The organism is Myxococcus sp. CA023, from assembly GCF_010998615.1.
GTDB lineage: Bacteria > Myxococcota > Myxococcia > Myxococcales > Myxococcaceae > Myxococcus.
In genome coordinates, this window is record NZ_JAAEAH010000026.1 from 1 (window position 1) to 55934 (window position 55934).

Genomic DNA, 55934 nt, shown 5'->3' on the forward strand with positions numbered 1-55934 from the left:
CCACGGGGGTGGGCGCGGGCGGCACCGGTGGGGCGAGCGAGAGCGCCGGGATGGGCGGAGGCTGGATGAGGACGGGCTCGTCGCCCGGCTGCGGCGCGGCGTCCGTCTGTCCCAGCAGGAGCGACGTCAGCGGCGCGGCCACGGCCAGGCTGCTGACCAGGGTGAGCACGGAGGCGCCCGCCGCCCAGCGTGAGGCGCAGCGCGACGTGGGCAGGGTGATGAGCCGCCGCACGCGCTCCGGCAACGATCCGCCCAGCGCGGACATGGCGGGGCTCGGCGCTCCCGGCAGCACGCGGAGCGTCTCAAGCGCCGTCAGCGCCCGGGCGTAGGAGACGGAGTTGCCGCTGGCGGCCACCGCGACGTCGTCGCAGCAGTGCTCCCGCTCGATGCGGATGACGTGGGAAATCCAGCGGACCGCGGGGTGGAAGAAGAGCAGCGTCTCCACCAGCACCTGCGCCAGGTTCACCGCGAAGTCATGACGGCGGATGTGGGCCAGCTCATGGGCCAGCACCATCTCCAGTTGCCGAGCGGGCAGGCCCGCCAGGGTGGACACGGGCAGGAGCACCACGGGCGACAGCCAGCCCACCGCGGCGGGCACGTCCACGTCGGAGGACTGGAGCAGCCGCACCGCGCGGCGCAGGCCCAGGCGTCGCGACAGGGCGTCCAGCCGCTCCTGCCACGCCGCGGGCGCGGGCAGGGCCCGGTCCGCCAGCCGGCGCAGCTTCATCCACTCCGCCGCCATCCGCCCCGAGGACAGGCCTACGCCCGCCACCCACGCCAACACCAGCCAGTGCAGGTGCGCTTCCACCTGGGACAGCGCGCGTTGCAGCAGCAGGCCGGCCATGACCAGGAAAGAGCCCAGGCCCGTCAGGAGCGTGCTCTCGAAGCCACTCGCGGCGCCGTCCTCGGCCATGTCCGCGTCAATCCATGTGGGCGACGCCGCGACGGGCGCCACTCGCCAGGCGGACGGCGCCGCCTGCGTCACCGTCTCCTCCAGGCGCCGCGCTCCCAGAGCAGAGGTCAGGGACTGCGCGCGCGGCACGGAGGTGTCCATCGCCACTCGCGCAGGCGCGCCGTGGAAGTGCTTCCACCCGGAGGCCACCGGCAACGCGAGCGCCAGCACCAACGCTCCACAGGCCAGCGCGTAACGCGCATGCGCCGCGCGCCGCCCCACCGTGACGAGCGCCACCGCCAGCATCAGCGCCACCAGCGTGCCCTGCCAGAGTGAGTGCAGCAGCGCCCACCCCAGGGACTCCATCAGCAGCCGGCTCATTCCTCGCCTCCTTCCAGGGTGTCGAGCAGCCGGCGCAGCTCCGCCAGTTCCTCGGGACGCGTCTTCTTCGACGACAAGGCCTGCATCGCCAGCCGCGCTGGAGAGCCACCGAAGGCGCGGTCCACCAGGTCCGTCACCAGCTGCCGCTGGGTACGCTGCTCCGTGGCCCGGGGCCGGTACACGTGCGCGCGCTGGGACTCGTCACGCTCCACCAACCCCTTCTCCGTCATGATTTGCATCAGCTTCAGCACCGTCGTGTACCCGGTGCCCTCTGGCTCGTCGCGGGTGAGGGCTTCGTGCACCTCGCGCACCGTGCTGTCGCCACGCGCCCAAAGGACCCGCAGGATGGCCAGCTCCCCGTCCGTGGGACGCGGCAGCTTCGTCTCACTCATGATGCTTCCTTCCGTGACTCGATTGTCTGAATCCATATTACGAATGGATTCGTAGATGTCAACGAAGCCCTTCGTAGATGCGGTCTGTCAAAAGCCCCCAGCCTCTGGGTGAGGGAGGGGGCTTGGGGGATTCAGGCGGGTGTCTGGCCCTCAGCTTTCCTGTCGCGTCGTGGGCTCCGGCGGCGTCTGGGCGGCGGCCTGGTTCTCCCAGAAGCGGCGCGGGTGGCCGTCACCGCGGGTGCCGCCGGAGAGCCGGTCCACCCATGGGTAGCGCTGGGCCTCCTCGGCTGTGTAGCCCAGGTTGAAGACGGTGGGGCTCTTGGGCTTGTCACCGGACTTCTCGTAGAAGGTCCCGAAGAGGCGGTCCCAGAAGTAGTTGGTGATGCCGTAGTTGCCCTGCTCGTTGTGGAAGTGGTGCGACAGGTGCAGCCGCTTGATGTCCTTCAGGAACTGGGACTTGGGCGTGTAGTTCAGGTGCTGGATGCAGTGGCAGAACTCATAAAAGCACGTAATCACCATGGCCCAGCCCAGCGCGGCGGCGGCGCCCGCCTTGCCGCCAATGAGATAGCCAATGGGGGCAATCACGCCGCCCACGGTGGGGAGCACGTTGGCCAGCGCGCCGAAGAGCACGCGCAAGTCGTGCGGGTCCTGGTGGTGGTCGAAGTGGATGCGCTTCCACGTCGCCGCGGTGAGCGGTGATTTGTAGAGGAAGCGGCTGTGCAGGATGTGCTTGTGCACCAGGTACCAGCCGAAGGGGAACGCCACGCTCGCGGCGAGCATCGCCAGCAGCATGCGCAGCGGGTTCTCGAACCACTTCACGGCCAAGACCAGGCTGATGATGCCCACGGTGATGTAGGCCACCACCGCGTAGTAGGTGAAGAATGAGTAGACCAGGTCGCCCAGCGTCATCCGGTCCAGGTTGTGCTTGCGGTTCTTCAGGAACGAAAAGGGTGCGCTGACTGCCACGGTATCCTCGCAGGGAGCCGCTGCCCCCATGGAGGCAGACGAAGCAGGAGTGTGTGCGCGCCGTACCCGCCCGGCCACGGGGCTTACGGCGGTGCTGTCAGTACCAGGGGCCCTTGAAATTGCCGCATCCTGAAGGGCGTCCCATAGCGTTTTCCTGGAGCAGGTGAGAAGCAACCCTGCTGAATGAACAGGCGGTGTGTTGCCTGCCTGCCCAGAAGCCGGCCCAGGCACGGGCTTCCTTCGCATCCGATAGCAGCCCACTTTCCTGGAGGGATGACTTTCCGGGAGGCGCGGATGGCGGAGCACGAAGGACAGCAGACACCCAGGACCAAGGTACGCAGGCGCAGGACATCGACTCCCAAGACAGTGCGCACTGGTGAACGGAATGCCGGGCCGGACCGGGGCAGCATCGCCCTGCGCCGCACGGCTTCAGAGTACCGGGCCACGGCGGAGGAGCAGGCGGCGCGCGTGCGTGAGGAAATCGAGGCCGCGCTGGTCCAGGCCCGCAGCACCCGCGAGGCCATTGAACAGCGCATCGCGGATCAACTGCACGCGCCGCCGGTGAGCCACACGCCCCCGCCGCGGCGCAAGCGCGCCACCCGGGCGTCCCGGAAGAAGTAGCGCGTCGTTCAGGGGGCGACGCGCGTGGGGTTCGGCGCGGCCACGGGGGCGACGTCGTCGGGCCCCGCGCTGGAGGAGGGCTCTCCCAATTGCTTCAGCTTGCGCGCCAGGTCAGCGGCCTGCGCGCCCTTGGCACCCAGCTCGTTGCCCTGCACTCCGATGAAGGAGACCCGGGCCCGCTCCAGCAGCGCCACCTGCGCGTGGAGCTGGGCCAGCAGCCGCTCCTTGCGGCGGGCCAGCACGTCCAGGTGGTTGAGCTCCTCACCCAGCGAGGACGCGGCCAGCTCCAACTGCCGGCGGGCCACCGCGTCCTGCGTGGCGGCGGCGCGCTCCCGCAGCTCGCGCACCTGGGCGTCCACGTCGTTGGCCACCACGGAGCCGAGCTGCGCCTCCAGCCCGAAGTGGACCTCCGCCAGTGAGAAGCTGTCGCCCGTCATCTTCTCCAGCACGCCCAGCAGCTCCGTGCGCCCGGTGCTGGGCGGCATCTTCGTCACCACGTCCTTGCACTGGCGGTAGAGGGCCAGGGCCCGCGTGGCCAGGGTGTGCGAGTCGCCCTTGAGTGCGTCCTGCAACTGGCGGCCCCTCGCCTCCACCGCGTCCAGCTCCACGCGGAGGTTGGCCGGCAGCGTGCCGATGCTCCAGAAGAGGCCCACGACGAGGAAGCCCACCAGCGCCGACAGCAGGCCGTCGCTCCCCAGGAAGCGCGCCTCCAGCACCTGTTGGACGTAGAGGCCCAGTGGGACGAGCACACCCGCGGCGGCGGCGCTGGTGGCCACCGCGGCGGGCTGCCCCGGCTGCGCCCGTCCATGGCCCAGCCAGACCACCAACGCCGCGGCGAGCGCGCCCGCGAGGCTCACGGGCAACGGCTCCGGCGCCCGGAAGAAGTAGGGCAGGGCGGGCAGCACCGTCAGCGCCAGGCGCAGCGCCAGGGGGTGGACCCCGGTGGGCTTCACGCACGCCTGCGCCGCGGCCACGATGGCGAGGTACTCCGGTGTCAGGTGCAGGTCCGGAATGGCCCCCGCGACCAGGCCCATGCAGGCGGCACCTCCCAGCGCGCGAAGCGTGCGGGTCTCGAACTCCTCGCGGTGGAAGTACTGCACGGAGAGGGCCATGGGTTCACCGTCCTGCTGCTAGTACGTATTGTTCTGGCCGAAGTTCTTGATGGACTTCTTGAGGAGGTTGCGCGACTCGGCCTGCGCCTCCTCCGCGCTGGACGCGCCCGCCAAGGCTGCCTGGGAGCGGCGGACGTCCGCAAGCTCCCCGGACAGCGCGTCCGCGGAGGTGCCGAAAATGGTCCGGGCGTTGTCCAGCAGGCTACTGGCCTTCGCCTTGTTGCCCCGCTTCATCTCCTCCGCGGCGGCCACCATGTGCTGGGTACCCATCGCCCGGACCGCATGGACGCGCACCTCCTTGTCCAGGTACTCGCGCACGCGGTCCAGGTCGCTCGTCACCTCCGCGGTGAGCTGCAGCGCCGTCTCCGCCGGCAGGTCACGCGCCACGTCGACGTAGTGCACCCGGGCGTTCAGCAGGGCGAGCGCGCCGTTCGTCCGCGGGGTGTTCAGCGTCAGCTTCGCCATGACGCGCACCGTCTGGGCGCTGGCCATGTCGTACAGCGGCACCTTCAGCACGTTGCCCTCGCGGAAGGACGCCATGCCCATGACCTCCACGTCCCGCACCTCGGGCGGGACGTCCAGCCGCAGCTCCACCAATCGCGCCACGGTGCTGGTCGCCTGGTCCAGCTCGCGGGAGAAGACCTCCGCCAGCCGCGCCGAGTCGTCGATGAAGCCGGAGAAGCCGCCCCCCTGCTCGGCCATGCCGCGCATCAGCGTCTCCTGATAGTCCCGGCCCACGCCCAGCGCGCTCACGGTGATGCCGTCGCGGCGCAGCTGGCGGACCTGGTCCAGCAGGCCCGGCTCGGACACGATGCCCGTGGTGGGCTGCCCGTCGCTCAGCAGGATGGCGCGGCTGACGCGGTACTCGCGCATGTGGGGCCGCAGGGCGTTGGCCGCGGCGTCGAGCGCGCCGCTGATGTTGGTGCTGCCGTCATCCTGCAACCCGGAGATGAGGGTCAGCAGCTCCTCGCGCGCCTCCTCCGTCATCCGCCGGCTGGGCTGCACCCGCACGTCGGTGCCGTAGTCGATGAAGGCCAGCCGGTCCTCCGGCTTCAGGCGCTGCACCAGCTCCGTGGCGGCGCGCCGGGCGTCAGCCAGCTTCTGGCCGTTCATGGAGCCGGAGCGGTCCAGCACCAGCGCCAGGCTGACGGGCACCCGCTGGCCGGTCTCCGCCGGGCGCGCCTTCAGCTCCAGCCATGCGAAGGCCTCGCTGGGCCCCGTCTGCACGTACGCGCCGGACAGCTTGCCCGCCATGTTCAGGGCGCCGTCCTCCGGCTTGGACGTCACCAGCGTCAGCATCCGCGTGGCGGGCGGGTCCTCCGGGCGCCTCACCGTGTGGCTGGTGTCCGTGACGGCGGGAGGGGGCGGTCCGGGCGGCGTGGGCGGCGTGCCCAGCAGGAGCGCGCCCACGGCGAGCACTCCCGTCGCGGCGACCAGCAGCAGTGAGCGGTTCATTCAGGGCCTCGAGGTTGGAGGGATGCGGCACACTCGCCTGGAGTCGCCAGGGGCCGCATCGGTCACCAGGAGGAGGGTCCGCCCGTTGTCCGATACGACCTCCTGGAGCAGGGCGCCGCTCACGCGTCGTGCGCTGGCTGTCGCTGCCGCACGAGTTCCTCCACCACGCCGCGGACGCGGGCTTCGTCGAAGGGCTTCTCCAGCATCAGGTTGGGGATGCTGGCCAGGAAGTCCCGCGCGCCCGAGGTGAACGCGCCCCCGGAGACGAACACGAAGCGGCGCTCCAGCCCTGCATACTCGCGCCGCACGGCCTCGTACACGTCGCGCCCCGTCAGGTCCGGCATCATCACGTCGCACAGCACCGCGTCCGGCTCCAGCCCGCGCTCCAGCAGCTCCAGCGCCTGGCGCCCGCTGCACGCCACGTCCACCTGGTGCTCGCGGAGGATGCGCTGCAGCACCCGGCCCACCGCGGGCTCGTCATCCACCACCAGCACCCGGCCGCGCGGCGCTTGCGGTACTCGCCGCGAGTCAGGCTCCGAGGGCTTCGCGCGCTCCACCGTCTCCGGCGTGGGCAGCACCACCCGGAAAAGGGTGCCTCGCTCCGGCTCGCTGTCCACGGTGATGTCGCCGCCCAGCCCGCTGATGATGCTGTGGCAGATGGACAGGCCCAGCCCCGTGCCCACGCCCACCGGCTTGGTGGTGAAGAAGGGGTCGAAGATGCGGTCGATGACCTCACGCGCGATGCCTACGCCCGTGTCCGTCACCTCCACCACCACGCGCCCGGCGCCGTCCACTCGCGTGGCCAGCCGGATTTCGTGCCGGTGCGCGGCGCCCTCCGGAATGGCCTGCGCCGCATTCACCACGAGGTTGAGGAATACCTGGCTGAGCTTGCCCTCGTTGGCCATGACGGGCGGGATGTCGCCGTAGTCGCGCCGCAGCTGCGCGCGGTGGCGGATTTCGTTGGCCGCCATCATCGCCACCGACTCCAGCACCGCGTGCACGTCCAGCGGCGAAACGCGCTCCTCGTCCGGCCGGGAGAACGTCTTGAGCTGGCGGACAATCTGCCGCACGCGCTCGGCGCCTTCACATGCCTCTTGCAGCACCTCCTGCCATTCACCCAGGTCCGGCTCGCCCTTGAGCCGCGCCTGGAGCGCCGCCGCGCCGTCCCCGGGCGGCAGGCTGCGGCTGAACTCGTCGGACAGGAAGCCCAGGTTGGACAGCACGAAGGCCAGCGGGTTGTTGATTTCGTGCGCGATGCCCGCCGCCAGCGTGCCCACCGACGCCAGCCGGTCCGCCAGCGTCAGCCGCGCCTGGAGCTGGCGCTGCTCCGTCACGTCGCGGGCAATGGACACCACCGCGGGCTGGCCGTCGAAGCGCAGCGGCAACGACACCACCTCCGCCACGCGGGTGCGCCCGTCCCTGCGCACCAGCCGCCGCTCGCCGGTGAGCGCGCCGGCCCGCACCGCGTCCGGGCTGCGCATGTCCCGCACGAACTCCGTGAGAGGGCGGCCCACCAGCTGGTCCGCGCGCTCGAAGCCCAGCGTGGCCACCAGCGCCGCGTTGGCGTAGACAATCTGGTTGTCCCGTTCGATGGCCGCCGCGTCCGGCACGCCCTCCAGCAGCGCGCGGAAGCTCGCCTCCGACAACCGCAGGGCTTCTTCCGCCTGCCGGCGCTCGGTGATGTCGCGCGCCAGGCCCTCCACCGCCACCATGCGTCCGGAGGCGTCCGTCACCGGCGCCACCACGTGCTCCAGCCACAGCGTCCGCCCGTCGGGGTGGAGGAAGCGCACCACCACCGGCGCGCCCTGGAAGGGCTCCGGCGCTTCCAGCAGCTGCTCCATCAGCGCGCGGTCCTCCTCGTGCACGCGCCGGTACCACAGCTCCGCGTCCGCGTAGTGCGCCACCGGTCCGTAGCCCAGCTTGGTGTGGGCCACGCGGCTGACGTAGGCGAAGCCGCGCGGGGCCTCGCGCCGGTACACGTAGAGGACGTCCGACGCGTTCTCCGCCAGCTGGCGGAAGCGCCGCTCGCGCTCGCGCAGCGCCCGCTCTGATTCGCGCCGCTCCAGCGCCATGGAGATGGCGCCCGCCGCCGCCGACAGCAGGTCCACCTCCAGCCGGTCCCACCGCCGCGCCTCCGAGGTGTTGTCGAAGCCCACGAACCCCGTCAGCACGCCGCGCACGCGCAGGGGCAGCACCAGCAGGGACAGGATGCCCTGCGGTTCCAGCAGCTCCCGCTCCGACGCGGGGAAGCTCCCCACCAGGCCCTCGATGACGTCGCCCCGCGACAGCGTCTCCGTCCAGCGCCGCAGCGCGGGCTCCATGGGCACGTTCTGGAGGTCCGGGTTGTCTATTTCGGGCTTCACGCCGGGCGCGCACCACTCCGCGCGCTGGCTGCTCAGGATGGCGCCGTCCTGCGCCCGGTGCAGCTCGAACACGTAGACGCGGCTGGCGCCCGACGCGTGGCCCAGCGGCGCCAGCGCGGGCCCGTAGAGGTCGCCGCCATCCTGCGTGGCCAGCAGCCGCTGCTGCATGTCCACCAGCGCGGTGAGGTAGCGCTCGCGCCGCGCCAGCGCGCCGTCCGCCGCCTTGCGCTCGGTGAAGTCGTTGAGCGTGCCCGCCGTGCCCAGGATGCCGCCGTCGTCGTCGTGCATCAGCCGGGCGAACACCTCCACCCAGCGGTAGCTCCCGTCGCGCGTGAGGTAGCGCATCTCATGGCGCACGAACTCCACTTCCCCCGCGAACAGCTTCTGGAGCGGCTCCGGGTCGCGCTCACGGTCATCCGGGTGGAGGAAATCCGAGAAGGAGCGGCCCAGGCTCTCCTCCACGCTGAAGCCGGTGATGTCCGTCCAGGCCGGGTTGAGGAAGGTCCACGTCCCCGCCAGGTCTGTCTGGAACACCACTTCCCGCAGGCTGTCGATGACGCCTCGGTAACGGTGCTCGCGGGAGGTCCAGTCAGGCGTGGAGTGCGGCTTCTGCATGATGGAACTCGAGAAAGTGGGCCGCGCGGGTGGACGCAAGGTCACCCGGATGCGCTACAAAGGGACAGAGAATCTGGATTTCCGGGCAGGCAAGCAAGGGGGCTTCGATGACCCTGGCAGGCGCGGGATGGGGACGGCGCCCCTTCTGCTGTTCTGTGGAAACACGGAGGCTGCCCTTCGTCCGGGGAAGGAGACATGCCTCCATGTTGCCTCTGCTCGCGGGAAGTCCCTCATGGCCTCTGGAAGCGCCCCGCTTTCGATGACGCATCTGGACTCCGAAGAGGCGGACGCCCTGCTGAAGGAGGGAGTCCTCCGGCTGCTGCTCGAGCAGGCGGGTGAGGCACTCGTGTTGGTGGATGTCACCGGGCGTGTGCTCGCTTTCAACATGGAGGCCGGGCGTCAGTTCCGCATGAGCCGGCCCGAACGCGCCGAGCAGGGTTGGTTGCCCGGTTGTGTATGGACGCGTGCGGAGGATGCGTCCATGTCGGTGGAGGTGCCGCCCCTGGCGCGCGCGCTCACGGGCGAGTGGGTGGCGGAGGCCCGCTGGCGGGTGCGCCGGCCGGATGGGACGCACGTCCTGCTGCGCGCCTCCGCGGTGCCGCTGGAGCACGACGAGGGCCCGACGGCTGGAGCGCTGCTGCGCGCATGTGAAGTGGCCTCGTCCGTGGGGCTGGACGCGGTGGGCTCGGCGCGGCTGCTGGCGGAGGCCGGTGCGCTGCTGGGCGCCGCGTTCGACGATGAGGCCGCGCCGCGGTTGCTCCGGTTGCTGGTGCCCGCGCTCGCGGACGCGGCGGTGCTGTACCTGGGCCTGCCCGGCGGGCCGTCACGCCCGGTGACGGCGCTGCACGCCGAGCCGGGGCGCCATGGCCTGCTGGAGGAGATGCTGCGCCGCTACCCGCTGCCGCCCGAGCGCGTGCTGCCGTTGTTCGGCACCGGCCAGTCGGAGCGGTTGCGGGTGACGGAGGCCCACGTGGAGGCCGCCGCGCGGGACGCGGAGCACGCGCGGCTGCTGCGGGGGCTGGGCGAGCGCTGCTACCTGGGCGTGCCGCTGGTGGCGCGCGAGCGCGTCATCGGCACGTTGGCCCTCTTCCGCGCGGATGAAGCCCGTGACTTCAGCGCGGAGGAGCTGCGGCTGGCGGAGGAAGTGGCCCGCCGCACCGCGCTCTCCGTGGACAACGCGCAGCTCCTCCAGGAGGCGCGCGAAGCGGTGCGCCTGCGCGACGAGTTCCTGGGAATCGCCAGCCACGAGCTGAAGACGCCGCTGACGCCGCTGCACCTCAAGGTGCAATTGCTGCAGAAGCAGGTGGATGGGATGGCGGCCCACAACCAGCCGGTGTCCGCCGAGCGCGTGTCGGAGACGCTGGAGGTGGTGCAGCGGCAGGTGCGCAAGCTGACGAGCCTGGTGGACAACCTGCTCGACGTGTCGCGAATCACCGCGGGCCGCCTGCGGCTGGAAGTGGAGGAGATGGACCTGGCCAGCGTCGCGGCGGAAATCCTCTACCGCTTCGCGCCGTCCGCCTCGCAGTTGCAATGTGAGCTGGAGTTGCACGCGCCGGTGCCCGTCATGGGCCGGTGGGACCGGCTGCGGCTGGAGCAGGTGGTGACCAATCTGCTGTCCAACGGGCTGAAGTACGGCGCGGGCCACCCCGTGCGCGTGGCGGTGGAGGCGGAGGGGCTCACCGCCCGCCTGACGGTGCGCGACGGCGGCATCGGCATCTCCGCGGAAGATTTGCCGCGCATCTTCGAGCGCTTCGAGCGCGCGGTGAGTGACAGGCACTACGGCGGCCTGGGCCTGGGGCTCTACATCACCCGGCAGATTGTGGAGGCCTTCGGCGGCACGGTGCGCGCCACCAGCGAGCCGGGGCAGGGCTCCCTCTTCGTGCTGGAGTTGCCGCGCGGCGATATCCCCGAGGAGTGGCTGACGGCGCACGGCGCGCCGGAGCCATCGTCGTCCTGACGCGCTAGGCCGCGCTCGCGGATGCCGCGGGCTCGGCGCGGCGGGGCAGCCGCACGTGGAAGCTGCTGCCGCGCTGGGGCCCTGGGCTCTCCGCCCAGATGGCGCCGCCGTGGCGCTCCACGATTTCGCGGCAGATGAAGAGGCCCAGCCCCAGTCCGCCGAAGTGGCGCGCCTGGGCGTTGGACGCGCGCGCGAAGGGCCGGAACAGGTCCGCCACGTTCTCCGGAGGGATGCCGATGCCCTCGTCGCGCACGCTCAGCAGCACGTGCGTCTCCGCGGCCTCCAATGACATGCGCACCGCGCCGCCGTGGGGTGAATAGCGCACGGCGTTGCTGACCAGATTGGTGAGCACCTGCTCCAGCCGCAGCGCGTCCCAGTCGCCCTCCACCGGGTGGGCGGGGACGTCCAACTCGAAGGTGACGCCGGACTCGGTGCGCAGCTCGAAGCGCTCCAGCACCTCGCCCAGCAGGGGGACCAGGTCCAGATGCTTGCGCTCCAGCTCCAGCCGCCCGCCCTGGATGCGCGCGGTGTCCAGCAGGTCATCCACCAGCCGCGTCAGCCGCTCCGTCTGCCGGGCCATGGAGCGCAGCGCCTTGAGCAGCCGCTCGCGCTCCGGGAAGTCTCCGCTCTTCTCCAACCGCTGGAGGGTGAGCGCGGCGAAGCCCTTGAGCGGGGTGAGCGGCGTGCGCAGCTCGTGGCTGGCCACGCTGAGGAACTCCTCGCGCGCGCGCACCGCCTCCTTCAGCTCTGTCTGCGTGGCATCCGTGCGGGCCGCCATCTCGTTGAAGCCGCGGGCCAGCTCGCCCAACTCGTCGTCCTCCTCCACGTCCACGCGCTGCGACCAGTCGCCCGCGGTCAGCGCGGCGGTGGCGGTGCGCAGATGGTCCAGGCGACGGATGACGTCGCGGGCAACCAGCTGCGACAGCAGCAGGGCCATGAGGACGCCCAGCAGCACCAGCCCCACCACCGCGGCGCTCATGCGCGTAATCGCCGCATAGGCCACCACCAGCTCCTGCGTCACCAGCACGTTCCACTCCGTGCCTTCCACGGGGGCCTCGGCGGCGAGCATGCGGCGGTCCGCCGCGTCGAAGGCCTCCAGCACGCCGATGCCGGGACGCAGCAGTTCCAGGCTGAGCGCGTCCGGCAAGTGTGCTTCGCCCAGCAGCGGCGCGCCGGGCGCGGTGTCGCGCAGCACCTTGAGGCCGCGCCGGTCCAACACCTGCACGCGGAAGCGCCGCGACGCGGGCGTGGTGGCCTGGCTCAGGCGCTCCAGGGACAGCAGGCCCACCAGCATGCCCCGCACCTCGCCGTCCTCGCGGAAGGGCTGCGTCACCGCGACCAGGGGCTGGCCGGGCGGACGGATGAAGGGCGGAGACACCTCGGCGCCCCGGGTGAAGGCCGGGGGCAGGAAGTCGCGCGGCTCCAGGTTCCACCCCTCCACGCTGGGAGACGCGGCCAGGATGTGGCCCTGGGTGTCCACCGCGAGCGCCGCGTCGAAGGCGCGCTCCTGGGCCGCCAGGTTGACCAGGTAGGGCTCCAGCCGCTCCGGCGCGGCCGCGGCGAAGGCGGCGCGGAAGCCCGGGGACTCCAGCATCAGCGCCAGGGACTCGCCCGCGTCGTCCAGGTAGCGTCGCAGGAAGTCGGCCTCGCCCGCGGCGGCGCGCTGCGTGTCGTCGCGCACCTGCTGTTCAATCGCGTTCTGCGCCAGGTACGCCGCCAGCCCGCCCAGCGCCAGCAGCGGCACCAGCCCCGCGAAGGCCAGCCCGCGCAGCAGCTTCCACCCCACCGTGCGAGGCGCGCGCGGCCGCCAGTCCAGGGCCTGCGCGACACAGGCCAGGGTGAGCACCGCATACACGCTGGCGCCCAGCCAAGAAGCACCCCGGCCCAGCGCGTACGCGAGCAGGGCGAAGGGCACCGCCAGCCCGCCCATGAACAGGGCCGGCAGCCGGCGGTGGAGTCGGTGGGAAGGCAGCAGCAGGCCCACGCCGCACACGGCGAAGAACAGGCCCACCAGGGGCCGAAGGGGCGCGAGGTGGGCGTAGACGGAGAGCGGGAAGCGCTCGGGCACCACCAGCATGGCCACGCCGAACGCCGCGCCGGTGAGCGCCGCGAAGGTGCGCAGCACGGGCCGCTGGCGCATGGAGGGCCAGGCCTCCAGCACCACGCCGCCAAAGAGCACCGGGTAGAGGATGATGCCCGTGAAGCTGCCCGGCAGGACGTTGAGCACCCACCAGTACAGCGCCATGGCCGCGCCCAGCAGCAGGCGCCCCGTGACGTCCAGCCAGCGCGGCGCGCGCGGGTACAGCAGCGCGCCCATCAGCATGATGCTGCCCGTCAGGTACGTGAGGCCCAGCATGCGCACATACGGGTAGAGCGGCCGGAAGGAGGCCACCCGGAACTCGTATGGGACGTACGTCATCAGCACGCCGAACATCAGGCCCACGACGGCGGCGGGCCAGGTGAGCGGCAGGAGGGCCGGTGCGGGCAGCGCCTGGATTTGCGGTGAAGGCGAAGAAGACATCTTTGCGGATTCACGCGCGACGGGCGCCATGGGTGCTAGTGCCCCCCGGGCTTTCGTCGAAGGCTCGACATCACGCGACCTCGAGCACCGTCCACTCGCGGACCTCGCCCGCGAGCATCACTTCCACTGTATCCCCCGCCTTTCGGCCCATGAGGGCGCGCCCCACGGGGGAGGCGGGGGTGATGACGGACAGGAAGCCGTCACCGCCCGGCCCCGTCAGCTCGGTGCCGGCGCCCGCGGGCAGGACGAAGAAGGTCCGCTCGGAGAATCCCTCCTCGTCCTCGGTGCTGACGTCCACGATGGCGCCCAGCGCCACCGGCCCCTGCCGGGGGAAACGTGGGAACTCCGCCTGACCGAACTTCGACAGCGCCTGGAGTTCTTCCTGGACCCGGCGGGCCCGCTGGGCCTGTCCGGTGGCGAGGCTGCCGAACTCCAGGGCGGCGCGGCCGTCCTCTTTCTTCTCGGACTCCGTGGCCAGACTGCGGGCGGCCTCGCGGGCCTCCGCCTCGGCGCGGTGGGCCAGCCGGTCGCTCTGCTGGAGGCGGTCCGCGAGCTGGCCCAGGAGTGCATGCTTGTCGAGTCGCATGGGTGGTACAGAACTGTAGCGTCCATGGCGGACACCTCCAGTTTTCGGCCAGTCGCCCCCCACCCGTCCGGGCTTAGAGTGGGGGCATGACACCCCAGGAACTCTCGGAGAAGGCCCGGCAGCTCGTCGCCGAAGGCGCGGTGCTGCTGGATGTGCGCACGCCGCAGGAATTCCAGGAAGGGCACCCCGAGCCCGCCCGGAACATCCCCGTGCAGGAGTTGCCCCGCCGGCTGGCCGAGGTGGGCCCGCCCGGCACGCGCGTGGTGGTGTACTGCGCCGCCGGTGGCCGCAGTGCCCAGGCCGTGCAACTGCTTCACGCCAACGGCTTCCCGGACGTCTTCGACCTCAAATCCGTGAAGAACTGGTAGCCGACCGGGGGGCAGGTGACACGGGCGCCCGGTTGGAGCAGGGTTCGCCCTTCGGCCATGAGCCGCACGGCTGGCTTCCTCATCGTGGCGTTGTCGGGCGTGTGTTTCGGCGCGCTGGGCCTCTTTGGCCGCCTGGCCTATGCGGCGGGCACGGACGTGGCCACGCTGCTCTTCCTTCGCTTCTCCCTCGCCGGGGCGGTGCTCGCCGGTGTCATGGTGCTGCGCCGCCAGCGGTGGCCCCGGGGTGGGGTGCTGGTGGCCCTGGTGCTGCTGGGCGCCGCTGGGTACTTCAGCCAGTCCGGGGCCTACTTCTTCGCCCTGCAGCACGCGCCCGCGGGGCTGGTGGCCCTGCTGCTGTACTCCTTCCCCGCGCTGGTGGCGCTGGTGCAGCGTGTCGTCTTCAAGGAGCACCTGGGCCGGGTGAAGTGGCTGGCGGTGGTCCTGTCGGTGGGCGGCACGGTGCTGACAGCCGACCTGTCCCAGGGCGGCGCCACGCTGCCGGGCGTGCTGCTGGGCCTGCTGTCCGCGCTGTTCTACACCGTCTATGTCGTCGCCAGTGGCCGGGTGTCCGGTCGGGCGGGGCCGCTGGCCTCCAGCACCGTCATCCTCTGCTCGGCGGGTTTCTCCTTCGGCGTGGCCATGCTGGTGCGTGGCCCTGCCTTTCCCGGCTCCGTCACGGGCTGGGCCGCGGTGGTGGGGCTGGCGCTGGTGGCCACGGTGGCCGCGGTGCTCCTCTTCTTCGTGGGCATCCAGCGCATTGGCCCGGTGAACACGTCGCTGGTGTCCAACCTGGAGCCCCTGACGGCGGTGGTGCTGGGGGTGCTCTTCCTGGGCGAGCGGCTCACCCCTCGTCAGGTCCTGGGAGGCGTTCTCATCCTCGGGGCCGCGGTGATGCTGGCCCGTGCCGATGTGCCCCGCGTCTCCCCGGAGCCGCCCGCGGGAGGCGGTGCTCCGGGGACGGTGCCCGGTTAGTCCCGGGCACGCGACTCCATCCGTCCTACCAGCGCGTCACTTCGCGCAGGAAGCGGTACACATCCTGGTTGAAGCGCTGCGGCAGCTCCGCATGGGGCGCGTGGCCGGTGTTCGGGTACAGCTTGAACTCGGCGTTCGGCAGGGCGTTCACCAGGGCTTGCTGGTCAGCGACGGGGAAGAAGCCGTCCTGGTCACCGCCAATGACGAGCACCGGCACGCGGATGCGGTTCAGCCGCGCCGAGTGGTCCTCCGCGAGCATGCCGTCCAGCGCGTCCTGCCACACGCGCGCGGGCACCTTGCTGCTCTCCGACACCATCGTGTTGATGTACGACGCCGGGACAGGGCGCACGAAGGTGCTCTCCTGGAACGCGCGGATGAACTCCGGGTCCACCGTGCCCTCGAACGTGTCCACGATGGACTTCAGCTCCAGCGCCACCGGGTTGCCGGCGACGGTGGGTGCCGAGCCGGCGAGCACCAGTCCCTTCACGCGTCGCGGGAAGTCCAACGCCACCTGCTGCGCGATGAAGCTGCCCATGGAGTGGCCGACGAGGATGGCGCTGCGCTCGCCCACCGCTTCCAGGAAGGCGTCCACGTCCGCGGCGAAGGACTGCTGCGTGTAGCAGCACGCCGGGCGCGTCGAATCCCCGTGGCCGCGCTGGTCCAGCACGTAGACGTGGTAGTTGCGCGGGAAGGTGCGCAGGTTCAGGTCCCACGTGTGGTTGGAATCTGAAAAGCCGTGGAGGAACACCACCGCGGGGCCCAGCGGCAGGCCCTGCTCCACGTAGCGCAGCGTCACGCCAGTGCGCAGACGAACGGAGCGCTCACGGGGCGTGCCGAACAGCTCCTGCTCGGTGGAGCCCACCTCGGCGCCCTCGGGCGCCAGCTGCATGTCATTCGAGTCGGACTCCGGCGCGGGGCCACAGGCGGCGAGAACGGGAAGAGCGAGCAGGGCGGCGAGGAGCTTTCTCATGCGTGAATGCCTCGAGGCTCTCCGGCGGGAAAGTCCGCCGGTGCATCGAGAAGTCTACGGCTACCTCTGACATTGCCTCGCTGGAAGTGACTCGCGGGGTTGGTGCGCACCCGTTTTTCAGAGCGGAGAGTCAGCGGGAACCCGCTCTAAACGCACCGTGGACGGAAGGTTCTCGCGTAGGCGGCGCGTCTGTCACGGCCGTGCAACATGGGGGCCCGCGTAACCTTTCGGCCGCCGCCTTCGTGGTGTCGCTGAATGCCCGGAGTTTCACCGGGCCATTTCGGCGGAGGACGGCACATGAAGGCACCTCGAGTGGCGGTCATCGGCGGAGGACTGGGTGGCCTGTCGGCGGCGGCGCTGCTGGCGCGGGGCGGTTGCGCGGTGACGCTCTTCGAGCGCTCGAAGCACCTGGGCGGCCGGGGACAGACGTCGGACGTGGAGGGCTTCCGCTTCAACCTCGGCGCCCACGCGCTGTACCAGGGGGGCGCGGGGATGCGCGTGCTTGGCGAGTTGGGCGTGAAGCCCGCGGGCGGCATGCCCGGCGCGGGTTCGTACCTGCTGAGCGGCGGACGTCTGCACACGATGCCGCGCGGCCTGGTCTCCATGTTGACCACGGACGCGTTGGGGCTGCCGGGGAAGCTGGAACTCGCGAAGCTGCTCGCGGGGCTGGGACGCGTGGACCTGGCGCCGCTGGCGAACATCACCACGCGCGATTGGGTGGAGCAGCACCTGTCGAACGCGGACGCCCGCGCCTTCATCCTGGCGCTGGTGCGGGTGATGACCTACTGCGCCGACGTGGACACGATGAGCGCCCAGTCCGCCGTCGCCCAGCTCCAGGCGAAGCCGGCTGTGCTCTACGTGGACGGCGGGTGGAGCACGCTTGTCTCCGAGCTGGAGACCCGCGCGCGCGATGCGGGCACCCGGCTGGAGCTCTCCGCGCGGGTGAGCGCCGTCCTGCTGGAGGATGCGGGCTCGCGCGTTCGGGGCGTGCGGCTCGCGGATGGGACGGAGCATGCGGCGGACGCGGTGGTGGTGGCGGGCGGGCCGGGTGACATCGCGGCGCTGCTGCCCGCTGACGCGCTCCTGGCGCACGACGCGGCCCGCGCCGTGCCGGTGAAGGCGGCCACGCTGGAGCTGGGGCTGTCCCGGTTGTCCCGTCCGGACGCGTTGTTCGCGCTCGGTACCGATGGCCCCTGGTACGCGTCGGTGCACTCCGCGGTGGCGAAGCTGGCGCCGGAAGGCGGCGCGATGGTGCATGTGATGCAATACCTGGGCGGCAGAGGCCCAGAGGCGAGCGAGGCCCGCTTGGAGGAAGTGATGGATGCGCTGCAACCCGGCTGGCGGACGTCCGTGGTGGCGCGCCGTTACCGGCCCTCCCTGCTGGTGTCGCACTGGCTGCCGACGGCGGAGACGGGTGGCCTGTGCGGACGTCCCTCGGTGGAGGTGCCGCACGTGCCTGGTTTGTACCGCGTGGGAGATTGGGTGGGGCCGGAGGGCTTGCTCGCGGAGGCGTCCTTCGCCAGCGCGGAGTCGGTGGCGCGCGCGCTCGTCCCGGGCCAGCAGGTGGCGTCACGCCGGGCAGTGGGGCGCTGACGCATGGACCGCACCGCGCGCGAAGGACTGGCGCAGGCCGTGCGCGAGCACGAGCGCTTCCTGTGGGGGCTCTGCTACCGCATGACGGGCGTGTCGGCGGACGCGGAGGACCTGGTGCAGGAGACCTTCGCGCGCGCCCTGGCCTCGCCGCCCGCGCGAACGGAGGCGCTGCGCCCCTGGCTGTCGCGGGTGGCGGTGAACCTGGCCCGGGACACGTTGCGGCGGCGCAAGCGCGAGGGCTACGTGGGACCCTGGCTGCCCTCGCCGCTGGACACGGGAGAGGAGGAGCTGCCGCCCCCTGGCGTGGAGGCGCGGCTGCCGGGAGGCGGCTCCACGGAGGGGCGCTACGCGCTGCTGGAGAGTGTCTCCTTCGCCTTCCTGCTCGCGCTGGAGGCGCTGTCTCCCAAGCAGCGGGCGGTGCTGCTGCTGCGCGACGTGTTCGACTACTCGGTGCGCGAGGTGGCCGAGGCGCTGAACATGCGCGAGTCCAACGTGAAGGTGGTGCATCACCGCGCGCGGGCGGCGATGGCGGCGTACGACCGCGCTCGCTGCCTGCCGACGCGGGAGTTCCAGGCGCGCGCCCGCGCCGCGCTGGAGGGCTTCCTGGGCGCGCTGCTGACGGGGGACGTGGCGGCGGCGGAGGCGCTGCTCGCCAGCGACGTGTGCGCGCTGTCGGATGGCGGTGGCCAGTACCGCGCCGCGCGCGTGCCGGTGCTTGGACAGTCGCGCGTGCTGCTGCTCTACCGGCGGCTGATGGAGATGCGGGGGGCGCCCTCCGCCGTGGAGCTGCGGATGCTCAACGGCCTGCCGGCGGTGGTGGCCGTGTTTCCTCCGCCCCAGCGCGACCCGCAGGCGGGCACCCAGATGGTGGTCCGCGTGGAGCTGGGAGCGGACGGGCGAATCACACAGGTCCACTCCATCCTCACGGACCGCAAGCTCGCCGGGCTGCGCATGCCCGTGCCCGCCTGAGCGCTCCGGCGGCGCGTCAGCTCGCCGGGCGCCGGGCGATGATGAGCTCGCTCACGCCCTGGAGCCGCTGCACGCGCCGCTCGACGTCGAAGCCCGCGCGCCGCACCAGGTCGAACGTCTCCCGGTCCAGCCGGCACCCGCCGCTCACCCGCATCCAGGCGGGGGTGAGCAAGTCCTGCACGGTGGCCAGCACTGGCGAGGGCGCGCGCACGTGCTCCAGCATGCGCAGCGCGCCGCCCGGGCGCAGTACCCGGAAAATCTCCGCCAGCGCCCGCGCCGGGGCCTCCACGCTGCAGAAGACGAGGCTGGACACCACGGCGTCGAAGGAGGCGGCGGGGAAGGGCAGGGACTCCACGCTGGCGTGCAGCAGCTGCGCGTCGGGCCGCCGTCGCTGGGCTCGCGCGAGCGCCGCTTCGTCCACGTCGATGGCGGTGACGGCGGTGACGGTGTCCGGGTAGCCGGGCAACGCCAGGCCGGTGCCGGTGCCCACCTCCAGCACGTGGCCGGACAGGCCGCGCACCAGCTTGCGCCGGGCGGCGGTGAGGCCCAGCCAGCCCAGGGGCGTCATGACTGCGTCGTACGCGCGTGCCTTCATGCAGCAGCCTCCTCGTCAGAAACGCGCGGGCCCGGAAGCCCGCCGCGGATGCGCCGGAACTCCGGGCCCATGAGACGCCAGGCTGCCGCGAGAAGGGCAGCGGACGTTGCGACCCTACCGCGCGCCCACCGTTCCCGGGCTCTTCGGCGCCGACGGCGGCGGCGAGGACGCCGTGCCCGGCGCCCGGGGCCGCAGGACGCCCCAGAGGCCGTAGAGCACCAGCGCGATGCAGCCGTACTGCGCGGGCGTCAGTCCGAAGTAGCGGGCGTCCACGTAGGCCATGTCCGTGGCGCGCAGGTAGTCGAAGAAGAAGCGGCACGTCGCGTACAGCACCGCCAGCAGCGGCAGCAGGCGCCCCTTCAGCTTCCCCGCGTTGCGCAGCGCGTACAGCACGCCGCTGATGGCGAAGAGCGCCATGGCGTCGTACATGCCCAGGTCGTGCCGAGGGCCGCCGGGGAAGGCCACCGCCAGGAAGAAGTCCGTGGGCACGCCCGGGTGGTCATGCACGGCGAAGCAGCCCAGCCGCGCCACCGCCCAGCCCGGCGCCACGCCCAGGGCGAACGAGTCCGCGTAGTCCGAGAAGCGCAGCTTGCGGACCTTGAAGAACACGACGGCGGCGAGGATGCCGCCCAGGAGGCCGCCGAACGAGGACAGGCCATCCCAGACCTTCAAAATCTGGAACGGGCTCTTGGACAGCTCCTCCGGGTGGTAGAAGAACAGGTGCACCCAGTGACCCACGACGACGCCGACACCCACGCCCCAGGGCGCGAAGTCGGCGAGCGGCTCCGGGTTCAGGCCTTCGCGCTCGGCGTTGCGGCCAAGCAGGCGAGCGGCCAGCAGGATGCCCACCGCGACCAAGATGCCAAAGGGCTCGATTTTGAGGGGCCCCAGCTCAATCGAGGGGGCGTGCCAGTAGGGAATCACGTCAGGCGGCTCCAGGGGATGCGAACGTCCCACCCTTAATCCGGGCGGAGGGATGTGGGCGAACAATTGTCGGAACGGAGTCTTTCCCGGCCTCGTCTTCTTGGAGGTCGGGTGGAGGACACCGCTCCTGTGTGCCTTCGGGCACCTCGCTCGTACCCGGGAGGGAATCACTCCCACTTCCGGACGTTCGCGCAAGGCCAGTTAGAACCGAATTAGTCCATTCGTGCGTGTACTACGGGAAATCCTTGGTTTTTTTGTCAGGCCCTTCCTGTCCAATCGAACGGGAACGCAGGGCCTCTCAGGAGGAAGGGGGACAGGCATGACGCCGCGAGCAGACTGTCACGTCGGGCCGGGCGCGCGAAGGCACGCGCTGCGGACGTGCGCGCGCTCCTGGTCGCGCCACCCTTCGCCTGGGCAACCCCTTCCACCCGCCGGGCCAGAGGTCCCGGGGGGACGTCGCCACAGGCACGCGGCGCGGAGGTCGCGCTGGTGGGCCACCCCTGTTGGAGGCGCGCGGCCACGAGCGCGGCCCCATTGCCCCTGTCGCACGCGCGAGGCTCCGCACGCGATGGGTGCTGACCTGATGCCGGATGACCTCGCCTCATGCTTCCGGCGTAGCACGGTGGTTCAAGGAGCACACAACCCATGAAGTCCTACCTGTTGGTTCCAAAGGAGTCCATCGAGACGCAGGCTCGCGTGGGGCCTCGCGGCACGGAGCAGGGCGAGCGCGTGCTGTCGCGCACGACGGCGCTGCGCTTCGCGGTGGCGAACAAGGCGCCCGACGCGTTGTTCGCGCTCGGACTGCGGTCGGCCACGCTGCCCGGCTCGCGTCCGCCCGTCAGTGGACAGGAAGAACGTCGTCGGAAGGGCAAGGGCGCGAAGGCGTCGCGCATGGGCACGCGCGGCGCGGACTCCTCCACGCCGCCCATGCCGGGCGCGACGGTGGCCGAGCAGACCGGCGCGGAGCCCGGCAGCTACCGGTACATGCCGCTCATCGGTGCCACCATGGCTCACTTCTACGAAGACCATACGGAGAAGGAAGCCCGCGGCGCGCTGGAGCGCGACTTCGAGTTCATCCCCGACGTCGTCCCGTTGTCATTCCCCGGCCCGGTGTCGGCGGGACAACCCGGACCGCGCAACCGGGGCATGTCCTCGCTGGCCGAGCGCGAGTGGCCCGACGAGTCCGGCGTTCCCCTGGCCCACGCCCAGGGCATCCGCGGCGCCGGCGTCATGCTGGGCATCCTCGACACCGGTGTGGACGCGGACCATCCCGAGCACGCGGCGCGCGTCATCCAGTTCCGCTACGTGTCGCTGTTCCCCAACTCGCCGCACAATCCGGCGCGTGACATCCGCGGCTTCGACCCGGACGGCCACGGTACGCACGTGTGCGGCATTGCCGCGGGTGTGCACCACGGCGTCGCCCCGGAGGTGGACCTCTACGTCGCGTCCGTCATCGAATCGGAGACCATCCGCACCAGCCTGGGCCGCGTGGCCGCGGGCATGGAGTGGCTGCTGCACCAGTTCAGCCGTCCGGAGAACTCGACGCGGCCCGCGGTGGTCAACCTGTCGCTCGGCTTCCCGCTGATGCCGCCGCCCGGCATCTCGGAGGCGGACTACAACCTCAACCTGCGCGCGCTGCAGACGATGATTCGTCGCCTGCTCGACAGCAATGTCCTGCCGGTTGTGGCGGCAGGTAACAGTGGACCCGACACGGTTGGTTATCCAGCCGCCTTTCCAGAATCACTGGCTGTCGGCGCGGTCGACTTCGAGCGTAACGTGGCCACATTCTCCGCGAGTGGCACCGTGGGTAGGCGCGTCGTGCCGGACATCATGGGGTATGGGGTGAATGTCTATTCCAGCACGGAGCGTCGTTGTAACAACCAGGCGTTCTACGAGCGAATGAGTGGCACGAGCATGGCTGCGCCTTATGTAGCGGGTATCGCGGCGCTGTACCGTTGCCGTGCCCCTGACTTGACGGCGCTCGAGGTGAGGGATTTGATCCTGTCGAATGCGGTGAAGCTCCCTCGGTCGGGAACGCACAAGACAGGCAAGGGCCTGGTCGTATTCAGGTGACGGTGGTGGTTGAATCCGGGGTCGGCGCCATTGGAGCGCCGGACCCGGGAGAGGATGAGGGCCATGGGCAGGAAAAATGGCGAGTGGGGGGACGTCCGGGTCGGCGGGGTCCCGGGTCTGTCCGCGCGCGTGCGCCCATTGCCGGGCGCCGCGGGTGCGGACACGCAGCCCGACTGGATTGACGTGACGGTGATGCCCCGCGAGGAGCCGGCGGCGGCGTCGCGTGGACGCACGTCTCCACGGCCGCCCGTCCGCTCCCGCGCGGAAGTGCACCAGGCCGGCCTGGCCGAAAGCGCGCGCTTCCACCAGAGCCTCATTCGCTGGCTGGAGGCACACCATCTCCTGGGCGCGGTGCGCTCGGTGAGCGAGCCGGGCTCCATGCCCATGCTCCACCTGCGCTGCGCGCCGCGGGTGCTGGACCAGCTGCGCCGTGCCCCGGAGTTCGAAGCGGGCACGATGATGCCCCTCGACCTCATCTAGCGGTGGGTGCCCCTCGCCTCGCACCCCTGGTCTGGGACTCCCTCCCTGTCTGAAGAGGGCTGCCCGGGTGGCCCTGCCGCCACCTGGAAAAGCGCATGTTCCCGCCTTTCCTGAAGATGTGGCCGAGCCTTCGTTTCCGCTACTGAGAACCGACGGCTCCGCCGCTTCTTCCTGAATAGCTTGGAATCTCGTGATTAGTCCGTCATCCCGCCAGTCGCCCGCGAGTCGAAGGATGACGTCGGCTGGCGGACGGGGTGAAGCGCATCGCGTGTGAGGCTGTGCGCGCGGCGGCGCGGTGAGCAGTGATTGTCTCCCATTGTCGCCGTGTCTCTCTGGCACCCGCGTCACGCGGTGTGACGTCCATTGCACACGCGCACAGTCAGCTCGCCCCCATCTCGTCCCGGTGTCGCCAGGAAAACCAGGGACCTGCGTCTGTTCGTTGAAGGGCACGAAGGTTGCCTTTCGCGGTTGTTGGACGCGAGCCCCCGGAGTCCATCCATGCAACTGGCGATGAAGCTCTCACGAGGTGCGTGCAGCCCTTCTCACCTGGAGGTGGCGCGATGACGGCCTGGAATCCAGGAAGCTCTTGCCGCTGCTGCCGACGCAGGCGCTCCCCGCGGGTGTCCCGCCCGCCCGCCATCTCCAGCGCTCCGAAGGCCAGCCCCCACGCCAGCGTCGCGTCGCGGTGCGTGGCCGGCAGGCGGTGTGGGTGCCTGTCCTCGGGCCACCGCAGCGTCCGGCGCCGCGTGGAGCGGATCCGCCGCCAGACGCGGCAGTGGTGGTGACGGGTGACGCCAGTCACCAGTCGGTGAGCGGTGTCACCGGGCCGCCTGTCCCACCATTCCTTAGGGACAGGCGTAACTTATTGAAATCACGTCCCTTTTGCAGCGAGTCCTGACGCACTGCGATAGGCGCGGGAGATGCTCTGGTGTCAGGGAGTCGCCTACCTCCCGCTCCCGAGGCTCCCCATGAAGATCCGCTCCAAGCCGCCCTTCTCCACGCCTTCATGAAAACGGGCCCGCGTCATCCCGCACGAGGGCCCGTCACTGCCTCATGAGCTTGAGCTCAGGGGCGCCTCACGGCGCGGGAGCCGGGACGCACGTGTCGTTCTGCTCCACGTAACCCGCGTCACAGTGGCAGTGGTCGCCATGGGCATGGCCGTGCTCGCCGCAGTCGAGCGTGGGCTCCTCGGCGACGACGCAGGTGCCGTCCTGCTCGGTGTAGCCCACGTCGCAGTGGCAGTGGTCACCATGCAGGTGTCCGTGGCCACCACATTCCTCGACGGGCTCCTCGGCGACGACACAGGTGAGACCGTCCGCGACATAGCCCTCGTCGCAGTGGCAGTGGTCGCCATGGAGGTGTCCATACCCTCCACACTCGATTTCGTCGGAGTCGGAATCAGAAGCGCCGCATGCGGCGAAGAGAATCGCCGTCGCGGCCAGGAGGGCCAGTCGAAGAGGTCGAGGATGCATCACGGTTCCCGGCACATGGGTGAAATGGCGCGAAGCGCTCATGCTGCTTCGGCGCGTCCGGCCGTATCTCATATGTAATCTCGTTTCGCAATTCTGTTGCAGTAGTGTCTTGGGTGCTGGATTCGCCGCTGCCGGAGCGCGCGCGGGGCCGGGTGGTGCCACCCGCCACCTGTCCGCAGGGCGTCCTACGTGCGTGCGCGCGCCGCCGTTGGGTATCGAGCATCCGGTGTCGCACCGCGGGGCGCGCTGTATCCGCTGGATGACGGGCGCGCGGAAAGTCGTGTGCGGTACCCGTCCCAATCGCACGCCGAGTGACGATGCATTGCCGCCCCTGGATTCAAAATGAGGGCAGTCATGGACGGACTTCGAGCAGGTGCCGTGGTGTTCCTGGCGTGCGCGGGCATGCTGGGAGCAGGTCCTTCCTGGGCGCAGGAGCCCCTGGAGGAAGAGCCCGGCGAGGTGCTTTCCGAGGACCAACTGGAAGCGCTGCTCGACTCACCCGTGGCGCAGCCGTCCGACGGTGAGCTGTCCACCGCGGCCTTCGGGCCCGAGCAACTGGCGCCGTACTTTGCGGAAGGCACCCTGGCGAAGGCCCACGCGGAGTTCCGGCGCGGACGCTACGCGCGGGCGCGGAGCCTGCTGGCCCAGGAGGAGGCCACGCCGCAGGTCCGCTTCCTCATGGCGCAGAGCGCGCTGCTGGCGCGCAACCACGCGGTGGCGGCCGAGGAGTTCGCCGCGCTGGCGGACGACTACGGCGCGCTGCGCGACCACTGCCTGCTGCGGGCCGCCCAGGCCAACGAGCGGCTGCGCAAGCTGGACACGGCCGCCGGGCAGTACCGCGGCGTGAGCGTGGGCTCGCCGCTGTACCCGGAGGCGCGCTTCAGCCTGTCGCGGGTGCTCCAGCGGCGGGGGGACATTCCGGGCGCGTTGACGGCGCTCCAGGAGCTCATCGACAGCCGCCAGTCGCGAGGGCCGGACGCGCTCCGGATGAAGGCGCTGCTGGCCATCTGCGACCTGGCGCGCGCGCAAGGGCAGTACAACGCCGAGCACCGCGCGCTGCTGGAGGTGTGGGCCACCAGCCCGCTGTCGAACGAGGCGCGCCGCGCCGAGAAGCGGCTGAAGGGGCTGCCGCAGCCCCTCAAGTGGCGGGTGCGCCGCGCGGAGGCGCTGGTGGAGCTGCACCGCAACCATGCCGGCATGGCGCTGCTGGACAAGGTGCTGCCGCACCTGGAGATGCCGGACGAGCTGGCCTGCCGCGCGCACCTCACCTACGGCCGGGCGCTGCGCAAGGAGCGCAAGCACCGCCGGGCCATCGAGGTGCTGGAGCCCATGGTGGCGGGCTGCACCGCGTCCGAGCAGCGGCCGCAGGCGCTCTACATCCTGGGCTACTCCCAGTCGGTGGTGGAGCCGAAGGCGGCTGTCACCACCTACGCCACGCTCGCCCGGGACTACCCGGAGCATGGCTACGCGGATGACGCGCTCTTCTTCGAGGCGTGGTTGCTCCAGCGCACGGGCGACGTGGATACGGCCCTGGCGCGCTACGAAGCGGCTGCGCGGCGCTATCCGGCGGGGAACTTCGCGTCGGAGTCGCTCTTCCGTGCCTTCTGGCTGCACTCCCGCAAGGCCAACGCCCCGGCGGCCCTGGCCGCGCTGACGGCGGTGGAGAACCTGCCCGAGGCGGCGCGCACGGACGAGGCGCTGTGGCGCTCGCGGTACTGGCGTGCGCGCATGCAGGAGTCCGGCGCCTCGGCGCAGGCGGCGCTCGATGCGTACGCGCACATCGCCGCCGAGCGCCCCGCGGCCTGGTACGGGATGCTGGCCCGCTCACGGCTCGCGCTGCTCTCACCGGAGCGCGTGGCGCGGCTGTACCCCAAGCCCGTGCCTCCCGAGGCCATGGAGGGCACCGGCGGCTCCGGCCGCGATGACGCCCCGGCGGACGAAGCGGTGGAGGAGGTGGGCGAGTCCGAGGAGATCTGGCCGCTGCCGCCCGGCGCGCTGGCGAAGGACGCGCGCTTCAACGCGGGCGTGGAGCTGATGCGCCTGGGGCTGCCCGGCGCGGTGGAGGAGTTCCTCGCCGTGGATGCGCGCGCGCTGCCCGAGGCCCCGGCGCGGTTGCTGTATCAGACGCTGAAGCGCACCGGCCGCAATCGGGCCGCGCGGCAGGTGGCGCGCACCTCGCTGAAGCAGGAGGTACACGGTCCGTTGAGCGCCGCGTCCCGTCCCATCTGGGAGGCCACCTGGCCGCTGGCGTACCGCTCGTCCATTGCCCGTTACGCGCGGGCCCACCGCGTGGACCCCGACTTGCTCCAGGGCCTCATCCGCGAGGAGAGCCGCTTCAATGCCCGCGCGCGTTCGGCCACGGGCGCGCTGGGCCTGGCGCAGCTGATGCCGGCCACGGCGCGACAGGTGGCGGACTCACTGGACATGCCGATGCCGGGTGAGTCCGCGTTGCTCCAGCCTCACACCAACATCCGCCTGGGCGCGGCGTACCTGAGACAACTGGTCAAGCACTTCGGCGGCAACGTGGCCTACGCGGTGGCGGCCTACAACGCCGGGCCGCGCGCGGTGGAGCGCTGGCGGCATGCGCTGCCAGAAGCGGAGCTTGACGAGTGGGTGGAGCACATCGGCTTCGAGGAGACGCGCGAGTACGTGAAGAAGGTGCTCGGCAGCTACAGCGCCTACAAGCTGCTCTACGCGGACGAGCCCGCGCTGCTGAGGGACCTGCGCCTCAGTGACGCCAGCCGGCGGTGAAGCGCGGCGTCCCAGCGGAACCTCCAGGCGGCACGGTGCCGTGCCGCCCGGAGGAGGGGACTCAGAAGTTGAGGCCGCCGTCCACGTCGATGGTGCGGCCGTTGAAGTAGTCGCACTCCAGGATGAACTTCACGGCGAGCCAGATGTCCTCGGGCACGCCGATGCGGCCCACGGGGATGTTGGAGACCAGCGCGTCGCGGGCCTTCTGGTTCATGCCCTGCGTCATCGGCGTCTCAATCATGCCCGGGGCCACCGCGCCCACGCGCACGCCGAAGGGGCTGAACTCGCGCGACCAGGTGACGGTGTTGGCCGCCAGCGCCGCCTTCGCGGACACGTAGTTGGACTGGCCGCGGTTGCCGTGGCGGGCAATGGACGACATGTTGACGACCACGCCGCCCTTCTGGCCGGACTCGGCGACCTTCGCCACCACCTCACGCACCATCAGCGTGGCGCCCGTGAGGTTGACGCCGATGACGGCGTTCCAGTCCGCGGTGGACAGCTTCTTCACCTCGCCGGTGGTCCGGTCCTTCTTCACGAGCAGCGCGTCACGGAGGATGCCCGCGTTGTTGATGAGGCCGTTGAGGCCGCCCATGGCGCCCTGCGCCCAGTTCACGAAGGAGACGATGTCCTCCTCGGAGGACACGTCCAGCTTGCGGCGGTGGATGCCGGCGGGCAGCGCGGCGAGGCGCTCCTCGGCCACGTCACCCACGGCCACCTGGGCGCCCGCCTCGTGCAGGCGCTGCGCGAAGTGAGCGCCCATGCCCTGGGCGCCGCCCGTGACGATGATCTTCAGGTCCTTGAGCTGCATGTGTCTCTCCGGCAGGTGAGGTGGTACGAAATGCCGCGCAGGGTACGAAACCCCGACCGCGCTGGCCAGCGGTGAGCGATTTGAAACCTGAATCAATCTTCAACTTTGCTGAAACGAAAAGCGCCGCGTCGTTTCCGACGCGGCGCGGCAAAGATGCTCCGTCAGCGACTCAACCCAGCTCGGCGGCAATCACGGCGCCCAGGCGGCGCATGCCCTCGGCAATCAGATCCGGCGGGCGGTTGGAGTAGTTGAGGCGCATGAACTCCGGGCGCGGGTTGTTGGCGAAGAAGGGCGCGCCCGGCACGAAGGCCACCTTCTGCTCCACCGCCTTGGGCAGCAGCGCCTGGGCGTCCAGCCCGCCGGGCAGCTCCACCCACAGGAACATGCCGCCTTCGGGGTGCGTCCACTGGGTGCCCGCGGGCATGTGCGCCTGGAGGGCATCCAGCATGGCCTGGGCGCGCTCGCCGTAGACGGGGCGCAGCGACTCCAGGTGGGCCGCGTAATCGAAGCGCGCCAGCAGCTTCACCACCGCGCGCTGAGCCAGCGTGGCCGTGTGCAGGTCGGTGGACTGCTTGGCGATGGCCAGGCTGCGCACGAAGTCGCGCGGGCCCACCACCCAGCCCAGGCGCATGCCCGGAGCCAGCGTCTTGGAGAAGGTGCCCAGCGTCACGACGACGCCCTCGTCGTCGAAGGCGGACAGGGACGGCAGGTGCTCGCCGCGGAAGCGCAGCTCGCCGTACGGGTCGTCCTCCAGGATGAGGAAGCGGTACTGCTGGGCCAGGCGGACCAGTTCGCGCCGCCGCTCCAGCGACAGGGTGGTGCCCTTGGGGTTCTGGAAGTTGGCGACCACGTACACCAGCTTGGGCTTGTGCGTGGCCAGCAGGCGCTCCAGGTCGTCGGTGCGCATGCCCTGGTCGTCGCTGCCCACCGTGGCGAAGCGCGCCTCATAGGCGCCGAACGTCTGCAGCGCCGCCAGGTAGCTGGGGTTCTCCACGATGATGAGGTCACCGGGGTCCAGCATCACCTTGGCCACCAGGTCGATGCCCTGCTGCGAGCCGTTGGTGATGAGCACCTGGTCCGCGTTGGACTGGCGGCCGCGCTTCTGGAGGTGGCCGCAAATCCACTCACGCAGCGGGCCGAAGCCCTCGGTGGTGCTGTACTGGAGCGCGGCGCGTCCCTCGGTGGCCAGTGCCTCGGCGTGCGCCTCGGCGATGGCTTCCAGCGGAAAGAGCTCCGGGGCCGGCAGGCCTCCCGCGAAGGAGAGGATGTCGGGCCGCTCGGCGACCTTCAGGATTTCGCGCACCGCGGACGTCTTGATGCGGGACATCCGCTGGGCCAACCGCCATACGGGCGGCGGGGGAAGGGGGGCGCTCATCGCGTCGGCGCTCATACGTCACGCTCCTTTTGGGGTGTCTGGAGGCACGCGGACATGCGTGTCCTCCTTCATGGACGTCAGGACGATGGTGGTCTGCGTGCGGGTGACTCCCGCGATGGTGCGCAGCGTTCCCACCAGAAGGGTGTCGAGCGAACGGGTGTTCGCCGTCTTCACCTTGAGAAGGTACGAGTCCTGGCCCGCCACGCGGTGGCACTCCAGGACATCCGGCAGCGACAACACCTTCGTCAGGAACTCGTCGAAGTACTTCGGGTGCTCGATGCTCACGCCGATGAAGGCCGTGATGTCCTTGCCGAGCTTCGCCGCGTCCACGCGGGCCGAGTAGCCCGTGATGACGCCGCGCTCCTCCAATTTGCGGATCCGCTCCGCCACCGCCGGCTGGGACAGCTTCACCGCACGCGACAGCTCCAGCTGCGTGGCGCGGCCATCGCGCTGCAACATGTCGATGATGCGGTGGTCTAGTTCGTCCAGGAACATGGGGGCGTTTGCCTTGATTTTATAGGCACTTTCGCGGGACGGCAGATAATTTATATTTGATGCTCCAAGGGTGCAACCTCGAATGTGACGTCCCGTCGCGTCAGATACTGTGCCGGTGTTGGCGGTCGGAAGGTGTACCGGTCGCGCCGGGCGAGGCCTCGGTTGGCCGGTGGCCGAAGGGTGCGTCGTCGCGCGCCAGAAGGTGAGCCCGCGAGTCACATCAGCGCCGTCGGCTGTGCTCGGGTGAACGCCGCATCCGGGAGTGACTTCCAGTCCGGGCTCCGCGCGGAGTTCTTGGATTGTTCATTCACCCCGAGTCCGCCAGCCGTAGCTTGGTTGCAATGTCTACCTTGCATCGTTTCGTCTAGGTCCTCGCTGTATTGGCCGGCCCCGTGGGGGCTCACTTCACGAAGTACGTCTCCATTCCCGCGGGCAGCTCCCAGAGCGGCTCCACTAGCGAGGACATCGACCGCAAGCTGAACGACTTCTACGCTGCGGCGTGTGGCTACGACTGCGCGGCGGGTCTGACGTTCTTTCAGGCATTGGAGTGCCTGAACACGTTGTCCAAGCGCGAGAAGCTGGTGCCCTGCTGCGAAATCGACGGCGACAAGGTGGAGTGGCCCAAGGGGCTCGACTGCACGGGCTACCGGCTGCCGCCCGAAGCGGAGTGAGAGGTCGCCAGGCACACAAAGAACTCCGAAGACTCGCTGAAGCCGGTGGCGGGCAAGAAGCCCAACGCGTGCGGCCTCTACGACATGCTGGGCAATGCCTCTGCATGGGGGTGGGACGTGTTGAAGTACACGGCCTTCGACTCGGAGGGGGAGTGGTGGCCCCCCATCAGCGGTGGCACGTCGCTGGGCGACTACGGCCTGGAGCGCACGGTGCCGTAAGCCCCGCATGGGTGCCTGCATCCGCGTGATGAGAGACCCGTCGGGGCGCATCCAGCTTCGCGCCCCGGTGGTGTCCCGCGCGGCAAGTCCCGACGCGCAACGGCTCTCGTCGCGTGGCCGCGTGTACTGAACATTCAGAGTAGGCTTCGCACACGTCGGCGCCGCACGAGTGCTGACGCCGTGCGTCGAACGTGCGGTTTGACGCGCGGAGCCATCGACCGTGCTTTGACACCCTCCCTGCCGGGTGCTACCGCTAGGTGAAACATGAATCGGGCTTCAGCTTCTCAAGACCGCTCCGGACCCGTCACGCCGCGAGGCCAGAAGACGCGTGCGAAGCTGTTGAAGGCCGCGGAGTCGGTCTTCGGTGAGAAGGGCTACGAGCGCGCCTCCATCGCGGACATCACGCGCAAGGGTGGCGTGGCGCTCGGGACGTTCTACGTCTACTTCCCCGACAAGCAGTCCATCTTCGTCGAAGTGGTGGACGAGCTGGGCACGCGCCTGCGCCGGCTCATCGCCGAGTCCGTGGCCGGCTGCGAGGACCGCGTCGACGTGGAGCGCCAGGGCCTGCGCACCTTCTTCCAGTTCGTGCGGCAGCACCCCAATCTCTATCGCGTGGTGCGCCAGGCGGAGTTCGTGGATGAGGCCTGCTACCGCCGCTACTACGACCGCTTCGCTCGCGGCTACGTGAGCGGGCTCACCCGCGCCATGGAGGCGGGCCAGGTGCGGCGCATGGACCCGGAGGCGCTGGCCTACTGCCTCATGGGCATCAGTGATTTCCTCGGCATGCGCTGGGTCCTCTGGGAGGAGGACCCGGGGCTCGAGCGCGTCCTCGACACCGCGATGACGCTCATCTCCCACGGCCTGGACCCGCGTGCGTCCACGGGCCGCAACACCGTGAAGTCCTCCGCCGCTTCGAAGCCGAAGCCGAAGCCCAAACCGAAGCCCCTGAAGAAGAACACCCTGCGACCCGCCCGCCGACCGGCGCGCGGCGCCCGGAGCTGACGAACACTCATGCGATACGCCCAGATTCTCTCCACTGGCCGCTACGTCCCCGAGAAGGTCCTCACCAACGCTGACGTCGAGAAGATTCTCGGTGAGAAGGTGGATGAGTGGCTCCAGCAGAACGTGGGCATTCGCGAACGCCACATGATGGCGGATGACCAGGCCACCTCCGACCTCTGCGTGGGCGCCGCCCGCCAGGCGCTGGAGCGCGCGGGCACGAAGCCGGAGGAGCTGGACCTCATCATCATCGCCACCGACACCCCGGACTATCTCAGCCCCGCCACGGCCTCCGTGGTGCAGGCGAAGCTGGGCGCGGTGAACGCCGGCACCTACGACCTCAACTGCGCGTGTGCGGGCTGGGTGACGGCGCTGGACGTGGGCTCCAAGACGATTGCCGCGGATGACAGCTACCAGCGCATCCTCGTCGTGGGCGCCTACGGCATGTCGCGCTACATCAACTGGAAGGACAAGAAGACCGCCACCCTGTTCGCGGACGGCGCGGGCGCGGTGGTGCTGGGCGCGGGTGACACGCCCGGCTTCATGGGCGCGAAGCTGCTGGCCAACGGCGAGTACCACGACGCGCTGGGTGTCTACACCGGCGGTACGAACCGCCCGGCCACCGCGGAGTCGCTGGAGCTCACGGGCGGCAAGCCCGCGGTGCAGTTCGTCCGCAAGTTCCCGGCGACGTTCAACACCGAGCGCTGGCCCATGCTGCTGGACCAGCTCCTCAAGCGGCAGAACCTGAAGCTGGACGACGTGAAGCAGTTCGTCTTCACGCAGCTCAACCTGCGCACCATCGAAGCCACCATGAAGATCCTGGGCCAGCCGATGGAGAAGGCCCACTACACCATGGACAAGTGGGGCTACACCGGTTCGGCCTGCATCCCGATGACGCTGGATGACGCGGTGGTGCAGGGCAAGGTGAAGCGCGGCGACCTGGTGGCCCTGTGTGCCAGCGGCGGCGGGCTCGCCATGGCCTCCGCCCTCTACCGCTGGACGGCCTGAGTCACGCCATGACGGAGGGCGCTCGCATGTTCATCGGTGACTGGATGGGCCGTGGTGCCCTCTACTGGCCCGACAGTGTCGCGGTGGTGGACCCGTCCCGGGGTGATACGGGCCGCTTCACCTACCGCGCGATGAACACGCGCGCCACCGCGCTGGGCGGCTGGCTGCGTGACGTGGCCGGCGTGCAGAAGGGCGACCGGGTGGGCATCGTGGCCCACAACGGCGTGGAGTACCTGGACGCGCTGTTCGCCTGCGCGAAGATTGGCGCCGTCTTCGTCCCCTTCAACTGGCGCCTGCACGCCGCCGAGCTGGCGGACCTGGTGCGCTCCATCCGTCCCGGCGTGCTCCTCTTCGGCGACGACTTCCGCGACACCATCGCGGACGTCCGCGAGCGCCTGGGCGGCGGCCCCCGGCTGGTGTCCCTGGAGTCGCAAGGCCTGCCGGGCGCGGACGCCTACGCGGCGACGCTGGCCCACGTGCCGGGCTCGCCGGTGACGCAGGACGCGGTGTCCGAGGAGGACATCCTCTGTCTCATCTTCACCGGCGGAACGACGGGGCGCTCGAAGGGCGCGCGCGTCAGTTACCGCATGGTGGCGTGGAACACCCTCAACACGTTGGTCCACGAGGTGCGGCCCGGCGACGTCACGGTGACGCACACGCCCATGTTCCACACGGGTGGGTTGCTCGTGTACACGCTGCCGCTGCTCACGGTGGGCGGCACCGTCGTCCTCATGCGCCGGTGGGAGCCGGAGGCGCTGCTGGACCTCATCCCCCGGGAGAAGGTGACGCTCTTCTTCGCGGTGCCCACGCAGTACCAGCAGCTCCTGGAGTCGCCGCGCTTCAAGACGACGGACTTCTCCTCCGTGCGCTTCATGACCAGCGGCGGCGCGGCGCTACCGGTGCCGCTCATCCAGGCGTGGCAGGCGGTGCACCCGGTGCCCTTCAAGCAGGGCTTCGGCATGACGGAGTTCGGCCCGGGCCTCTTCAGCATGGGGCCGGAGTTCGCGGTGTCGAAGGCGGGCTCCATTGGCCGGCCCAACTACTTCATCGCCGCGAAGCTGGTGGATGACGACGGCCGGGAGGTCCCCACGGGCGAGGTGGGTGAGCTGCTCCTCAAGGGCCCCTCCATGTGCTCCGGCTACTTCGAGGACGAGGCCGCCACGCGCGAGGCGATTGACGCGGAAGGGTGGCTGCACACCGGCGACCTGGCGCGCGTGGACGCGGACGGCTTCTTCACCATCGCCGGGCGCAAGAAGGACATGTTCATCTCCGGCGGAGAGAACATCTATCCGCTGGAGCTGGAGTCCGCGCTGTATGAGCACCCCGCGGTGGCGCAATGCGCCGTGGTGGGCGTGCCCGACGAGAAGTGGGGCGAGGTTGGCCGCGCCTTCGTGGTGTTGAAGCCGGATGGGAAGGTTTCGGCGGAGGCGCTGTTGGAGCACCTGCGGGGACGCGTGGCGCGTTTCAAGGTGCCCAAGCGCGTGGAGCTGATGGAGCGCCTGCCCATCTCCGCGGCCGGAAAGATTCTCAAACGTGAGCTTCGCGACGCGGCCGTGGCCGCGGACCGGGACAGCTCGCGTCATTGAGCGTGAACGCACCTTGAAGGACGGGCCACGCCAACGGTGGCTCGCTGCCTGTCGACTGTCGCGTCAGCCCGGCGATGCCCGCCGGAGGAAGAGGAGCAACCCATGAAGAAGAAGCTGCTGCTGTCCGCGGTGATGACGTCTGCGCTGTCCCTGGTGGGCTGTGGTGAGAGCGACCCGGTGGACAACACGCCCAACCTGAGCACGCCGCAGGGCATCCTGGCGTTCGTGGAAGGCAAGACGCTGACGATGACTGGGGCCAACATTCCCAGCCATCCGAACGGCTTCAGTGAAGACATCAACTTCGGTGCCAGCTCGCAGTGTTATCAGAGCGTCACCATGACGGTGCAGGGCGGCAACTTCCGGGTCGACAGCATCCCGGGCACCATCGAGGGCGCGCCGAACGCGGGCATGTCCGGCACCTGCAACCCCGCGCTCCCGCAGAACGCGCTGTCCTTCACCTCGACCGTCGTGAGCATCGAGAACGTGCAGGGCGACGGCGAGTGCTTCGACGTCGCGTTCACCTACCCGGGCTTCCGGCAGGTGGGCCGCGGCGCGTTCTCCGCGGACCGGCGGACGCTGGACCTGGAGATCTTCTTCGAGGGCGGCGCCACGGGCGCCAACTGCGCGGCGGGCGGTGTGGGCTCGGCCACGGTGAACCAGGTCATCGGGGGCGAGAGCCGGCCGTTCGATGGCAAGGCGGTGCAGCGCTACACCATCGGCGGCTAGTGTGAGTCCCGCTGGAAGGGAGGCGTGCTCCTCCTCCCTTCCGCGTGGGGCCCGTGCCCGGCGGGTGCCGTGTGGCGCGGGCGCAGGGGTGGAGCACGGCCTCGCGAGGCGGGCAGTCCGCGGGCCACGGAAAAAGTCGAGCACGCAGACGTTCGCAGTCCGGCCGGAAGGCTGGGAGCGCCCCCGCGCATGGGGCCGAGGTGTTTATGGCACGGTGGTGGTTGTCCGAGGCACGCAGGGCGGCGCGGCGGTCCGCGGGAGCCCTGGCGTTGGCGCTGGCGGGTGTGTCGCTTCCGGCGGCGGCGCAGAGCACGCCGGTTCCCGGCCTTTACTACGGTGAGTGGAACGACGAGGCGAACCGCGACGAGGACGCGAAGCCGAGTCAGTTCAGCCTCATCAACTACTTCTTCACGCGTGTGTCGGTGCAGAACCAGGTGGGTGACCCGGCCGGCCTTCGCGGCGTGTCGCTGGGCCCCATTGGTATGCCCGCGGGAAGCGCGGTGCGCGCCGAGCCCGGCCTGTCCGCGTACTTCATCGAGCAGCGATGGATTCCCGTCATGGAGTACAGCCCCCACTTCGTGGACGGGCTGGCCTCCTTCCGGGCCCAGTTCGAAATCGACTACATGTGGGGCCGGTCTGCCAACGCGCTCCAGCAGAACGAGGGCGGCGGCTTCAACGCCGACCAGGTCAACATCCAGACGAAGAACGTCAACGTCGCGCTGTATCCCACGCGCAAGCCGCGTGAGTTGACGTTGCTGGTGGGCACGCAGCCCGTCTACGACAACGTCTACGACCCCACGCGCACGCCGCTGTCGGACATCACCCGCACCGGCTACAAGATGAGCTTCCTGGGCAGCGATGCCACGGGCATCTCCATCTTCAGTGGCTACAAGGGCCTGGCCAAGCTGAGCCTGATGCCGCTGGGCACCGCGCAGGCGGACAAGGGCACGCGCAACGATCCGCGCCTGAAGTACATCTGGCTCATCACCGGTGACTACGTCTACCCGGTGCGGCCCAACACCAACGTGGGCCTGTCGCTGTGGCTCCTCAACGACCAGACGAAGGGTGACGCCTACGCCTTCGAGGGCCTGGTGAAGAGCGGTCCATCCTCCACGGGCCTCAACACCTTCACGGGCACGGCGCGCTTCGACATCGCGCGGCCCACAGGCAACGTCTTCTGGGCGGGCGCCAACTTCAACCACAACATCGACTTCCGCACGGGCCGGTTCGGCGCGTCCGGCTTCGTCATGTACAACGGCGGCAAGTACGTCAGCGACGACCCGGAGCGCTCTGCCCTGGCCGAGCTCAACATCTCCGGCCTCTCCGCCAACCTGGAGCTGATGTACCAGTGGGGCCGCGGGCCCGCGGACATGCTCACGCTGGAGGGCATGTACACCACCGGCGACGACGACCTCTCCGACAGCCGTTACACCGGCGCCTTCACGCTCAACCAGTACGGCCTGCCGGGCGCGGTGTGGTTCAACCACAAGATGCTCATCCTGTTCCCGTTCACCAGCACGGTGAACAACTACACGGGCGCGGTGACGGACATCTCCAACCAGGGCTACGGCATGCGCGCCGCCATCGCCACCGCGGCGTGGGACATGGTGCCCAACAAGCTGAACCTCAAGCTGGGCGTGGGCACCGCCACCTCCGACGCGACGCCCGTGCGGTGGACGCCCGAGGTCGAGCGCGGCCGGTACATCGGCACCGAGGTCAACGCGGAGCTGCGCTACCACATCCGCTACCTCATGACGGCCGGCCTGCACGCGGGCTACCTGTTCCGGGGCAGCTTCTACGACGGCTCGTCCACCATCCGGACCAATCCCTTCTCCGTCTTCACCACCTTCACCTGGTACGCGTTCTGACCATGAGCACCTCCCGCGCATTCACGGCCCTGCTCCTCGCGGCGGGGCTCTCCTCCGCCGGTTGCGTGCGCTCGTACGCGCACCAGCCCGCGCTCTCCTTCCAGGATTTGGACTACACCTCCGAGGGCTCGAAGCAGCCCTGGCCGGTGAAACGGATTCCGCTTCCGCGCACCGCGAATCAGTACGGCATGGCCGTGGTGCCAGAGATGGCCTACGTCGACATGCCCGGCAGCGGCCCGGACGCGAAGGCCGTCGTCTTCATCCACGGCCTGGGTTCGTACCTGAAGTTCTGGCGGGCGCAGTTGGACGCCTTCCAGCAGCAGGGCTACCGCGTCATCGCGGTGGACCTGCCCGGCTACGGCAAGTCCGACAAGCCCGGCACCTTCCCGTACACCATGGAGGCCATGGCGGACGCGGTGCTGGAGCTGGTGGAAAACCTGGGCCTGGACAAGCCCGTGCTCGCCGGTCACTCCATGGGCGGGCAGACGTCGCTCTCCTTCGCCATCCGCTACCCGGAGTCGCTGAGCGGGCTGGTGCTGGCGTCGCCCGCCGGCTTCGAGAAGTTCAGCTGGCGGGAGAAGGAGTGGTTCGCGCGGGCGATGAGCTCCGAGTTCATCAAGTCCGCGCCGGAGGCCAGCATCTGGGGCAGCGTGCGCCAGGCCAACTTCATGCACTGGCGGCCGGAGCTGGAGTGGCTGATTGAGGAGCGCGTGCGGCTGGCGAAGTCGCCCGAGTTCGACGCCTACGCCTACGCCAACGTGCGCACGGTGCGAGGCCTGTCCCACAACGACTTCGTGCGCGACAACCTGCACCGCGTCACCGTGCCCACCGTCATCATCTACGGCACGGATGACCGGCTCATCCCCAGCCCCTTCCTCCACGGCGGCGAGGCGCGCGGCATCATGGAGTACGGCGCGTCCCACATCCCCGGCGCGAAGCTGGTGGCGCTGGAGGGCTGCGGGCACACCGTGCAGCTCGACTGTACGGAGCGCTTCAACGAGGCGGCCTTCGCCTTCGTCCGCGACGTTGCGGCGGGGCGCATCGAGGTGCCGTCCGCTCCCGCGAAGGAGGAGGCGCCGCGGCCGGAGTCTCCGCCCGCGCCGGCGTCCGAGCCGCTCACGCCGGAGAGCCTGCCTCCGCCCACGCCGGGCCAGGAAGGCGAGCCGACGCCGGGCGTGCTGCCCCAGCCGTAGTGGGGTGTTGAGCCGGTCCACCTCCACCCTTTCGCGAGGGTGGAGGCGCCCGTGTGGAGACGGTTACGGGATGGTGTGGTTGACCACCATGTCGTACTGAACCTCCGCCGTCAGGTCCTTCGAGTTGAAGTGGCCGTAGGGGTAGCCGGTGTAGCGCTTCTCACCTGTCTGCCCGGGGATTCGCGACGTGTACTCACCGTAGACGATGCCGTCGTAGCCGATGATTTCGTCCGCCGTGGAGTAGATGCTGTAGCGGAAGGTGCCCTCGTAGCCGCTCGTCGAGCGCAGGTCATTGAGGTACGTCGAGCGGCCGGTGACGCTGCCCCAGAAGAGGTAGCCCGGGTACAGGCCGTTGGTGGAGCCGCAGGTGGGCGTCGACGGGCCGGACATGTAACAAGACGTCAGGCCCAGGTTGGCGCCGGCGATGCCGACGAAGGTGTCCACCGAGGACGTGAGCGGCGCGCCGACGTTGTAGGTGCCGCCGTCCGCCGCGTCGTGGGCCGTGCCGCCGAGGATGGCCTTGCGCGCCAGCGTCACGCCCATGGAGTGGGCGATGATGTCCACCTTCGAGGCCCCGGTGTACGCCTTCACCGCCTCGATGAACTTGCGCACCTTCATCACGTTCTGCTTCGAATGGTACTGGTTCGCCGACTGGAGCGCGTTGGCCGGGCCCCACGTCGTCGCGTACAGCTCGCTCGTCTTGTAGCCCCGCGAGTGGAAGTACTCGATGGAGTTCGTCCATCCCGTCTGGCCGAAGACCGAGCCCACCGCCTTGTCCGAGTTGCCGTGGATGAAGATGACGGGCTGTTTCGTCACGGTGTCGGAGGCGCTGGCCTTGCCGCCGTAGCTGCCGCCCGTGAGGTCCGTGCGAACGAAGTCGTAGCTGTTGTAGCCGTTGGACGACAGCCAGCTGCGGAAATGGGTGGTGGCGCCGGAGGTGGAGACCGCCGCGGCTTCCACCTCGCCAAGCGCCTCTTCGTGGGACGTGATGTCCTCGCCACAGCCGGTGGCGATGCCAAGCAGCAGCGTGCTCGCGAGATACAGCGAAGGCCTCAGTCGCATGGGCATACTCCTTCGTTTGTTTGGGAATTCGATACACAGTCTAGAGACATCGCGCGCGCGCGTCTTCCGCTGACTGGACGTGCGCGGACGTTGTCGCGTTGCGTCGCGTGGTAAGCAACGGGTCATGCGCGCACGCAAGGTCGTCATCCGGAAAGCAGGTGGGTACGAGCAGCTCCACCTTGAAGAGGTGAATCAGGATTCACCTGGATTCGGAGAGGTCCGGGTGGCCACCGAAGCCATTGGGGTGAACTATGCGGACTGCGTCATCCGCATGGGGCTGTACGCCTCCGCGAAGGAGTATGTGGGGTGGCCCATCACCCCGGGCTTCGAGTTCGCGGGCCACGTGGATGCCGTGGGACCGGGCGTGGAAGACTTGGCACCCGGAGCGCGAGTGTTCGGCGTGACGCGCTTCGGTGGTTACGCCACCCACGTCACGGTGCCCCGTCACCAGGTGTTCACATTGCCCGCGCGGCTGAGCATGGAGCAGGCCGCGGGGTTCCCCACGGTGTTCCTCACCGCGTACTACGCGCTGCTCGAACTGGCGCACCCGCGGCCGGGCGCCAACGTGTTGGTGCACTCGGCGGCGGGCGGCGTGGGTGGGGCGCTGCTCCAGTTGGGCCGCATCGCCGGGTGCCGGATGGTGGGCGTGGTGGGTGGGACGCACAAGGTGGAGACGGCCCGCGCGCAGGGGGCGGAGGTCGTCATCGACAAGAGCCGGGAGGACTTGTGGGCCGCGGCGGAGCGGGCGGCACCTCGGGGGTATGACGTGGTGCTCGATGCGAACGGGCCGTCCACGTTGCGTGACAGCTACAAGCACCTGGCCTCGCCGGGGAAGCTCGTCATCTACGGCTTCCACTCCATGCTGCCGCGCACGGGCGGCCGGCCGAACTACGCGAAGCTGGCCTGGGACTGGCTGCGCACGCCGCGGTTTGATCCGCTGACGCTCACCAACGACAACACCAGCGTGCTGGCGTTCAACCTGTCGTACCTGTTCGAACAGCGCGCCGTGCTGGAGGAGTCCATGGCGCGGCTCTTGGGCTGGTTGGAGGAGGGGAAGCTGGTGCCGCCACCGGTGAAGTCGTTTCCGTTGGACGCGGTGGCGGATGCGCACCGGGCACTGGAGTCCGGCGGCACGGTGGGGAAGCTGGTGTTGGTGCCGTGAGGGCGTGCTTCAGAGGGGGAGCTGCGCGCCCTGCAGGGTGAGGAGGCTCTGCGGGACGACCCATGCCGCCTCCGGGTCGGAGAGCACGCCGAGGTACGCGCCCGGCACCACATGGGGGCCGTGCGCCACTGGGACTCTCAACCGGAGGGGAACCTGCCGCGGCGCAGGGTGGGATGGGTGCCACGGGGTGACGTGGAGGTCGAGCAGGTAGTGAGTGATGCGGCCGTCGTTGTTCGGCACCTGCTCCACGATGGCCGAATCCGTGATGCGCGCCCACGTCAGGATGGCGCGGCGCATGTGTTCGGCGTGCTCGGCCTGGTTGTGCTGGCGGGTCTTGTGCTCCTGGCTGAACCGGAGCGCGGCGAAGATCCAGGCCACCAGTCCGCCGATGAAGCCCACCATGGCCACGGCGCGCTCGTTTTCGTAGAGGGCGTAGGCGCCCAGTAACGGAAGGCCGATGCCGATGATGATGGTGTTCGTGGTCCCTTGATAATGCGTGGGCGGCTTCGGCTGAACGCGCAGCGGTGGAGGCGGCCACGGTGGCGTGGCGCCCTCGGCGAGGGTCGACGGCGCAGGGCTCAATGCAACGAGCTGGGTGTTGTGGTGCGCGAGCATGTTCGTGACGACTTTCTGTGTGCCTGGGATGACGCGCATTCAGGCCGTGCTGCGTGTGTCCCGGCACATGCTATCAAGCACGCGACGGCACGGTCGAAAGCCCCATTCTTTCTATCGAGCGGGCCGAGACGCCTGTTGGGGAACCGCGTCCTTGGCGGGAGGCCCCCGGGGACGTGCGCGTTGGCGCTCCCGCATCATCGCGTCGATTCGGCGGCCCAGGGCTGGGACTCGCTGCGTGTAGCTGATGGACGTGCTGACGTAAGGGAAGCCGCCTTCGCCCTTCGCGAACTCAGCCGCGTCGGCCACTTTCGCGTCGTAGTAGCGGTAGCCCAGGTTGGACATGAACACGACAATGTATCGGCGCCAGGGTTTGCCGGGCAGGGAGCGGACGATGCCGCCGTCGCTGCTGTAGTTCTCCGTCAGCCCTGTCTTATGGAGGAATGTGACTTCCGCCGTCGCGTTGCAGGGGCGCGTGTCCCGGCCGAAGGCGGTCTCCGCCGCCGTTACTGTGCCGTTCTCAAGGTTCACCCATCGCCTTGGGACTGCCGCGGGGATGCCTGGCTCCGCGCGGGCATCTCCGCACAGCAGCGTGGATGACAGTGCTTCGTGCAGGGCCTGGTCGGCGAGCAGGGATTGGAGGTGGGCTCTGGACGGGCCAGCGAGTTCCTTCGCCGTCACCTCGCGGCCCGAGGCGGTGCGCCAGAGGACGCCAGGGCCTCCTTCGATGAGCAGCAACAGCCGTGCGGTATCCAGCGCCGTCATGTGAATCTGGCCGGGGTTCCAGCTCCGGCCTGTCACTGGGGACGTGCCGTGGATTTGTAGTGTGTCCAGGCCCAGCGCCGCCAGCTCCGCGTTGAGGCCCGCCATTGCGCCTTGCTCGTGGAGCAGCTTCACCAGGGCCTCGGTGGCGGTGTTGTCCGATTCGGTCATCATCGGCTCCAGCCAGTCACGTATCGGGCGCGTGCCCTTGTCCTCGGTGTCTCGGAGGAAGCGCCAGGGCTGGTCCAACGTGAGGTGGCCCTGGTCCACCCACTGGAGGACGCGAAAGGCGATGAGCAGCTTGAAGAGCGAGGCAGGGTAGGGCGCCATGAAGCGGAGCGGCGCTTTGTCTCGTCCGGGGACCAGGGTCTCCGTGGGTGTGGCATCGTGGGCGTCGCTGTCCCAGCGGTCCAGATTCCACGCTGTGTAACGCACTGCCGTGGTGCCCAGCGTTTCGACGTCGATGGGGACGATGGCGCCAGCTGGGTAGTCGCGCGACAGCAGCACGTTGGCGGCGGCCGTGGGACGGCTCCGGGCATCCAGTTCGATGACGGCGACGTCGACGTAGGGCGCGTGGGCGATGCGCGCACCGTCGCGCTTGAAGTCGAGCACCTGGTCAAAGCCCGCGTCCCGCACGGCCGCGAGGAGTGACTGTTCCAGGGGGGCGGAGGCTCTTGCTCGGCGTGTGCGTTCGGCGCGCAGCAGCCGTGTGGATGCGGCTCCTGCTTCCGCACACAACAGGAGGGCCATCGCGACGAGCAGCCATGGGTGGGATGGGGGCTGCATGTCGTGTGGCCCTCCGAATGGGGGGAGGTGACGGTGAGGTGGGTTGCTTGCCCGCTTCCCTCTCATGTGCCGGGCGCGATGCCGCCGGGTTCAGCTAGCGTGGATACCATGCCCATCGTCCATGACTGGCTGGCCCGGCGTGCCGCGCTGGCTCCTGAGCGTACCGCCCTCATCGACGCCGACCATGGCGACCGACGCATCTCCTTTCGTGAATGGAACGATTCGGCTTCGCGTACCGCCGCTTTCCTCCACCATGCGCTGGGCGTGGGGCGAGGGGACCGTGTCGCGGTGCTTGCCTACAACTGCGTCGAGTTCCTCGACCTCTTCTTCGCGTGCGCGAAGCTGGGCGCCGTCCTTCAGCCTCTCAACTGGCGGCTGAGTGCCGCGGAGCTGGGTGGGCTGCTCGCGGATGCAGAGCCCTCCGTGTTCGTCTTCGGGCCGGAGTTCCGCGCCCAGGTGGAGGCCGTGCGGCCTGGCGCGTCCTTCGTGCGCCACTGGCTCAGCCTCGCGGCTCCAGGACCGGGTGAGCGGGCCTTCTCCGAGCGCGACACGCAGACGGACGTGTCCCTTCCTCCGCTGGAGCTGGAGGAGGATGCCCCATGGGTGCTCTGCTACACGGGCGGAAGCACCGGTCTGCCGAAGGCCGCGGTGCTCACGCACCGCTCCATCACCGCCAACGCGGTGAACACGGTGATGGGCTGGGGCCTGACCGCCGATGACGTGGCGATCCTCAACGCACCGTTGTTCCATGCCGGAGGACTCAGCGTCTTCACCGCGCCGCTGGCCTACGTCGGCGGCGCATCGGTGGTGTGCCGGAGCTTCGATGTGGAGGGCGTGTTCGACCTCGTGCAGCGGGGCGTGGTGAGTCTCTTCTTCGGCGTGCCCACCATGTTCATCGAGATGCAGCGCCACCCGCGCTTCGATGCCGTGGACCTGTCACGCCTCAAGCTGGTCATCAGCGGCGGCGCGCCCTGCCCGGCCCCCGTCTTCGAGCGCTTCTTCGCTCGGGGCGTGGACTTCAAGACGGGGTATGGCCTCACCGAAGCGGGCCCCAACAACTTCTGGCTCCCACCGGAAGACGTGCGTCGCAAGCCGGGGGCGGTGGGCGTGCCCCTGTTCCACGTCGAGGCCCGCATCGACGGTGAGACGCAGCCGGGCGATGTGGGCGAGCTGCTCTTGCGAGGCCCTCACCTGTGCGCGGGCTACTGGCGCCGTCCGGAGGACACCGCCCGCACCTTCGCGGACGGCTGGCTGCACACCGGCGACCTGGCCACGCGGGACGCGGAGGGGTGCTTCCGCATCGTGGGCCGCAGCAAGGACCTCATCATCTCCGGCGGTGAGAACATCTACCCGTCGGAAGTGGAGAGCGTCCTCGCGGGGCATCCCGATGTGGCCGAGGTCGCCGTCATCGGCGTGGCGGACCCCAAGTGGGGGGAGACGCCGCGCGCGCTCGTCGTCGCTCGGCCGGGCAGCTCGCCTTCGGCGGAGGCCCTGCTGTGCTTCTGCGACGGACGGCTCGCTCGCTACAAGACGCCGAAGTCGATTCGTTTCGTGGAAGCCCTGCCGAGGACCTCCGCCGGCAAGGTCGACCGGCGCACGCTCGGTGCCGCGCACGGCGCGCCCTGAGTTGCCCACAAGTCCTCCCCAGGCCCGTGTCCCTCGCGGCTGCGCATCCGTTCGTGCGTTGCCGCCCATGTGCTGGTCACGCGGTAGGCCTTCTTTGCCGAACCTGCCGACGACGGAAGAGGCACGTCAGGGTCTGGGGCGAGTCTGGATGCCCACCGCCAGGATGCGCATGGCCCGGATGTCCACGGCGTAGGTTGTGATCTCCCGAAGCGGTTTGCCGGAGAGGGCTTCCACGGAGAGCGCCGGTGATGGCGGGCAGGCGGTGTCGTTCTGCTGGAACTCAACCAGGACCACGCCCTCCGGCCCCGGTGCGGAAGTCACGTCGTAAGACTGTGGCAGGTAGAGGCATGCCTCGTCGGGGCGAACACCCGGGGGGATGGCTGCACCGCGTGGCCTGAAGTCATCCATGGCGAGCTGGATGGCCGCGGCGGTGTTCCCCTCCAGGTGGAGCATCCCTTCCGATGGGAGTTCGAGTGGGAAGGTGAATCCCGCTGCTTCTTCAGGTGTCGCTCGGGGAAGGAGCGGCGCGGTTGTGGCGCAGCCCATCGATAGGGCTCCGAGCACGAGGAGCGAAAGCGGCCCAAAGCGCGTCATGGCTGTTGCACCGCCAGGATGCGCCACGCGCGAGTGTCCACCGCATAGGTGGCACCCATGTCGGTGACGGGGCCGTCTTGCATGCAGGCACCTGGGCTGACGGAGAAGCGAACGAGGAGGATGCCTTCTGGCATGGGGGAAGTCCTCACGTCATAGGACTGCCGCTGGTTCAGGCAGACCTCCACGGGGGAAGCGTTGCCCGGAATGCGAAGGTGCCTGGGACGGAAATCATCCATCGCCAACTGGATGGCGGCCGCCGTTGCCGAAGGAATCTCGTGTCGGCCGTCAGCAGGAAGCGCATCCGGGAACTTGAACCACGCGGCTTCTTCCGGTGCGGCGCGGGGGAGTGCCGGGGAGCGGGGGATACATCCCGACAGCAACATGCAGAATGAGAGGACCTTGAACTTCATTCCGTCACCGTGGTGATGCGGCCGGTGGCCTTGTCTTCGGGAAGGATGCGTCCAACGAGCCTCCATTGCCGGGCCTCCCGGACGTACAGTTCGCCAGGCCGGGCCTCATTCGCATGGGGAACGAGTTTGTGGATGATGCACCGGGCGTCGAATTGGATGCGGATGAAGTACCGCTGGGTGTTCGCTCTGCGGTCCTCTTCCGACATGGGGGACGGCGACCAGGGGTGGCTGTGATAGTCGGCGATGACCGATGCCCGGCCGCGTGTGTCCTGGACGCTCATGGGGGCATAGCAGGTCTTTCGCCTGCTCGGGCCCACAGGGCGTTTCGTGCCCAGTGGAGACGGGAAGCTCGCGTGGTAGACGCCATCGCCCAGGGAATAGAGCGCCCCGCAGTACTCCTGGCCGTGGTCGCGGTCGGTTGCGCCCGGTAGCCGCATGATGGTGGGGCAGAGCTGGTCGATGACCACGTCGATGTCATCGGAAGGGGAAATGGCCTCCCATGGCCCCCGGACCCAGACACGCCGGCTGGTGGCGTTCGCGAAGCCATAGTGCTCGGCTTCACGGGGCATCCATGGGGTGCCAGCGCACGCGGCGAACCAGAGGCTGCCGAAGAGCAGGCACCGTTTGTGGCGCATTCCTGGGAGGCTAGCAGGCGTGTGTGTGGCGGACAATTCACCCCCGCGCCGTGAAGCGTCCGGCCAGCTCCTTCAGCTTGGACGCCCGTGCCCGCAGGTCTTCCACGGAGCGGGCAATCTGCTGCACGCCGGCCACCGACTCCGTCGAGCGCACCGAGAGCGCCTGGATGCTCCCGGCGATGCTCTCCCCCGACGCGGACTGGCGCGTGTTCTCGTCCGCCATCCGCTCCACCTTGCCGCCAATCTCATTCACGCCGGCGAGCAACCGCGACAGCGCGTCTCCCGCCGTCGTGGACAAGCCCAGCCCTTCTTGCGCCGCCGTGGTGCCCTGGCGCATCAGGTCCGCCGCCGCCCGCGTGTCCGCCTCGCTCCGGCTCAGCAGCGTCTGCACCTGCCCCGCCGCATCCCGCGTCCGGTTCGCCAGCTTGCGCACCTCGCCGGCCACCACCGCGAAGCCCTTGCCGTGCTGACCCGCGCGCGCCGCTTCAATCGCGGTGTTCACCGCCAACAACTGCGTCTCCTCCGCCACCTGCTGGATGAGCCGCAACATCTCCGCCGTCACCCGGCCAGAGGCCTGCAACCGCTCCACCGTCCGCGCCGAGCCCTCCACCACCTCCACGATTTCCGCCATCTTCCGCAGCGCCTGGCCCACCGCCGCGCCACCCTCGCGCGCCACCTGACCGTTGTCCGCCGCCGTCTTCGCCGCCGTGCGCGCCGCCTCCGCTCCCTGCGACACCCGCGCGCTCATGCCCTGCACCGTCTGCGCCGCGCGCTGGAGTGAGTCCGACTGCTCCCGCGTCGTCACCGACAACGCATCCGCGGAGGCTCGGATGCGCTCCGCGTCCGCCGCCGTGGCGCCCGCCGCATCCACCAGCGCCGCCACCACCTCGCGCAGTCCCGCCACCATGGTGTTGAAGGCCGCCGCCAACTGGCCCACCTCGTCCGAGGAGCGCACCTCCACCCGGGTCTCCAAATCACCGCGCGCCACCCGGTGCGCCGCCTGCGCCAGCTCCCGCACCGGCCGCACCACCCGGCGCGACAGATATGCGCCAGCCATCAGCGCGAGCACCAGCGCGCCGCCCACCGCCAGGAGGATGCGCTGGCGCACCGCCGCCACCTCGCGCTCGATGTCCTCCACGTACACGCCCGTGCCCAGCACCCAACCCCAGGGCGCGAAGAGCTTCACGTAGCTCTCCTTCGGAATGGCCTCAGGCGAGCCCGGCCGCGTGGCTTCATAGGACACCGCGCCCTGACCCTGGGCCCGCGCCAGCGTGACGATGTCCACGAACACCGGCTTGCCGCGCACGTCGCGGTAGCCCTTCAGGTCCTTGCCCAGCATGTCCGGCAGGTGCGGATGCATGACGAGCCGCGTGTCCAGGTCGTTGACCCAGAAGTACTCCACATCCGAGTAGCGCAGCTGCTCCAGCAGCGCCGAGGCCTGCGCCTGGGCCTCCTGCCGCGTCAGCGCGCCCGACCGCTCACGGGCCTCGTAGACCTCCAACACGCCGTAGGCCGTCTCCACCGCCTGCCTCAGTCCCAGGATGCGGTCCGCGCGAAGCTGCTCCCGCAGCTGCGGCAAGACGAACCCCAGGATGACGACGAGCAGCGGCAGCGCCACCACGCCCATCGCCACGCACAGCTTCACCAGCAAATTCCGGCCGACCGCCATCGGCCCTCAGCGTATCCGCCGCATCGTCACCGCGCTCGTTCACCTGAGTCCGGAAATACCCCCGGTATCAGTCCTGCCGAGGGTTCGCACACCCGGTGAGGTCTCCTACGATTCATCAAGTCCTGTATTTCCAGATAGATATGAAGCGTGGTGAACCGCTTCTGCGCACGTTGAAAACATGAACCAACCCTAGAGGGCGGGACAGCGTGCAGGACTCGACGGAACCGTAGGAAAGTCGCCGCACAACGTGTCAGGTCCTCCTGCGACCCAGGTGACTGCATGGGTCCGGAAGGCATGCGGAGGCCTCTCACTCGACGTTTTCCGTCGAGAAAAGGCATCGGCCGCGCGTCGTGGATGGACTCGCGAAGTCCACCGCGTGCACAGCAACCCTATGGGTGAACAATTGGCGACTGACCCGGCAAGTTCTGTCTGTCTGCCCCCATACGTCCTATGCCAGCGGCCAAACGTTCCGGGTCGGTAAGGCATGGACAAGAAACTCGCAACCACAATCGGAGCTGCCGCGCGCGTTGCTCGCACCCGCCTGGAGCTCACCCAGGCGGACGTGGCTGAGCGTATCGATGTGGCCACCGAGGTCTACGGGCGCCTCGAGCGCGGCGGGATGCTGCCCAGCGTGCAGACGCTGCTGAAGCTGTGCCACGAGCTCCACGTCTCAGCGGATGAGCTCCTGGGGCTGTCGGCGAACGCCCTCAACGGTGTAGCGCGCCCCGGCGAGGCGCCCACCTCTCCGCAGGAGCGCCCCGAGGTGCGGCGCCTGCTGCGCACCGTGCGCCCGCTGGAGCCCGCGAAGGTGAAGCTCTTGGGACTGGTGGCCAACGCATTGAACCGCCGCTGACCTCTGTCACTTCAATCCCTCACAGCTCGGAGAGGATTCGGTCCAGCTCGTCAGGCTTCACGGGCTTGACCAGATGCCGGTCGAACCCGGCGCGCAGTGCCTGGTCCCGTCCCTCGGGGCCGCCGTAGCCCGTCATGGCCACCAGCCGGATGCCGTTGCCCACCTGGGCGCGCAGCGTCTGCGCCACCTGGTAGCCGTCCAACCCTGGCAGGCCGATGTCCACCAGCGCCAGCTCGGGCGGCTGCGCCACCGCGAGCGCCACGCCCTGGAGGCCATCCGGCGCCACCGCCACCTGGTGGCCCCATAGCTCCAGCAGGTCGCGCATGGCCTGACGCGCGTCCGAATTGTCCTCCACCACCAGGACGCGCCGGCCGCGGCGGAGGTCCACCGCGTCGCGCGTGGGCGCGGGCTCGCCCATCGTGGGGGCCAGGGGCAGCTTCACCACGAACTCGCTGCCGTGGCCGGGGCCGCTGCTTCGCGCCGTCACCTCGCCGCCGTGGAGCTGGATCAGCTTGCGCACCAGCGTCAGGCCAATGCCCAGGCCGCCGCGCGAGCGCTCCAGCGAGGTGTCCGCCTGCGCGAACAGCTCGAAGATGCGCGGCAGCACCTCCGGCGGGATGCCGATGCCAGAGTCCTTCACCCGCACCACCGCCTGGGCCGAGCCGCCCACGCCTTCCTGTTCCACGTGCAGGTGGACGCCACCCGCGTCGGTGTACTTGATGGCGTTGTCGAGCAGGTTGGTGAAGACCTGCTCCAACCGCGTGGCATCCGCCTGCAGCCAGAGCGGACCGGAAGGCAGCGAGACGTCCAGGCCCAACCCACGCGAATCCGCCATGGGCTGCACGATTTGGAGCACCTGCCGCAGCACGGGCACCAGGTCCACGCTGCCGGGGCGCAGCTCCACCTTGTCGCGGGTGATGCGGCTGACGTCGAGCAGGTCATCCACCAGCCGCGCCAGGTGGTTCGTCTGGCGCTGGATGATGCCGCGCATCCGCGCTTCCTTGTCATCGCTGGCGGGCCTGCGCTCCAGGATGCCAATGGCTGTCATGATGGCGGCCAGCGGGTTGCGCAGCTCGTGCCCCAGCATGGCCAGGAACTCATCCTTGCGGCGGTCCATCTCCGCCAGCTCGTTGGCGCGGTTGCGCGCCACCTGCTCCGCGTGGCGCAGGCGCAACAGCGACTTCACCGTGGCGATGAGCTCCGCGCCCTCGAAGGGTTGGGTGAGGTAGGCGTCCGCGCCGCCGTCCAGGCCGCGCACCTTCTTGTCGGAGGTGACGAAGGTGGCGGAGGTGTGCAGCACCGCAATGGCCGCGGTCTGGGGATTGGCGCGCAGCCGCTCGCAGACCTCGTAGCCGCTGATGTCCGGCAGCTTCACGTCGAGGATGACGACGTCCGGGCGGTGTTGCTGCGCCATCAGCAACGCGCCCATGCCGGTGGCCGCCTCCAGCACGTTGTAGCCCGCCAGCGAGAGCAGCCGGTTGACGAGGTAGCGGTTCGCGTCGTCGTCGTTGACGTTGAGGACGGTGGCCAGACGGGGCTCAACCACGGCGGCTTGTCTCCAGCGGTAACGCTTGGGAGCCCAGGCCGGCCCTGGACAGGGCGTCACGGATGCGGGTGATGGCCACCTCGCGGCTCAGCGTGTGCTTGGCGAGGATGGCGGCCGTCTCCTTCGCCAGCCGCGAGCGCTCGGCCTCCTTCAGCTCGTGCGAGAAGCCCCAGCTCGTCTCGCCCTCCAGCATGACGTCCAGCACCATGGCGGCGGGGCGCATGCGCTCCAGCACGCGCCGGGCCTCATCCGTGCTGCGCACCGTCGTGGGCACCTGGTCCCGGTAGAGGATGAGCTTCCAGCCCTCCACCTTCTCTTCGCGCGCCTGGACCAGCAGCCGGTCCAATTTCTCCTCGGTGCCCTGGGCCGCCAGGCCGCGCAGCGTCTGTCCGGGATTGGCGGCGAGGACGTTCCGGGCGCGGGGGTCCACCCAGGTGAGGGTGCCTCCGGCGTCGCAGGCCAGGGCGACCTCGTGGCTGAGGTCGTCGAAGAACCGCGGCTCGGCGGAGGCGGGATGCCTCATGAACGAGTCTCCTCCCAGGACACCCCCGCTTCGGAGAGGAGTGTCCGTGCTTCGGGGTGACGTGAGCCCAGCTCGGACTTCAACATGCCCAGCACACTGGGAAATGCCAGGAGGCCAAATCCGCGCCTCGGCCAGAAGCCGGCGTACCAGCGCACATGGTCGCCCAACAGGTCGGGCTTCCCGGCGGCGAGCGCGTCGGCCACGTAGGACAGCTGCAACTGGAGCTCTTCCTCCAGGCGGGGCTGGTCCTCGGGGATGATGTAGAGCGTGAGGCGCGCTGTGGTGGCGCGTGCGAGCTCGGGCGCCTCCTCTTCCAGCAGGCGGGCTGGACCCTCCTGGTAGCGAAGGGCCTGTCGCGCGGCGCCCACGTAGTCGTGGGGTTCGCTCCCAGGGCCCCAGCCTTCCGTTTCCAGCGCGGCGGCCAGCCCGGCGAAGTGCCGGTCCAGATGGCGCGAACACATGCCGCGCGACACCAGCAGGGTGCGCAGCCAGCGGGCGTAGCCCTCCAGGACAGAGGGGAGGTGCTCGTCCAGGGCCTGCACCAGATAGCGGACGTGGAAGCGCGCGTCCTCGTCACCGAAGCGTTGCGCGCGCTCCACCCCGTAACGGGCGGCCCAGAAGGGGTCCTGATAGAGCGCCTCCTGAGAGGCGGTGGCCAGCCGGTCCGCCCGTGCTTCCACGCTCTTGCTCACGCTCTCCATGGTGCTTTCAGACTCCCAGGGCCCGACAGGCGGACGCGACGAACTGCCGCGCGTCCTTGCCGAAGAAGTTCACGCCCAGCTCCTCCTTCAGACCGGGTGCCCAGTTGAAGGCCAGGCCGCCCACGGCGATGGGGACATCCGGGAGTGTCTTGCGCACGTGCGCCACGGCTTCGCGGAGCGCGGGCAGGTGGTACGTCATCGTCACGGAAAGGGCGACCAGGTCCGGACGAAGCTCGTTCGTCATGCGGGCCAGGTGCTCCGGTGGAACGTTGGCGCCCAGAAAGCGCACGTCGAAGCCGGCCATCTCCAGGAAGTCGCTGGACATGCGCGCACCCACTTCATGCAGCTCGCCCTGGACGCAGGAGACGAGGACCACCTTGCCGTTGAACGGAGCCCTGGGCAGGTGCCGGTACAGGTGTGCGAGGGCGAGTTGGGAGACGGCGGTCGCCAGGTGCTCCTGCGCCACGGAGATGACGTTCTCCTGCCACAGCCGGCCGATTTCATACTGGGCGGGCTGGATGACCTCCAGGTGCAGCGTCTGGAGGGGGATGCCCCGGAGCAGTCCCTCGTCCACGAGCAGCCGCAACGCCTCACGCCGATTTCCGGCGAGCTGCGCTGCGAGATACGCGTTCAGCAGGCCCGTCAGGCCGGAGTCGTTGGAGGTGAGCACGGGCGCCGTGGGGGGAGGGCGAGGGGGCAACGTACCGGGGTTGTGTTTCTCAGTGACAGCGAACTGGTCCCGATTTCATCGCCAACCTGACAGTGCCCGGCCCTTCTTTCACGCGCTCGCGTGCCTGCTTGCTTGTAGCTTTTACCGAATCGGGGGGGCGGCATTGTACCTGGGTACAAGGACGCTGCGCTGATTCCCGATAAGTCCCCAGGAAACTCGGGACTGAAAAGTCCGAGTGACAGTTCTCCGAGGCCGCGGTGTTTCCCTGTCCGCGGCAACCGAGGGAGGCGAGCGAGCGGTGTCAATCGATGTGGAGGCCTACTACCGGCGCTATGGCCCCCAGGTGCTCCGGCGCTGCCGCTTCCTCTTGCGTGACGAGGAGAAGGCCGTGGACGCCATGCACGACGTGTTCGTGCAGTTGCTTCGCTACCAGGGCGCTCTGAAGGACGCGGCGCCGTCGAGCTTGTTGCACCGGATTGCCACCACGGTGTGTCTCAACAGGCTGCGCGGCGCGAAGCGGCGCCCGGAGGACCGGGAGGACGAACTGGTGCTGCAGATTGCCTCCGCCGATGACACCGAGTCCCGCACCGCCGCGCGCGGCCTGTTGGACCGCCTCTTCGGCCGGGTGCCCGCGTCCAGTCAGGACATCGCGGTGCTGCACCTGGTGGATGGGATGACGCTGGAGGAGACGGCCCGCGAAGTGGGGCTGTCCGTGTCCGGCGTGCGCAAGCGCCTGCGGGCGCTGACGGCAGTGCTGCAAGAGCTGGAGCTGGAGGCCGCATGACATCCGCCCACCACCGCACCCCGGATTGGTTGCTGGAACGAATCGCCCTGGGCGAGTTGCCGCCCGCGGAGCTGGCCGCCGCCCGCGCCCGGCTGGCCGAGGAACCCGACGGCTTGTCCCGGCTCGCGGCGCTGGAGGCCGACACGCGCGCCACGCTGGAGACGCTGCCGCCCGCCCGGGTGGCCCGCGAAGTGGAAGCGCGCGCGGCCCGGCAGGACGCGCCCCGCCCGTCCTTCCGCCTGTCGCCCGCGTGGGGCCTGGTGCCGGCGCTCGCCGCGGTGGCGCTGGTCATGGTGGCCCTGCCTTCCTCGGAAACCGGGCACGGCACGGCCCCGGGGGACACCCGGGAGGTCACGCGCATCAAGGGGCTGGCGCCGCAGCTCGTCATCCACCGGCAGTCCATCTCCCGCCCGGAGCGGCTCGCCGACGGGGCCGCCGCCGCCGCGGGTGACGTGGTGCAGGTGGCGTACATCGCCTCGGGCCGCTCGCATGGCGTCATCGTCTCCCTGGATGGCAACGGCGCCGTCACCCTCCACGCGCCGGACGAGGGCTCCCGGTCCATGGCCCTGGTGCCGTCGGGAACGCAGGTGCTGCCGCGCGCCTACGAACTGGACGATGCCCCGGGTTTCGAGCGCTTCTTCTTCGTTTCGTCCGATGCGCCCTTCGACGTGGCGGTGGTGCTGGCCGCCGCGGAGGCACTGTCTGGAACTCCCGACGCCTCCTCGGCTCCTCTGTCATTGCCCGGGAACTTGACGCAGGCCTCCCTCACGCTGGAAAAGCAGGAGTGATGAAATCCTTTGCGCTCCTCGCATTCGGGCTGTGGGCGGGGACCGCCACCGCTGATTCCCGGTACGCACCCCGCCTTTCGCTGATGAGCGAGCGGGGGGCCTTCGCCCTGCAGCCGGGGGACGATGTCTCCGAGTCCTCCTCGCGAGGGCTGCGCCGGGGCTCCACCCACATGGAGTTCTGGTTGAGCGACATCCAGGTCGCCAACATGGGGGTGAAGCTGGGCGGCGGGGCCGTCTACTTCACGCTGATGGCGGGCCTGGAGCCGGGCCGCGACGCGCGCTTCAGCTTCGCGGCGGGCGTGGGCGGGCACATGACGCTGTCCCAGCGGCTCTGGGTGGACCTGGACGTGACGGGCGGCGCCGTCCAGCCGGTGCGCAACCCGCTGGAGGGGGACGGTGGCAATGTGCTGGGGCAGGCCCGCTTGATGCTGGGCTTCCAGCTCATGCCCCGCTTGGCCGTGTTCGCCGGGCCCACCTACAACGCGTGGTTCTCCTGGGGCGAGTCGGACTTCGACTCCATTACCCGGCTGTCCTTCCGGGAGAGCAATCCGGAGCCGGATCAACGCCTCCAGCACTGGCCCGGCATCCAGGTGGGCCTCCACATCTGAGGCCCGCCCGGAAGGGTGGTTTCAGTTTTCGACCTTGCTGGCGCGCAGGACGGTGGCCGCGCCCGCGGGGCCCGCGTTGGGCCGCGTCTCTAGGGTGCCCTGAATCTTGAGCCCGGTGCCGCCCAGCGTCTTTTGGATCAACGCCTCCGTCTGCTCGTCCGAGCCCTTCGTCACCGCCGACAGCTCCAGCTCGTGCACGGGGATGGGCTCCGCGTCCGGCTTGTCCACCGGGAAGGCGTTGTAGGTGGGGCAGGGCGGGGCGAAGCAGCGCACGCCACTGTCCTTGACGATGTAGACGGCGCTCTCACCCTGCTTGGGCTGGGAATCATTGCTGGGCGGTGGGGTCATGGTGGGCGTTCCGTTCTCGCTGGAGGGGGTTCCATTCTCGCTCGCCGGTGGCGAGGACGTCGCGGCGGGCGGCTTGCTACATCCGGAGACGAAGCCAAGGACAAGGGCGGCGAGCACCAGCGAGCGGCTGTTCATGACGGGCTCCAGGGGAGGAAAGAGGCGCCAGTGTGCTCCGGCTCGCTGCCAGGGGCCAGTCTGTCTCGCGAATTGATGACTGGCGGTCAGTTGCAGGTGGACATTGCTGCTCCCACGTCGCTCAGGGTTCGTTGACGGACTGGAGTGCAGGGGCTACATCCGGCCTCGTAGATCGGCCTTCGCCGCCGAGACCCGTAAGGACGCCCTCCGATGGAATTCCGCATCGCCGCCGACGAGCTGAAGAAGGCCCTCTACCGCGCCCAGGGCATCGTGGAGCGCAAGACGACGATGCCCATCCTGGCGAACGTGCTCGTCACCGCGAACAAGGGCGGCATCACCGTCACGGCGTTCGACCTGGACATCGGCGTCGTGTCCGAGCACCCGGCCGAGGTCATCAAGACGGGCGCCGTCACGCTGAGCGCCAAGTACGTCTTCGACATCGTCCAGAACCTCCCGGACGCGCAGGTCACGCTGAAGAAGCTGGCCAACAACTACGTGGACATCTCCAGCGGCTCGGCCCACTTCAAGATTGTGGGCATGGCGGCCGAGGAGTACCCCAAGCTGCCGAAGGAAGAGAACGCGCCCCTGGTGCAGGTGGGGGGCAACACGCTGCTGGAGATGATCAAGAAGACGCAGTTCGCCATCTCCAGCGACGAGACGCGCTACATCCTCAACGGCGTCTTCTTCGAGCCCCAGTCCACCGGCAAGGTCCGCATGGTGGCCACCGACGGCCACCGGCTGGCGCTGGTGGAGCGCGAGCTGCCGGGCGACTTCAAGCTCAAGAGCGGCGTCATCATCCCCCGCAAGGGCTTGATGGAGCTCAAGCGCCTGCTGGACGAGGCGCCGGACGCGGAGTGCCACCTGGGCTTCGCGGAGAACTCGGCGCTGTTCAAGAAGCCGGGCCTCACCATGGTGATGCGCCTCATCGACGGCCAGTTCCCGGAGTACCAGCGCGTCATCCCCAAGGAAGGGGAGAAGGTCGTCCTGGTGCCCAAGGTGCGCCTGCTGGAGAGCCTCAAGCGCATCGCCCTGCTGTCGGCGGACAAGAGCAACGCGGTCCGCATCGGCCTGGAGGAGAACCAGCTCATCATCACCGCGAGCAACCCGGACCTGGGCGAGGCCAAGGACGTGCTGGAGCTGGCCTACCGCGGCAACGGCATCACCATCGGCTTCAACGCGCGCTACCTGATGGATGTGCTCGCCGTGACGGAGACGGACGAGGTCTCCTTCGAGCTGGGTGACGAGCACAGCCCGGGCGTGCTCCACGCCCCCGGCGACCGGAGCTTCACCGCCGTCGTCATGCCCATGCGCGTGTGAGCCGGGTGGGCCCCCTCGAGAGGGCCCGCACCGTTCACTCGTGACGCGTCGGCCCCCTGGGGGGCCTGACACCCGGCCGGTGCCTTCCTATGGTGAGGGCATGGCCACGCACCCGGACAACCTGCGCGCCCGGCTGGAGGACCGCGCGGATCTCCTGGAGGCCACGCGTCTTCGCTATCGCGCCCTGCGCGGCATGCTGGCGTCCTTCTTCTGGAAGCAGCGGGTGCGCTCGCAGTTCGAGCTGCTGTTGGAGGTGGCGCGCACGCAGCCGGAGGTGGATGCCACCCTGGCCGCGCTGAAGCGCCGCGCCGCCGCGGAAGGGTGGCCGGCGAACGCCGCGCCCATGAAGCTGATGCGCGAGGTGGAG

At 69.7% G+C, this 55934-nt stretch carries 51 protein-coding genes and 1 pseudogene (1 of these 52 running past the window's edge); 25 read left to right on the forward strand and 27 right to left on the reverse strand.

Features of this window, described 5'->3' with window-relative positions:
- The 3 genes from F8M74_RS13535 to F8M74_RS13545 form a co-directional block, all read right to left on the reverse strand.
- Positions 1–1273, reverse strand: a 1273-nt coding sequence (locus tag F8M74_RS13535) for a M56 family metallopeptidase (protein WP_141279674.1), incomplete at its 3' end; no start/stop codon positions are given.
- Positions 1270–1665 (reverse strand): BlaI/MecI/CopY family transcriptional regulator, encoded by a 396-nt coding sequence (locus tag F8M74_RS13540; RefSeq protein WP_026113917.1) that lies wholly within the window; start codon positions 1663–1665, stop codon positions 1270–1272. The genes F8M74_RS13540 and F8M74_RS13535, both read right to left, overlap by 4 nt.
- Before the next feature lie 150 nt (positions 1666–1815).
- Positions 1816–2631, reverse strand: coding sequence for a sterol desaturase family protein (locus F8M74_RS13545; RefSeq protein WP_141253329.1), 816 nt, complete (start codon positions 2629–2631; stop codon positions 1816–1818).
- 366 nt (positions 2632–2997) lie between these two features.
- Here F8M74_RS13545 and F8M74_RS13550 point away from each other — a divergent pair, with 366 nt between their 5' ends.
- Complete coding sequence (locus tag F8M74_RS13550) at positions 2998–3252, forward strand: hypothetical protein (protein ID WP_228559265.1); 255 nt, start codon at positions 2998–3000, stop codon at positions 3250–3252.
- Between the two features lie 8 nt (positions 3253–3260).
- Here F8M74_RS13550 and F8M74_RS13555 read toward each other — a convergent pair whose 3' ends face one another.
- The 3 genes from F8M74_RS13555 to F8M74_RS13565 all read right to left on the reverse strand — a co-directional run bounded on the left by F8M74_RS13555 (position 3261) and on the right by F8M74_RS13565 (position 8797).
- Positions 3261–4364: a hypothetical protein gene (locus F8M74_RS13555; RefSeq protein ID WP_141253331.1), complete on the reverse strand. Its 1104-nt coding sequence runs from the start codon at positions 4362–4364 to the stop codon at positions 3261–3263.
- An 18-nt stretch (positions 4365–4382) separates the two neighbouring features.
- A complete protein-coding gene (locus F8M74_RS13560; protein WP_141253332.1) occupies positions 4383–5819 on the reverse strand; it encodes a VWA domain-containing protein in 1437 nt (478 codons plus the stop codon).
- A 119-nt stretch (positions 5820–5938) separates the two neighbouring features.
- Positions 5939–8797 (reverse strand): PAS domain S-box protein, encoded by a 2859-nt coding sequence (locus F8M74_RS13565; protein WP_171410373.1) that lies wholly within the window; start codon positions 8795–8797, stop codon positions 5939–5941.
- Between the two features lie 259 nt (positions 8798–9056).
- Between F8M74_RS13565 and F8M74_RS13570 the strand changes: the two genes are divergently transcribed.
- Entirely contained in the window at positions 9057–10754 is a 1698-nt protein-coding gene (locus tag F8M74_RS13570) for a GAF domain-containing sensor histidine kinase (protein WP_228559267.1), read from the forward strand.
- Positions 10755–10758: 4 nt separating this feature from the next.
- On the opposite strand, the gene F8M74_RS13575 is transcribed toward F8M74_RS13570, so the two are convergent.
- Both F8M74_RS13575 and F8M74_RS13580 read right to left on the reverse strand, forming a co-directional pair.
- Positions 10759–13275, reverse strand: a complete 2517-nt coding sequence (locus tag F8M74_RS13575) for an ATP-binding protein (RefSeq protein ID WP_228559269.1) — start codon at positions 13273–13275, stop codon at positions 10759–10761.
- Between the two features lie 70 nt (positions 13276–13345).
- Entirely contained in the window at positions 13346–13861 is a 516-nt protein-coding gene (locus F8M74_RS13580; RefSeq protein WP_141253335.1) for a GreA/GreB family elongation factor, read from the reverse strand.
- An 86-nt stretch (positions 13862–13947) separates the two neighbouring features.
- Between F8M74_RS13580 and F8M74_RS13585 the strand changes: the two genes are divergently transcribed.
- Together F8M74_RS13585 and F8M74_RS13590 are read left to right on the forward strand one after the other, a co-directional pair.
- On the forward strand, positions 13948–14229 hold the full coding sequence (locus F8M74_RS13585) for a rhodanese-like domain-containing protein (protein WP_090490980.1): 282 nt from the start codon (positions 13948–13950) through the stop codon (positions 14227–14229).
- Between the two features lie 57 nt (positions 14230–14286).
- On the forward strand, positions 14287–15201 hold the full coding sequence (locus F8M74_RS13590) for a DMT family transporter (RefSeq protein ID WP_216620444.1): 915 nt from the start codon (positions 14287–14289) through the stop codon (positions 15199–15201).
- A gap of 25 nt (positions 15202–15226) precedes the next feature.
- On the opposite strand, the gene F8M74_RS13595 is transcribed toward F8M74_RS13590, so the two are convergent.
- Positions 15227–16171, reverse strand: a complete 945-nt coding sequence (locus tag F8M74_RS13595; RefSeq protein WP_141253337.1) for an alpha/beta fold hydrolase — start codon at positions 16169–16171, stop codon at positions 15227–15229.
- A 297-nt stretch (positions 16172–16468) separates the two neighbouring features.
- On the opposite strand from F8M74_RS13595, the gene F8M74_RS13600 reads away from it, so the two are divergent.
- Both F8M74_RS13600 and F8M74_RS13605 read left to right on the forward strand, forming a co-directional pair.
- Complete coding sequence (locus F8M74_RS13600) at positions 16469–17764, forward strand: NAD(P)/FAD-dependent oxidoreductase (RefSeq protein ID WP_141279676.1); 1296 nt, start codon at positions 16469–16471, stop codon at positions 17762–17764.
- A gap of 3 nt (positions 17765–17767) precedes the next feature.
- A complete protein-coding gene (locus F8M74_RS13605; protein WP_141257916.1) occupies positions 17768–18733 on the forward strand; it encodes a sigma-70 family RNA polymerase sigma factor in 966 nt (321 codons plus the stop codon).
- A 16-nt stretch (positions 18734–18749) separates the two neighbouring features.
- Here F8M74_RS13605 and F8M74_RS13610 read toward each other — a convergent pair whose 3' ends face one another.
- Together F8M74_RS13610 and F8M74_RS13615 are read right to left on the reverse strand one after the other, a co-directional pair.
- On the reverse strand, positions 18750–19328 hold the full coding sequence (locus tag F8M74_RS13610; RefSeq protein WP_141257915.1) for a class I SAM-dependent methyltransferase: 579 nt from the start codon (positions 19326–19328) through the stop codon (positions 18750–18752).
- Between the two features lie 114 nt (positions 19329–19442).
- The gene (locus tag F8M74_RS13615) at positions 19443–20252 is read right to left on the reverse strand and encodes a prolipoprotein diacylglyceryl transferase (protein WP_171410372.1); all 810 of its coding nucleotides are present in this window, start codon (positions 20250–20252) and stop codon (positions 19443–19445) included.
- Positions 20253–20897: 645 nt separating this feature from the next.
- Here F8M74_RS13615 and F8M74_RS13620 point away from each other — a divergent pair.
- Together F8M74_RS13620 and F8M74_RS13625 are read left to right on the forward strand one after the other, a co-directional pair.
- Positions 20898–22325 (forward strand): S8 family serine peptidase, encoded by a 1428-nt coding sequence (locus F8M74_RS13620; RefSeq protein ID WP_141257913.1) that lies wholly within the window; start codon positions 20898–20900, stop codon positions 22323–22325.
- Positions 22326–22388: 63 nt separating this feature from the next.
- The gene (locus tag F8M74_RS13625) at positions 22389–22805 is read left to right on the forward strand and encodes a hypothetical protein (RefSeq protein WP_228559271.1); all 417 of its coding nucleotides are present in this window, start codon (positions 22389–22391) and stop codon (positions 22803–22805) included.
- Between the two features lie 1076 nt (positions 22806–23881).
- Here F8M74_RS13625 and F8M74_RS13630 read toward each other — a convergent pair.
- The gene (locus F8M74_RS13630; protein WP_153881032.1) at positions 23882–24277 is read right to left on the reverse strand and encodes a hypothetical protein; all 396 of its coding nucleotides are present in this window, start codon (positions 24275–24277) and stop codon (positions 23882–23884) included.
- A gap of 354 nt (positions 24278–24631) precedes the next feature.
- Here F8M74_RS13630 and F8M74_RS13635 point away from each other — a divergent pair, with 354 nt between their 5' ends.
- On the forward strand, positions 24632–27028 hold the full coding sequence (locus F8M74_RS13635; protein ID WP_141257911.1) for a transglycosylase SLT domain-containing protein: 2397 nt from the start codon (positions 24632–24634) through the stop codon (positions 27026–27028).
- A 61-nt stretch (positions 27029–27089) separates the two neighbouring features.
- Here the strand turns inward: F8M74_RS13635 and F8M74_RS13640 are convergent, their stop codons facing one another.
- The 3 genes from F8M74_RS13640 to F8M74_RS13650 form a co-directional block, all read right to left on the reverse strand.
- Positions 27090–27836, reverse strand: a complete 747-nt coding sequence (locus tag F8M74_RS13640; RefSeq protein ID WP_011550357.1) for an SDR family oxidoreductase — start codon at positions 27834–27836, stop codon at positions 27090–27092.
- 169 nt (positions 27837–28005) lie between these two features.
- Positions 28006–29226 (reverse strand): PLP-dependent aminotransferase family protein, encoded by a 1221-nt coding sequence (locus F8M74_RS13645; protein ID WP_141257910.1) that lies wholly within the window; start codon positions 29224–29226, stop codon positions 28006–28008.
- Positions 29227–29229: 3 nt separating this feature from the next.
- Entirely contained in the window at positions 29230–29706 is a 477-nt protein-coding gene (locus F8M74_RS13650) for an Lrp/AsnC family transcriptional regulator (protein ID WP_140786669.1), read from the reverse strand.
- Between the two features lie 392 nt (positions 29707–30098).
- Between F8M74_RS13650 and F8M74_RS13655 the strand changes: the two genes are divergently transcribed.
- The 8 genes and pseudogenes from F8M74_RS13655 to F8M74_RS13690 all read left to right on the forward strand — a co-directional run bounded on the left by F8M74_RS13655 (position 30099) and on the right by F8M74_RS13690 (position 37976).
- Entirely contained in the window at positions 30099–30377 is a 279-nt protein-coding gene (locus F8M74_RS13655) for a hypothetical protein (protein WP_141257909.1), read from the forward strand.
- A 27-nt stretch (positions 30378–30404) separates the two neighbouring features.
- Positions 30405–30596, forward strand: a pseudogene (locus F8M74_RS13660) (SUMF1/EgtB/PvdO family nonheme iron enzyme); the annotation flags it as partial.
- Between the two features lie 264 nt (positions 30597–30860).
- A complete protein-coding gene (locus tag F8M74_RS13665; protein ID WP_141257907.1) occupies positions 30861–31598 on the forward strand; it encodes a TetR/AcrR family transcriptional regulator in 738 nt (245 codons plus the stop codon).
- A 9-nt stretch (positions 31599–31607) separates the two neighbouring features.
- Positions 31608–32603 carry a 3-oxoacyl-ACP synthase III family protein gene (locus F8M74_RS13670; RefSeq protein WP_140859959.1) on the forward strand — a complete coding sequence of 332 codons (996 nt, stop codon included), beginning with the start codon at positions 31608–31610 and terminating at the stop codon, positions 32601–32603.
- 8 nt (positions 32604–32611) lie between these two features.
- The gene (locus F8M74_RS13675; RefSeq protein ID WP_141257906.1) at positions 32612–34189 is read left to right on the forward strand and encodes a long-chain fatty acid--CoA ligase; all 1578 of its coding nucleotides are present in this window, start codon (positions 32612–32614) and stop codon (positions 34187–34189) included.
- A gap of 36 nt (positions 34190–34225) precedes the next feature.
- A complete protein-coding gene (locus tag F8M74_RS13680) occupies positions 34226–34915 on the forward strand; it encodes a hypothetical protein (protein ID WP_141257905.1) in 690 nt (229 codons plus the stop codon).
- Between the two features lie 206 nt (positions 34916–35121).
- Entirely contained in the window at positions 35122–36783 is a 1662-nt protein-coding gene (locus tag F8M74_RS13685) for a hypothetical protein (RefSeq protein WP_216620442.1), read from the forward strand.
- A 2-nt stretch (positions 36784–36785) separates the two neighbouring features.
- Positions 36786–37976: an alpha/beta fold hydrolase gene (locus tag F8M74_RS13690; protein ID WP_141257903.1), complete on the forward strand. Its 1191-nt coding sequence runs from the start codon at positions 36786–36788 to the stop codon at positions 37974–37976.
- Positions 37977–38039: 63 nt separating this feature from the next.
- Here F8M74_RS13690 and F8M74_RS13695 read toward each other — a convergent pair whose 3' ends face one another.
- Positions 38040–39038 carry a lipase family protein gene (locus F8M74_RS13695; RefSeq protein WP_171410371.1) on the reverse strand — a complete coding sequence of 333 codons (999 nt, stop codon included), beginning with the start codon at positions 39036–39038 and terminating at the stop codon, positions 38040–38042.
- A 124-nt stretch (positions 39039–39162) separates the two neighbouring features.
- Here F8M74_RS13695 and F8M74_RS13700 point away from each other — a divergent pair, with 124 nt between their 5' ends.
- Positions 39163–40200, forward strand: a complete 1038-nt coding sequence (locus F8M74_RS13700) for a medium chain dehydrogenase/reductase family protein (protein WP_141341432.1) — start codon at positions 39163–39165, stop codon at positions 40198–40200.
- 9 nt (positions 40201–40209) lie between these two features.
- Here the strand turns inward: F8M74_RS13700 and F8M74_RS13705 are convergent, their stop codons facing one another.
- A complete protein-coding gene (locus F8M74_RS13705) occupies positions 40210–40854 on the reverse strand; it encodes a hypothetical protein (RefSeq protein WP_141256029.1) in 645 nt (214 codons plus the stop codon).
- Between the two features lie 72 nt (positions 40855–40926).
- A complete protein-coding gene (locus F8M74_RS13710; RefSeq protein ID WP_228559273.1) occupies positions 40927–42360 on the reverse strand; it encodes a serine hydrolase in 1434 nt (477 codons plus the stop codon).
- A 108-nt stretch (positions 42361–42468) separates the two neighbouring features.
- Here F8M74_RS13710 and F8M74_RS13715 point away from each other — a divergent pair, with 108 nt between their 5' ends.
- The gene (locus F8M74_RS13715) at positions 42469–43986 is read left to right on the forward strand and encodes a long-chain fatty acid--CoA ligase (RefSeq protein ID WP_141256027.1); all 1518 of its coding nucleotides are present in this window, start codon (positions 42469–42471) and stop codon (positions 43984–43986) included.
- A 126-nt stretch (positions 43987–44112) separates the two neighbouring features.
- Here the strand turns inward: F8M74_RS13715 and F8M74_RS13720 are convergent, their stop codons facing one another.
- From F8M74_RS13720 to F8M74_RS38535, 4 genes are all read right to left on the reverse strand, one after another.
- Positions 44113–44439, reverse strand: a complete 327-nt coding sequence (locus F8M74_RS13720) for a hypothetical protein (RefSeq protein ID WP_228559275.1) — start codon at positions 44437–44439, stop codon at positions 44113–44115.
- Positions 44440–44576: 137 nt separating this feature from the next.
- Positions 44577–44990 carry a hypothetical protein gene (locus F8M74_RS13725; RefSeq protein ID WP_228559277.1) on the reverse strand — a complete coding sequence of 138 codons (414 nt, stop codon included), beginning with the start codon at positions 44988–44990 and terminating at the stop codon, positions 44577–44579.
- Positions 44987–45625: a hypothetical protein gene (locus F8M74_RS13730; protein WP_141256023.1), complete on the reverse strand. Its 639-nt coding sequence runs from the start codon at positions 45623–45625 to the stop codon at positions 44987–44989. The genes F8M74_RS13725 and F8M74_RS13730 overlap by 4 nt, the downstream gene beginning before the upstream one ends.
- Before the next feature lie 37 nt (positions 45626–45662).
- Positions 45663–47294: a methyl-accepting chemotaxis protein gene (locus F8M74_RS38535; protein WP_141256021.1), complete on the reverse strand. Its 1632-nt coding sequence runs from the start codon at positions 47292–47294 to the stop codon at positions 45663–45665.
- 484 nt (positions 47295–47778) lie between these two features.
- On the opposite strand from F8M74_RS38535, the gene F8M74_RS13740 reads away from it, so the two are divergent.
- The gene (locus F8M74_RS13740) at positions 47779–48147 is read left to right on the forward strand and encodes a helix-turn-helix transcriptional regulator (protein ID WP_140786687.1); all 369 of its coding nucleotides are present in this window, start codon (positions 47779–47781) and stop codon (positions 48145–48147) included.
- 19 nt (positions 48148–48166) lie between these two features.
- Here F8M74_RS13740 and F8M74_RS13745 read toward each other — a convergent pair whose 3' ends face one another.
- Genes F8M74_RS13745 through F8M74_RS13760 form a run of 4 tightly spaced genes read right to left on the reverse strand, consistent with a single transcriptional unit; the run spans position 48167 to position 51587 of the window.
- Complete coding sequence (locus F8M74_RS13745) at positions 48167–49693, reverse strand: response regulator (protein WP_141256019.1); 1527 nt, start codon at positions 49691–49693, stop codon at positions 48167–48169.
- Positions 49686–50216: a hypothetical protein gene (locus F8M74_RS13750; protein ID WP_141256017.1), complete on the reverse strand. Its 531-nt coding sequence runs from the start codon at positions 50214–50216 to the stop codon at positions 49686–49688. Before F8M74_RS13750 ends, F8M74_RS13745 begins: the two co-directional genes overlap by 8 nt.
- The gene (locus F8M74_RS13755; protein WP_141256015.1) at positions 50213–50917 is read right to left on the reverse strand and encodes a hypothetical protein; all 705 of its coding nucleotides are present in this window, start codon (positions 50915–50917) and stop codon (positions 50213–50215) included. The genes F8M74_RS13750 and F8M74_RS13755 overlap by 4 nt, the downstream gene beginning before the upstream one ends.
- A gap of 7 nt (positions 50918–50924) precedes the next feature.
- Positions 50925–51587, reverse strand: coding sequence for a B12-binding domain-containing protein (locus tag F8M74_RS13760; RefSeq protein WP_141256013.1), 663 nt, complete (start codon positions 51585–51587; stop codon positions 50925–50927).
- A 298-nt stretch (positions 51588–51885) separates the two neighbouring features.
- Here F8M74_RS13760 and F8M74_RS13765 point away from each other — a divergent pair, with 298 nt between their 5' ends.
- The 3 genes from F8M74_RS13765 to F8M74_RS13775 are packed head-to-tail and all read left to right on the forward strand — an operon-like array spanning position 51886 to position 53767.
- Complete coding sequence (locus tag F8M74_RS13765) at positions 51886–52371, forward strand: RNA polymerase sigma factor (protein WP_026113921.1); 486 nt, start codon at positions 51886–51888, stop codon at positions 52369–52371.
- Positions 52368–53159, forward strand: a complete 792-nt coding sequence (locus tag F8M74_RS13770; RefSeq protein WP_141256011.1) for an ActD-like protein — start codon at positions 52368–52370, stop codon at positions 53157–53159. Before F8M74_RS13765 ends, F8M74_RS13770 begins: the two co-directional genes overlap by 4 nt.
- The gene (locus F8M74_RS13775; protein ID WP_141256009.1) at positions 53159–53767 is read left to right on the forward strand and encodes a peptidase; all 609 of its coding nucleotides are present in this window, start codon (positions 53159–53161) and stop codon (positions 53765–53767) included. Before F8M74_RS13770 ends, F8M74_RS13775 begins: the two co-directional genes overlap by 1 nt.
- Before the next feature lie 21 nt (positions 53768–53788).
- Here F8M74_RS13775 and F8M74_RS13780 read toward each other — a convergent pair whose 3' ends face one another.
- Positions 53789–54250: a DUF6748 domain-containing protein gene (locus F8M74_RS13780; protein ID WP_141256007.1), complete on the reverse strand. Its 462-nt coding sequence runs from the start codon at positions 54248–54250 to the stop codon at positions 53789–53791.
- 210 nt (positions 54251–54460) lie between these two features.
- On the opposite strand from F8M74_RS13780, the gene dnaN reads away from it, so the two are divergent.
- Entirely contained in the window at positions 54461–55567 is a 1107-nt protein-coding gene (gene dnaN, locus F8M74_RS13785; RefSeq protein WP_141256005.1) for a DNA polymerase III subunit beta, read from the forward strand.
- Positions 55568–55667: 100 nt separating this feature from the next.
- Positions 55668–55934, forward strand: the 5' portion of a protein-coding gene (locus F8M74_RS13790; protein WP_171410289.1) for a hypothetical protein. Its footprint extends 1056 nt past the window's final position; only the first 267 of its 1323 coding nucleotides appear in the window; its start codon is at positions 55668–55670; its stop codon lies beyond the right edge, outside the window.

Bases quoted from the DNA above. Each gene is read 5' to 3' on its own strand.
- F8M74_RS13540 (WP_026113917.1), bottom strand. From the start codon at position 1,665: ATGAGTGAGACGAAGCTGCCGCGTCCCACGGACGGGGAGCTGGCCATC.
- F8M74_RS13555 (WP_141253331.1), bottom strand. From the start codon at position 4,364: ATGGCCCTCTCCGTGCAGTACTTCCACCGCGAGGAGTTCGAGACCCGC.
- F8M74_RS13560 (WP_141253332.1), bottom strand. From the start codon at position 5,819: ATGAACCGCTCACTGCTGCTGGTCGCCGCGACGGGAGTGCTCGCCGTG.
- F8M74_RS13565 (WP_171410373.1), bottom strand. From the start codon at position 8,797: ATGCAGAAGCCGCACTCCACGCCTGACTGGACCTCCCGCGAGCACCGT.
- F8M74_RS13570 (WP_228559267.1), top strand. From the start codon at position 9,057: ATGACGCATCTGGACTCCGAAGAGGCGGACGCCCTGCTGAAGGAGGGA.
- F8M74_RS13575 (WP_228559269.1), bottom strand. From the start codon at position 13,275: ATGTCTTCTTCGCCTTCACCGCAAATCCAGGCGCTGCCCGCACCGGCC.
- F8M74_RS13580 (WP_141253335.1), bottom strand. From the start codon at position 13,861: ATGCGACTCGACAAGCATGCACTCCTGGGCCAGCTCGCGGACCGCCTC.
- F8M74_RS13585 (WP_090490980.1), top strand. From the start codon at position 13,948: ATGACACCCCAGGAACTCTCGGAGAAGGCCCGGCAGCTCGTCGCCGAA.
- F8M74_RS13590 (WP_216620444.1), top strand. From the start codon at position 14,287: ATGAGCCGCACGGCTGGCTTCCTCATCGTGGCGTTGTCGGGCGTGTGT.
- F8M74_RS13595 (WP_141253337.1), bottom strand. From the start codon at position 16,171: ATGAGAAAGCTCCTCGCCGCCCTGCTCGCTCTTCCCGTTCTCGCCGCC.
- F8M74_RS13600 (WP_141279676.1), top strand. From the start codon at position 16,469: ATGAAGGCACCTCGAGTGGCGGTCATCGGCGGAGGACTGGGTGGCCTG.
- F8M74_RS13605 (WP_141257916.1), top strand. From the start codon at position 17,768: ATGGACCGCACCGCGCGCGAAGGACTGGCGCAGGCCGTGCGCGAGCAC.
- F8M74_RS13610 (WP_141257915.1), bottom strand. From the start codon at position 19,328: ATGAAGGCACGCGCGTACGACGCAGTCATGACGCCCCTGGGCTGGCTG.
- F8M74_RS13620 (WP_141257913.1), top strand. From the start codon at position 20,898: ATGAAGTCCTACCTGTTGGTTCCAAAGGAGTCCATCGAGACGCAGGCT.
- F8M74_RS13625 (WP_228559271.1), top strand. From the start codon at position 22,389: ATGGGCAGGAAAAATGGCGAGTGGGGGGACGTCCGGGTCGGCGGGGTC.
- F8M74_RS13630 (WP_153881032.1), bottom strand. From the start codon at position 24,277: ATGCATCCTCGACCTCTTCGACTGGCCCTCCTGGCCGCGACGGCGATT.
- F8M74_RS13635 (WP_141257911.1), top strand. From the start codon at position 24,632: ATGGACGGACTTCGAGCAGGTGCCGTGGTGTTCCTGGCGTGCGCGGGC.
- F8M74_RS13640 (WP_011550357.1), bottom strand. From the start codon at position 27,836: ATGCAGCTCAAGGACCTGAAGATCATCGTCACGGGCGGCGCCCAGGGC.
- F8M74_RS13645 (WP_141257910.1), bottom strand. From the start codon at position 29,226: ATGAGCGCCGACGCGATGAGCGCCCCCCTTCCCCCGCCGCCCGTATGG.
- F8M74_RS13650 (WP_140786669.1), bottom strand. From the start codon at position 29,706: ATGTTCCTGGACGAACTAGACCACCGCATCATCGACATGTTGCAGCGC.
- F8M74_RS13665 (WP_141257907.1), top strand. From the start codon at position 30,861: ATGAATCGGGCTTCAGCTTCTCAAGACCGCTCCGGACCCGTCACGCCG.
- F8M74_RS13670 (WP_140859959.1), top strand. From the start codon at position 31,608: ATGCGATACGCCCAGATTCTCTCCACTGGCCGCTACGTCCCCGAGAAG.
- F8M74_RS13675 (WP_141257906.1), top strand. From the start codon at position 32,612: ATGACGGAGGGCGCTCGCATGTTCATCGGTGACTGGATGGGCCGTGGT.
- F8M74_RS13685 (WP_216620442.1), top strand. From the start codon at position 35,122: ATGGCACGGTGGTGGTTGTCCGAGGCACGCAGGGCGGCGCGGCGGTCC.
- F8M74_RS13690 (WP_141257903.1), top strand. From the start codon at position 36,786: ATGAGCACCTCCCGCGCATTCACGGCCCTGCTCCTCGCGGCGGGGCTC.
- F8M74_RS13695 (WP_171410371.1), bottom strand. From the start codon at position 39,038: ATGCGACTGAGGCCTTCGCTGTATCTCGCGAGCACGCTGCTGCTTGGC.
- F8M74_RS13700 (WP_141341432.1), top strand. From the start codon at position 39,163: ATGCGCGCACGCAAGGTCGTCATCCGGAAAGCAGGTGGGTACGAGCAG.
- F8M74_RS13705 (WP_141256029.1), bottom strand. From the start codon at position 40,854: ATGCGCGTCATCCCAGGCACACAGAAAGTCGTCACGAACATGCTCGCG.
- F8M74_RS13710 (WP_228559273.1), bottom strand. From the start codon at position 42,360: ATGCAGCCCCCATCCCACCCATGGCTGCTCGTCGCGATGGCCCTCCTG.
- F8M74_RS13715 (WP_141256027.1), top strand. From the start codon at position 42,469: ATGCCCATCGTCCATGACTGGCTGGCCCGGCGTGCCGCGCTGGCTCCT.
- F8M74_RS13720 (WP_228559275.1), bottom strand. From the start codon at position 44,439: ATGCTCCACCTGGAGGGGAACACCGCCGCGGCCATCCAGCTCGCCATG.
- F8M74_RS13725 (WP_228559277.1), bottom strand. From the start codon at position 44,990: ATGAAGTTCAAGGTCCTCTCATTCTGCATGTTGCTGTCGGGATGTATC.
- F8M74_RS13730 (WP_141256023.1), bottom strand. From the start codon at position 45,625: ATGCGCCACAAACGGTGCCTGCTCTTCGGCAGCCTCTGGTTCGCCGCG.
- F8M74_RS38535 (WP_141256021.1), bottom strand. From the start codon at position 47,294: ATGGCGGTCGGCCGGAATTTGCTGGTGAAGCTGTGCGTGGCGATGGGC.
- F8M74_RS13740 (WP_140786687.1), top strand. From the start codon at position 47,779: ATGGACAAGAAACTCGCAACCACAATCGGAGCTGCCGCGCGCGTTGCT.
- F8M74_RS13750 (WP_141256017.1), bottom strand. From the start codon at position 50,216: ATGAGGCATCCCGCCTCCGCCGAGCCGCGGTTCTTCGACGACCTCAGC.
- F8M74_RS13755 (WP_141256015.1), bottom strand. From the start codon at position 50,917: ATGGAGAGCGTGAGCAAGAGCGTGGAAGCACGGGCGGACCGGCTGGCC.
- F8M74_RS13770 (WP_141256011.1), top strand. From the start codon at position 52,368: ATGACATCCGCCCACCACCGCACCCCGGATTGGTTGCTGGAACGAATC.
- F8M74_RS13775 (WP_141256009.1), top strand. From the start codon at position 53,159: ATGAAATCCTTTGCGCTCCTCGCATTCGGGCTGTGGGCGGGGACCGCC.
- F8M74_RS13780 (WP_141256007.1), bottom strand. From the start codon at position 54,250: ATGAACAGCCGCTCGCTGGTGCTCGCCGCCCTTGTCCTTGGCTTCGTC.
- dnaN (WP_141256005.1), top strand. From the start codon at position 54,461: ATGGAATTCCGCATCGCCGCCGACGAGCTGAAGAAGGCCCTCTACCGC.